Source organism: Enterococcus sp. DIV0660C (assembly GCF_017316125.1).
GTDB lineage: Bacteria > Bacillota > Bacilli > Lactobacillales > Enterococcaceae > Enterococcus_B.
The window spans coordinates 1-57,671 of sequence record NZ_JAFLWA010000003.1; the positions used below are offsets into that span (position 1 = coordinate 1).

Below are 57,671 nucleotides of genomic sequence, written 5' to 3' on the forward strand. Positions count from 1 at the left end.
AAACAAGGTTCTTATTTTTTAAATTTTGAAGTGATTTAGTCGTTCAGAGCTGGACACTTCTTTCCAATAAGCCCAAATGACTAAAAAATTTGAGAAGCAATTTCTGGTCATTTATTCTTATTTCTCGAAGCTGAACGCTTGGCTCCATAACCTTTTTTCACAATCTTACTTCAAAGTAACCAATTTCTTAAGCGGCTCCGTCCCAAAATGCTTTTCTTGATAAAGCAAAATTTCAGCACAAGCTCGACTATCTTCTAACGCATCGTGATGATGATCTAGTGAAATAGAAAGATTCTCACAAACCGTATTGAGTTTATGGTTAGGGAATTCTGGAAATAGTTTGCGACTACTTTTCACCGTACATAATGATAAATAATTTGGTTGATCGAGGTGATAGTAGTCCAAACAGCCGGCTAACACTTTAGTATCAAAAGCGGCGTTATGCGCAACTACTAGCCGATTTTGTTGAAAATAATTTTGAATCGTTGACCAAACTTCTGGAAATTTTGGTGCATTTCGCACATCTTCTTGATGAATGCCATGAATTTGAACATTACGCCAGAAAAAAGGTGTTTCCGGCTGGATCAAGGTATAGTATTCATCAACAATCTGACTATTTTGAACCATCACTAATGCCAATGAACAGGCACTATGTGGTTGATGGTTAGCTGTTTCAAAGTCCATTGCAACGAAGTTCATTTTCATAAACCCCCCTTTAAAAAGTATTCTAACATAGATTATCGAAAAATAAATTGTTTCTAGAAATCAAAACAAATCGTTACATTTTTAAGTCTAGCTCTACTGGGCAATGATCACTACCAAAAATTTCAGTATGGATTTTGGCATCGATTAAATTGCTATCCAAAGAACGACTTGTTAAAAAATAGTCGATGCGCCAACCGGCATTATTTTTCCGTGCATTGAAACGATAGCTCCACCAAGAATAAATGCCTTCTTGCGTTGGATAAAAATGACGGAAAGTATCAGTAAATCCTGTAGCAAGCAAATGAGAAAAGGCATTGCGTTCTTCAAGGGTAAAGCCAGCATTCTTTTGATTTGTTTTCCAGTTTTTTAGGTCAATTTTCTCATGTGCTACATTTAAATCACCACAGATGATGACTGGCTTTTGTTTGTTTAACTCATTTAAGTAGTTTTCAAAAGATTTTTCCCATTCAAGTCGATAAGCTAATCGCTTTAATTCGCTTTGCGAGTTTGGCGTGTAGCAGGTAACTAAGAAGAAGTTTGGGTATTCTAATGTAATCAAACGACCTTCTTGATCGTGTTCATCAATTCCCATACCGTAAGAAACAGTTAGTGCCTCTTCCTTAGCAAAAATGGCAGTACCTGAATATCCTTTTTTGACTGCGTAATTCCAATATTGATGATAACCAGGCAAGTCTAACGCTATTTGTCCTTCTTGTAATTTCGTTTCTTGTAAACAAAAGAAATCTGCATCTAACTCATGAAAGACTTCCATAAAATTCTTTTTCATAATCGCTCTAAGGCCGTTAACATTCCAAGAGATAAGTTTCAAAATAGACACTCCTTTTTACTTAAGTACGTCTTTTTTCTGTTCTCATTGTACTTCAATTTTATCAAAATGAAAAATGGTGTAAAATTAAGTTAAGAAAGAATTATTGGAGGAGAAAAAATGAAGATTGGCGTAATCGGTATTGGCAACATTGCAGAAAAAGCGTATCTACCCACTTATGCAAAAAATCAAGGAACATTGAACTTTTATTTTGCAACTAGAAATGAAGAAACGAAAAAAAGAATCAAAGAGATGTATGGCTTTTCTCATTTGTATGAAACGATTGATGAATTGATTGCAGAAAAAATCGAAGCATGTATGATTCACGCAGCAACAAAAGTTCATTATGAACTCGCAAAAAAATGTTTAGAACATGGAATCCATGTATTTATTGATAAACCATTAAGTACTTCGTTGAATGAAGTAGCTGAGTTACAAGCTTTGGCAGAAAAAAATCAAGTTGTATTGATGATTGGGTTTAATCGTCGCTTTGCACCGATGGTTGATGAATTGAAGCAATTGCCTAATAAACGTCTGATCCAGTTGCAAAAAAATCGAATAGCTGCACAAGAAACAACGGAATTTGTTGTGTATGATCTTTTTTTACATTTAGTAGATACAGCTGTTTATTTATTGGATGAACCCATTACTCGAGTGAACAGTAAGATCATTGAACAGAATGATTATCTAGAGCTTGCAATCTTGCATCTCGAAACGGCTAATCAAACAGCTATTTTAACAATGGATTTGAGAAGTGGTGCGAATACGGAACAGTATCAAGTAACCAGTGAACAAGGGACTTACGAAGTTCGTAATCTGACACAGATGACGATTCAACAAGAGGGACAAACACGACTAAAGGAATTTGGCGATTGGACGAATACTTTAGAAAAACGCGGGTTTGAGCCAATGGTCATGGCATTTTTTGAACAAATTCAACAAGCGCAATCAAATAATCAACAGTTAAAACAAGCGGGAGTCTATCAGAGTCATGAGCTTTGTGAACAAATGATCCGGGTGCATCTTCGTCATCTGCTTTAACATCGAGGGTAGTAACTTTGTTTTAAGCGTGATAGAATGATGTGGATGTTTGAAAAGAAAGGAAAATCCTCAGTGAATAAAGAAGAATTAATGAAGCACTTACCAGAGATAACTTTGCTCTTAGATGAACCGTTGATGAATTATACATTTACCAAGACTGGTGGACCAGTAGATGTCCTTGCTTTTCCAAAGAGAAAAGAAGAAGTCAAAGAAATCGTTGACTATTGCAGAATGAATCAAGTGCCTTGGATGGTATTAGGAAACGCTAGCAATTTGATCGTTCGTGATGGCGGGATTCGTGGTGTAGTTATTATGTTGACTGAAATGAATGCTGTTCATGTAGAAGATACAGTTGTTGTGGCAGAAGCAGGTGCGAAACTAATTGATACAACTTATGCAGCTTTGGCGGAATCATTAACAGGCTTTGAATTTGCTTGTGGAATTCCAGGAAGTGTTGGCGGGGCTGTTTATATGAATGCGGGAGCGTATGATGGTGAAATCAAGGATGTCCTTGCAGAAGTCGATGTTTTACTTGAAGATGGAACGATGCAAACACTAACCAACGAAAAAATGAATTTTTCTTACCGTCATAGTGAAATCCAAAATATGAATGCAATCGTGTTAGAAGCACGTTTTCAATTAAAAAAAGGAAACTACCCACAAATTAAGGCGCGAATGGATGAACTAACTGAATTGCGTCAATCTAAACAACCTCTTGAGTATCCCTCTTGTGGCAGTGTATTCAAGCGTCCTGTTGGGCATTACACTGGACAATTGATCCAAGAAGCAGGTTTACAAGGCTTAAAATGGGGTGGCGCACAAATTTCTGAAAAGCATGCAGGATTTATTGTCAATATTGATCATGCAACGGCGACAGATTATGTGGAATTGATTGGTCATATTCAACAAGTCATCAAGGAAACGTTTGATGTGGAATTGGAAACGGAAGTTCGAATCATTGGTGAATTAGCTCCAGAAAAAAATTCAACAAAATTTTAAGAGAAGGTTGTGGCACCAAGCGTTCAGCTCCGAAAAAATAAAGAATAACTGGCAAAAATGGCTGTCCATATTTTTGGACAGTGATGAATTATTTCGAGGAGTTGCTTGGGGAACACCGTGAAGAAGGTTGTGGCACCAAGCGTTTAGCTCCGAAAAAATAAAGAATAACTGGCAAAAATGGCTGTCCATATTTTTGGACAGTGATGAATTATTTCGAGGAGTTGCTTGGGGAACACCGTGAAGAAGGTTGTGGCACTAAGCGTTCAGCTCCGAAAAAATAAAGAGAATAAGAAACAATTTCTTACAAGTTTTTGTGATTATTTAAGAAATGACGTTAAAAGTTGTGACAATCGTCACAACTTTTTTTGTTGATCTAAAATTATGTTATTTCTTTATTTGTCAAATGCTTGATAGTGTCTGATTTTTTTATCTGTCTTTTAAATTTTTCTCATAGCTGTTGTTATTGTGATTTTGTTCACTTATAATGGGCTTTGGGAAAAAAGGAGGAAAAAAATGAAAAAATTATTAGCGAGTTTATTTATTGTGACATCTGTTATCACGATGAGCGCCTGTTCATCAGATAATTCAGCTTCAAAGGAATCATCAAACTCAAGTACAAAAGAAACAACAGATGTGTCTTCTGGTGCATCTGAACAAGCATATACAGATCCAAAAGAAATGAAAGATTCCTATGACCTAGTGATTGTTGGTGCTGGTGGAGCTGGAATGACTGCTGCAATTGAAGCAAAAGATGCTGGATTAAATCCAGTTATTTTGGAAAAAATGCCAGTTGCGGGCGGAAATACTTCAAAATCTTCGAGCGGAATGAATGCCTCTGAAACTAAATTCCAAAAAGCAGATGGCATCACAGATTCAAATGACGCGTTTTATGAAGAAACCTTAAAAGGTGGTGGGGGAACGAACGACAAAGAAATGTTACGCTACTTTGTTGATCATTCAGCAGACGCTATTGATTGGTTAGACACAAATGGTATTACTTTAGATAACTTAACGATCACAGGTGGGATGAGTGAAAAACGTACGCATCGCCCATCAGATGGTTCTGCAATTGGTGGCTACTTAGTTGAAGGGCTTTTGAAAAACGTTCATGAACGTGAAATTCCAATTTTTGTAAACACTGATGTTACAGATATCAAGAAAAATGACGGTACAGTGAATGAAGTAACTGTACAAGTACAAGGTGAAAAACCAAAAGAAATCACTGGAAAAGCAATTGTTGTAACAACTGGTGGTTTTGGTGCAAGCAAAGAATTGATTGAAGAATATCGTCCAGACCTGAAGGGTTATGTAACAACTAACCAAGAAGGTTCAACGGGTGATGGCATCAAGATGATTGAAAAACTTGGTGGACAAGCAGTGGATATGGATAAAATTCAGATTCACCCAACTGTTCAACAAGACAAAGGTGTTTTGATTGGTGAAGTTGTCCGTGGTGAAGGTGCAATTCTTGTCAATAACGATGGTGAACGTTTTGTAAATGAAATGGATACTCGTGATAAAGTATCAGCAGCAATTACTGCTTTGCCAGACAAATCAGCTTACTTGATCTTTGACCAAGGCGTACGCGATCGTGCGAAAGCAATTGATTTCTATGATGAAAAAGGCTATGTTACAGCTGGTGACAGCATTGAAGATTTAGCAAAAGCAATCAATATTCCTGAAGAAACATTAGCAAAGACAGTTACTACTTGGAATAGCGAAGTAGCAGATAAAAAGGATACACAATTTAATCGTACAACTGCGATGGACAATGATTTATCAAAACCAAAATATTATGCCATCAAAATCGCACCAGGGATCCACTATACAATGGGTGGCGTGAAAATCAATACGAACACAGAAGTATTGAATGCAGATAATGAACCAATTAAAGGTTTATATGCGGCTGGTGAAGTAACTGGCGGCTTACATGGGGATAACCGAATTGGTGGAAATTCAGTAGCGGAAATTATTATTTTCGGACGACAAGCGGGGCAACAAGCTGCCAAATTTGTTTCTGAAAACTAAAAACAAGCTTGGGATAACTAATATCCCAAGCTTGTTTGTTACTTTAGCATTTCAACTTTACAGCAGCAAACAAGCATGCAAACTATTTTTTAGTTGGTATGCTTGTTTGCTTTTTCCAAGTGAACTGACTGGAGTTTACAGCTTCTTTAAATGAACATCGAGAACAAACTTACTTTGATTACTAATAAAATAAGATTTTGAAAATTCAAATGCCCGACCTTTTTGATCGTAACCAATTTGTTCGATTACCAATACAGGATTATTTTTTTTGATACCTAAAGAGTCACTAACTTCTTCATTTGCATGATCTGCATAAACAATTCGGCGTGCATCAACTAACTGTAACTTCGCTTCATGACCTAAATAGTCATAAACGGATCCTTGCAAGATTTCTTCGGTGATTGGTGCGATAGCGACCGGCATAACGACATGTTCGAAACTATAATACTGGCCATTCAATAAACGAACGCGCTTAAATTCATAAACAGGGTCCGTTTTATTTAAAGATAAGTTTTGCTGTTCTTCTTCTGTAGGCAAACGAGCATCAAAAAACAAAATATTACTTTTGATTTCTTGATCACGATGGGAATAAGTTACCCCAACCGGTAAATCTAAGGGAAGTAATTCGCTTGTGTTGTTTTCAATTGTTGGACGAATATATGTACCGGAACCTTGCTTACTAAATATTAATCCCTCATTTTCTAATAAAGATAGTGCTTTTTTTAATGTAATGCGAGAAACATCATATTTTTCTGCAAAAAATTCTTGGGTAGGTAATAAAGTCCCAGCACGATAATGATTTGTTAAGATATCACGCTTGATATCTGAGTAAATTTCGCGGTATTTGTACAATTTGTAAACCTCACTTTTTATTATTTGTATACACATTTTAATATAAAAAAGATAATTTGTATATATAATTATAAAATTAAGTGTTTACAAATTATCTTAGTTGTATATAATTAAATCAGAAAACGTTTTCTCTAAAAAGTAGAAAAGGGAGTATTACTATGAAATTTGATGTACAAAAACTTCAAGAACCATTGTTAAAAGTTTCAGCTTGGGTTGAAGGCAATACTATTCTACAGGCTGTAAAAAATGCGTTTGTCCGCACTATCCCATTTACTGTTGTTGGGTCATTTTCCAATTTAATTAAAATGCAGATCGATGCGTTGATTAAAAATCAAGGAATCGATAATGCAATTCTAACAAATATTAGTAACTTATTTGGTTACTTAGGAAATGCTACATTAGGAATCGTTGCTATTATTGTTGTCTTTTCTTCAGCTTACTCTTATGCGATTGAATTAAAACAGAAAGAAAAAAATGAACGCTTAAATCCAATTATTGCAACATTACTTGCATTGTCTGCTTACTTTGTAATGGTACCAAATAATGTGAATTATCTCGACTCTAAGGCAGAAATAATCGAAGGTTTTGCTTCTTCTTTCTTCAGTTATGAAGGTATGTTTACCGCATTGATTGTTGGAATGATCGCAGTTGCTTTATTTGCTCGATTTACACGAAGTAAATTTACGATCAAGATGCCGGGGAATGTTCCACAAAATGTTTTTGATTCCTTTTTCTCATTGATTCCGATCAGTGAAGTATTATTGATTTTTGGTGTTCTTCGTATCGTGATCCAATCATTAGGATATGTTTCATTGTTACAAATGATTTCTGAAGTGTTAATCAAACCATTGTTGACTGTTGGAACAGGCTTACCTGCAATTATTATTGTCATTTTATTACAACAAATTTTATGGTTCTTAGGATTACATGGTTTTAATATCGTTTGGGGAGTTGTTTCCGCGTTTTGGTTACCGGTTTTCTTAGAAAATGTTGCGAAGTTTGCAGAAACACAAAGTTTTGCTGGCATCTCAATCGCACCAAATACTATGACAAATGTTTATGCAATGATTGGTGGTTCAGGGGCAACCTTTGGCTTGATCATCGCCATGCTGATTTTTACGAGAAAAGGTGAAAAAGAACGAGAAGTTGCCAAATTAGCATTGATTCCTGGTTGTTTTGGTATTAATGAACCAGTTATTTTCGGATTACCAATTGTTTTAAATCCATTGATGTTCATTCCTTGGATCGTTGTACCAATCGTCAATGCCGTGATTGCTTATGTGGTAACTTCACTTGGCTGGGTCGTTCCATTAGTTGTTTTAAATTCAGGGAATGAACCAATTTTTATTAGCACTTGGGTCTTAGGCGCCTTCCATATTAGTCCAGTCATCTTGACTTTTGTATTGGTGGTCCTAGATATCATCATGTATGCACCTTTTGTCATTTTGAATCAACGACAAGAAAGAGCAGCAGACCAATTGATGGCTCGTTCAGCTGAATAATCGAATGAATTGTAGAAGAATAGAGGAGTGTCACTCATGAAAGATATTTACACAGTCGCACATACCCATTGGGATTTTGAATGGTATTTTACCCGTCAAGAAGCGCGCGTTCAATTTATTTTCCATATGGATGAAGTTTTAGAAGCTTTAGAAACAAATCAATTAGATTATTATACGCTTGATGGTCAAATGTCGATTATTGAAGATTATTTAGCTCTGTTTCCAGAAAAAGAAGCAGATATCAAAAAATTTGTGACAGCAGGACGCTTGTTCATTGGTCCATGGTTCACACAAATTGATGAGATGACTACGTCAGGTGAATCGATTGTTCGTAATCTAAAAATTGGAATTGCAGAGGCCAAAGCATTAGGTGGTGTGATGCGAGTTGGTTATCTACCAGACTCTTTTGGACAAGGACAAGATATGCCAAAAATTTATCAAGGATTTGATATTTCTCACGCATTGTTTTGGCGAGGAATGCCAAGAGAAGCGGAAGCTCGTTACTTTTACTGGTCAAGCAATGATGGCTCAAAAGTCTTAACAGCAAATATCAAAAACGGATACTATGCTGGTGTGGAATTGGTTGAGCAAAATCAATTTGATGATCTTGCAGAAAAAATCAGTACACAGACACCAAGTGAAACACATTTGTTACCAGTAGGTGGTGACCAACGAGCAGTTGACTTTGATTTGAAACAACGAATCAATTTAGCCAATCAAGAAAGCAAAGCAACGACTCGATTCATTGAAAGCAACTATCCGATTTTCTTTAAATCTTTAGAAAATGAATCTGAAAAACTTCCTGAGTTCTCTGGAGAATTTATTGAACCGTCTGATTCAAAAATCCATCGTGGCATTTATTCTTCTAGATATGATTTGAAACAGGTTTACGATCGATTAGAACGTAGCTTGACGTATCAATTAGAACCATTATCTGTCGTAGCAGCAAATCATGGTATTCCTGTCAAACAAGGACTGATTACAAGCTTGTGGAAAATCGTTGCCAGAGGACAAGCCCATGATAGTGCAGGTGGATGTAACAGTGATAAAACGAATCAAGATATCTATATGCGTGGGATTAACGGATTACAAGAAGCGCAGTCTTGTGTGGATTATTTATTGCGAAAATTGAGCATTTCTTTGAACCAAGGACAAGAAAATCAAGTATTTCTTTGGAATCCATTACCCTTTGAATTGTCAACGATTCGTAAAGTGACACTTTCAACTAAAACACCTGATTTTTCATTAGTTGATCAAAACGGTGAAAAAGTCGAAATTGAATTGTTAAGTCAAAAACGAGAAAATGCCGCTCTTTTGAGAAGAGATCCAGCAGCGATGAGTGATGAACACTACTATGTAAGTGAAGTAGCAATCAAGTGTACATTGCCTTCAATGGGATGGCTTTGTTTTACTGTCGAAGAATCGGCTGCAAGTGTACCACAGCTTGCAAAAGCAACGGAGTTAGAAAATGACTGGTATGTGATCCAATTAAAAGAAGGAAAACTAAACCTCTACTCAAAAGAATTGAAGAAATGGTACCATGATTTCTTATGGTTTGAAGACAGTGGTGATGAAGGCGACACTTATGATTATTCACCAGCGTTTAATGACTGGTTCCTAGAACTTGATTTTGCACAGCATCAACAAGTAGTGGTTGAACAAGGCAACTTGATTAGTCGAATGACGATTGAGGGAGAATGGGCATTACCTTTTGACTTACGTTCACGAAAAGAACAAGTAACCGATGGAACAGTCAGCTATACGATGGTTCTGGAATGCAACAAACAAACGAACTTGCTCGATGTGCATCTAACTTTAGATAATCAAGTCCTTGATCATCGTTTACGTTTGATGATAGCAACCAAAACAGCGGCAAATGTTTCTACAAGTGATACGCCATTTGGCATCATCCAACGACCAATTGAAGAAAAACATCTACCTGATTGGAAAGAAATTGGCTATAAAGAAGAACCAACAAGTATGCGACCAATGTTACATCTTGCCAATCTTCATGATGAAAAAGAAAGCTGGTCATTTTTAACTAGAGGTACGAAAGATTTCCAAGTGATCGATGGTGAAAGACAGCAATTAGCAATCACTGTTTTACGTGGTGTGGGTTACTTAGGGCGTCCAGATACGTGGCGAAGACCTGGAGATGCTTCGGGACTTCAAACAAAAGTTGTCCCGACACCAGATAGCCAATTAGTGGGAACAATTGTATTTGAAGGAAGCATTGTTTTAGATGAACTTTTTGATAGCCAAAAGTTACAAACCAACTATTTAGAAACAACACAAGAAGCGCTTGACTATCAAACGCAGGAATTGAATCGTTTTACAACACCCATCCAATATTTCCCAGTCAATCCAAAATCACTTGTTGAAGATCCGCGAGGAAAAGTGACAGCTAGTGAGTTGACTGTTGTATTTAGTAGCCTCCAATCAACCATTGATGGAACAGGGATCGAATTACGTTTGTACAATTCAACAGATATAGCACAAGAAATACCAGGAAAACTCTCTTTTGATGTACCTGCGGAAGTAAAACTACTGAATTTGGAAGGCAAAGTAATTGATTCTGTAGCCAAGAATGTAATAACGTTAGCAATGGATGCTTTCAAGCCAGGTGAGATACGAACATATGGCATTTTTTTCAATAAACAAGAAATGGAGTAGTGACGTGATCAATCAAACAGAGTTAATCAATGAAATCCAAAAATATGCAATGACTATTAACTTAAAAGACGAAAAAGCAACAAAGTTATTTCAACATGCACTCGTTGATACAATTACGAATACTGTTTCTGTAAGAGAAAATGGTGAAATCTTTGTTGCCACAGGTGATATTCCCGCCATGTGGTTAAGAGATTCAACTTTTCAAGTCTTACCTTATTTAGAAATCGTCCATGAAGTGCCCGCAATCAAACAATTGATTCATGGCGTATTGAAGCAACAATTAACGTATATCAAGCATGATCCTTATTCTAATGCATTTAACAAGGAAACTGGTGGCGGTCATTACAGTAATGACACGTCAAATATTCCAATTTCACCATTAGTTTGGGAAAGAAAGTTTGAAATCGATTCATTATGTGCACCATTTTTCTTAGCGTTTCATCTGTACAAAAAAACAGGTTATGAAGCGCATTTGACACCTGATTTTTGGGCGATTGCTGAGTTGGCAATCGATACGTTCATTACAGAGCAACACCACGAAACATCAGAATACCTTTTCCAACGTACAGATTGTCCGCCATCGGACACTTTAGCAAGAGAAGGAAAAGGCACACCGATAAGTTATACGGGAATGGTCTGGAGTGGATTTCGTCCAAGTGATGATGCGTGCACCTATGGGTACTTCGTCCCAGGAAATTTATTTATTCTAGTTATCTTAGATCAATTACTAGAATTGTTAGCAGTGAAAACGGAAGAAGACCAAGAAGTATTACGTCAAAAAATCCAGAAGTTACAAAAAGACATATCAGAAGGTGTCCAACAATTTGCTATTTTACATGACGATAATGGTAAAAGTTATTATGCCTATGAGGTAGATGGTTTGGGAAATCATTTATTTATGGATGATGCAAATGTTCCTAGCTTATTATCTTTACCGTTTTTAGGTTATGTGAAAGAAAACGATCCACTTTATCAAACGACACGTCAGAAAATTTTAAGTAAAGAAAACCCTTATTATTATTCTGGAACTTACTTGGCAGGAATTGGCAGTCCGCATACACCACCAAATTATGTATGGCCGATTTCACTTGCGATGGAAGGCTTGACTTCAACGAATCAAGACTTTGTTGAAGAAAAAATTGATCAAATTGCTAAAACCGACGCTGGAACTTTGCAGTGTCATGAGGGAGTTGATGTGGATAATCCTGAGAATTATACGAGAGAATGGTTTTCTTGGGCAAATATGACGTATTGTGGTTTGGTTTTCCATTATTTGAAATTAAATGGAAAATGAATTGCTAGTGAGGCTTGACGGGATGTTTTACAGAAAAAGAGGAGAAAACAAAATGAAGAAAATGAAGGTTGGATTTGCTGCACTCGTTTTTTTTGCTATGGCACTTTTTATTCCTGTAACAGTTCATGGACAAGAACAAGAACATTCAACACAGACGATGGTTTACTATCGAGCTTGGCGCGATAAAACGATGCAGGGTGTCAACACTAGTTTACCTGATGAAAATTGGTTGACAATGGATGACATTCCTTATGGTATCGACATTGTAAACATCTTTAGTTATGTACCAAAAGGAGAAGAAGACAAAGCAGCACCATTTTTTGAGGAATTGAAAGAACATTACGTACCTAACTTACATGCACGTGGTGTGAAATTAACCAAAGCAATTGACTATTCCGAATTGTTGAAAGTCCCTTATGCTGGTTCATTTCCAACAGAACAAGAGTTTGATGCATATGCAAATCAATTACTAGATGAACACGTACGTGCTTTTGGTATTGATGGTCTTGATATTGATATGGAAACTTTCCCAAGTGCTGCAGACATCGCTCTTTCAGATGGTGTAATCAAAGCGTTAGCAAAATACATTGGACCACTGGCGAACAATGGCACCGTTTTTGTTTACGACACGAATGGCTCTAACTTAGCACCTTTACAAAATGTTGCATCAAGTTTCACCTATTTAGGATACCAACAGTATGGATCGGATGACACACGAACACAACGTGCAATCAATGATTATGCCAATATCATTGAAAAAGAGCGCTTTATGCCAGGTTTGACTTTCCCAGAAGAACAAGACAATAATCGTTGGTATGATACAAAAGAACCTTATGAGACAAGTAATATTTATAAAGTAGCAAAATTTACCGCAGATCATCAATTATATGGAATGTTTTTATATGCTTTGGATCGAGATGGGCGAACATATCATGCAGATGATTTGAATCATGTTGTGCCATCAAACTTTTTATGGACAAAAACGGCTATTTTGCAAGCAAAAGGATTCACTTTAGAGCAAGCAAAAAATATTGCGATCCATCATTGGAACCGAGTAAGCGAAGAAGGACCACTAAAAAATTCAGTCCTAGAAAAAATAAATTTGGCGCAATCTATTTATGAAGTGAACAAAGTATTATTAGGGTCAAGTAGCGACTTTATAAACGATGGCGCAAGCATCACCTATGATCCAATTTATGAATTAACACTTATGAAATAAAAAAAGGTATGGCAAGTAGTTGCCATACCTTTTTTTGCTATTTAGTTAGTGCGTCTGCAATTTCCTCTGTTCCTTCGGAAAGAACAATTGTCTTTCGAGAAAAAGCGGAAGTATCAACTAATTGACTTAAGAATGCAGCAACTGTTTGGCGACTGATTGTTTTAGCAGCTTGTTCACCAGGTTCAGTTAATTGAATGTGTGAAACCTTTTCCTCATTGGTCAAAGTAACTGGTTGAACAATAACATAATCTAAAGTTGTTTGATGCTTCAACCATTCGTCAGCATAGTGTTTCGTAATGTAGTAGTCGATCATTGAAGCAGGCCAGTTTGCTGGATTATCTGCAAAAACGGCACTAATCATTAGGTAACGTTTGACCTCAGCTTGTTCTGACGCACGAATGGTTTTGATTGCACCGTCAAGGTCGACTTGTAATAAGTTTTTTCCTTGAGAACCAGCAGCAAAAATAACTGTATCGATTTCTTTAAAAGCGTTGACCATTTCTGCTACAGTCCAAGTCAAATCAAATGGAACGTAAGTAACGTTGTTCGCTTCAATTAGTGATTGTTTAGCAACATCTCGAACACCAGCAATGATTTGGTGATCCGTCTTTGCAAGGTCTTCAATCAAGTGGCGACCAATTTGACCATTAGCGCCGACAACAAAAATATTCATAGGAATCTTCCTTTCCGTTCAATTTCTTTCGAACTCATAGTAACACGAAGTTATTTAAATGTTCAGTGTTAACCCTTGGAAGGGAATGAAAAAGAAAGATAATATATCAAAGTAGAAAATGAGTTGAATAGTCTAAGAATATTAGTCAAGACTTAATTTAGAGCCAATAAACTAATAAACTGATATTTATATAAAGCCTAGCAAATTTTTAGTATCCTCTCTGCGTAATTTAATTCTTTCTGACTATGAAATATTACCTTATAATGTGAGTTATTAATTATAGAAGTAATAGCTGTATGCTATATATTTTTTGTAAACGTTTACAAAAAATATGGGGGAGTGTTAAAATGAAAAAAGTTAAACTAATTATTACGATGTTGTCTTGTATGTTGCTACTGAGTATATTAGCCCCAGGTACTTCTCAAGTTATCTATGCTTCAGAAAATGATGATAGTATAGAAACAAATAAAATGTTTCAACCAGAGAAGATAACCATACTTGATTCAATCACTTATAGTAAATTATGATGGTGCTGAAGTCAAAATGTGCTATGCAGTTCAAACTCTAGGTGATTATATAGTACCATTAGGTAATGGATGGTCAGAAAAATTTGTGAATGGTGGTATTAATGAGTACGCAACCACTAAGGCAGGTTTAGCAAACTTAAGAGATTATTTAGGCGGTGCCGCTGTAGGATTTGCTGTGAATGGGGCAGCCTATGGAGCGGTAATTGGTGGAGTTATGGGGGGTGTCGTCGGTGTTATTATTGGAGCTGGGATATTAAGTAATCGTTGTAATCAAGGACAGGCTGACATTAAAGCTATGATTAATAAAGGTAGAACAAAAGGTGGTATTCGACTGACGTTAACAGCAGAATTTCCCATTTGTAGCCTTGATTCACAAACACAATGTGCTATCTGATAATGTAATGATTATACGATAGCTGATAGGAGTTTACGTATATGTTTCCGATGAGAAATTTTCTGATCTTTTCGACCGTTTTTGTAGTAATATTGCTGTTTATAAAATACTATAAAAATAATCGAAGAAAATAGTTTTCGACTATTTGGAAAGTAACTATTAAAAATTAAATACATAATGAACAATAAAAAAATGGGAGTAAAGTTAATCATCTTTGCGTTTCACCGCTAAAGACGGTGGCAAAGACATTACGATATCAAAAAGAAATAGCAACAATCAGACCAATCAATGCGATGGTAAACATACCAAAGCCGAGAATGATTTGAATTGTTTCATAAGCGGACAAAAGGGTAGCGTCCAGTACGTATATTCACAAGCACTACCACGTTTCAAGAAGCAATCACCGTCATTCAACTTCACTGTCAAATTTGATTATAGCATAAGCCTTCCTAAACATAAGTAAATGTTTGGGAAGGCTTTCTTTTTTATTGCTTTCTTTTGTTTAATGAATGTGAGAAAAGCTAGACTAATCATTCAGGGAGATCGTTTTTGAAGCTAAATGCTTTGCACTACAACCTTTTTCTACGGTGTTCAAGAAGTAACTCCTTCCAAATAAGCCTAAATTACTCAAAAATTTGGGAAGCAATTTCTGGTAATTTTTTCTTATTTATTGGAGCTGGGCACTTCTTTCACAACCTTTTACACGGTGTTCCCCAAGCAACTTCTCGAAATAATTCATAACTGTCCAAAAATATGGCAAGCTATTTTTGTCAGTTGCTTATTATTTTTTCGAAGCTGAACGCTTGGAGCCACAACCTTTTTTACAATTCTTGCGTAGGATTTACCTTAATCAACTTAAGAAGAACACTTGCCACAGCTGCAGTTGCTAGTCCTGCAACAATTGCCTCAGGAATTCCACTAGTAAAGATCACAGCAAGAATCGCCGAGTAGACCGCATTTGCACTTGCACCAATTACCTGAGCATAATCTTGTTGGAATAAAAAATAAATCAAATTCATTACTAAAATCGTATTTGTAAGTGAGCCGACCAATCCTGCGATAAATAAGGAAACAGGAGAAGTATTTCTCTTAGAAAAGCGCTTGATACCTAAATAAACAAAGTAGGGAACGATACCAATCAAAATTCTTGGAATAAAAACCACCAGCAATGCTTTCCAACTACCTTGAGTGGTACCAATCACAGGAACTAAAGGAGAAAAAACAAAGGAAAGTGGGGTTTGGATAATGGTGCTACGGATTAAGCTGATGAAGCCGAAGACCCCACCAAGAAATGCACCTAATCTTGGCCCTAAAACGATTGATGCAATAATGACTGGAATATGCATCGTCGTTGCATTGATTGGACCAATCGGAATAAAACCGAGTGGTGTGACTGCTAGTAAGATAAGAATAGCTAAAAACATTGCGGTTAAAGTGAAATTTTTAGTGTTTTTCATCACTTTTCCTCCTCTACGTTGTTCGTTGATTCAAGTGTAACAGCACTTGATCAATAATTATTTGGACATCTGCCAATGCGCCTTTGCCAAAATCACCACAAGCTAGTAGGGATTCTCTTGGTTCGATTTCTTGATAACCAACAGATTTCAAAGTGGTTAAGTTTCGTTGGTTGATTGGATTTGTGTACATGTTCGTGTTCATAGCTGGTGCAATCAATTTGGGTGTTTTTTGAGGTAAAGCAAGTGCAACTGTAGAAAGTAAATCATCCGCAATTCCATTTGCTAGCTTTCCAATGATATTGGCTGTTGCCGGAGCAACTAAAAAGAGGTCAGCTTGTTTTGCTAATTCAATATGGTTGATTACTTTAGGATTAGCTTCTTGCATGACATCTGTGTGAATTGGACGTTTGGCTAAAGATTGTAAAGTTAACGGTGTAATGAAATGAGTGCTGCTTTCAGTCATGATGACTTCAACTTGATAACCTAACTTCGTCAATTGGTTGGTGATATCTGCACTTTTGTAGGCAGAGATACTTCCAGAAATACCAAGTAGAACAGTTTTCATTTAATCATCTCCTTTATTTTTTTGAACATTTGTAACAATCAGATCCGCAATTTCTTTTTTTGTAAATGCTTCAGTAACGGTTCCATCTGCTGCGAGTAAATACCCGTGATGGTGTTCTTGAGAAATTTCAGTTAAGTCATTAGCTAGAATGAAGTCAGTTTGATTTTTGACCAGACTTTGTTGCGCAATATTTAGTAAGTGTTCTTTTGAAACATCCACAAGTAACTTAAACCCAACAATACATGCAGTAGGTTGCCAGTTCCGCAAATAACTAATGATTTTGGGTGTTTTTTCTAAAACAATGACTAATTGATCTGTGTCAGAAGAAATTTTCTTGGCAGAGTTGTTGTCAGCTTGCTTTGTTTGGGTCAACCAGTTGTCAAAAGAAGTTTCAGTCACTTCATTTGTACCAAAACTTTCAATGAAATGCTCTTTTGACAAACTAATACTAGGGGTGAAATCACTGACAGCCATACTGTGAATGATGACGTCATATGTTTTTGTTTGTAAAAGTGTTTCTAGAGTTGTTAATAAATCATGTGTCGATTCAATCATATGCAAGTGAATCATGGCACTCGGCTTAGGTAACACACTGTTTTTGGTGGTGACATAGTCAATGATTGCTTCGGGGTTTTTCGAAAAAGCATCCGCGATTTGTTTACCTAGACGACCAGTTGAATGATTGATTATTGCACGTACTTGATCAATTTTTTCCGTGGTTCCACCAGCAGTTATCAAAATATTCATTATTCTTCACCTATATGAACTAAAGTTCTTCCTTGATGTGTTCCTGCCAACAATTGAGCAATTGTTTCTGGTAATTGGGCAAGCGAAATTTCTGTGACCAATAAGTCATCCGCAATTGCTAGTTCAGCCAATTGGTTCCAAATTTTTTCTCGTCGTTCATGAGGCACATTGACGGAGTCGATCCCAATCAACTGAATGTTTCGTAAAATAAAAGGTAAAACGGTTGTAGTGAATTCAATCCCACTGGCGTTGCCACACAACGCAGCAGCTCCATTATAAGAAATCAAAGGTAAAAGTTGACTCAATTGAGCGCCACCAACTGTGTCGATTACATAATCAACGGTTTGTTTTGCTAGTGGTTTTGGTTTTTCTGGTAAAAAAGAATCTGGTTGAACAACTTGAGTTGCACCTAATTTTTTTAGCCAAGATGCAGCAGCTGTTTTCCGAGAAAGACCAGTGATAGTTGTAAAACCTAATTTATGTAGTAAAGCGATTGCTACACTACCTACACCGCCTGAAGCACCTGTGACTAACACGTGATTCGTTGGCTTCATTCCTTGTTCTAACAACGCATTGACTGCAAGAGCCGCAGTCAATCCAGCTGTTCCTAAAATCATTGCTTGTCGTGTACTTAATTGTTCAGGTAACTTGACTAGCCATTCACTTGGAACCGCTTGATATTGACTGTATCCACCAGGATGATTAACGCCTAGTCCGTAGCCAGTAACTAAAACTTTTTCACCGGGTGAGAAGTGTTCAGTTGAACTTTTGATAACAGTTCCAGCTAAATCAATACCGGGTGTCATCGGGTAAGTCCGAATCACATTTCCAGATTCACTGCTAGCTAAAGCATCTTTATAGTTAACATCTGAGTAAGCAACTTTAACAAGCACTTCATTGTCTCTTAGATCAATGGGTTCTTGCTCAATAATTTTTGCTTGAAATGTTGGTTCCTTTGTTACTTGAAAAGATTTAAAAGTTTCCATAATAAAATGAAACCTCCCTCAAAATTTTCTTATATCATACCATAAACACATCATTTTTTTCGGAGTTCTTTCTCTAAGCTTTTATAAAAAATAGCGAATGCCTCCTGAAAATTTTTTTCTTTTCTCTAGACGTAAAATTCTTTTTTTTATCACACGTTTTTTTCTCAAAAAAATAAACTGAAAGGGTTGCGTTTTTTGTCAAAATTCGTATACTAATACAGGTGATTGTAAACTTTAAGTTTACTATTAGAAAACTTCCGTTGGAGGAAAAAATGGAAATTGGAGAAAAGTTACGAAATTTACGAATTCAAAAGAACTTGACACAAGAAGAACTTGGCGAACGGACAGATTTATCAAAAGGCTATATTTCTCAATTGGAAAGAGACTTGAGTTCGCCCTCAATGGAAACTTTTTTTTCCATACTCGAAGTCTTGGGTGTCTCACCAGAAGAATTTTTTCGCCAAGAGGCACCAAGCTTGCAGATCGTTTATTCAGCAGAAGACCATACGATTTATTTTGATGAAGAAAATGGGTATGAACTGGAATGGTTAGTTTCTGATTCAAATGAAAAAGAAATGGAACCTGTTCTCTTGACGTTTGAGTCAGTTGGTGAGTATAAGACATTTGAACCTTCTTTATCTGAAACGTTTATTTTTGTGTTAGAAGGGGAATTAGAGTTAATCTTAGGTGAGAAGAGTTATTTTGCGAAAGCTGGTCAGTCTGTTTATTATCAAGCGACGAAGCAACATCAGTTAAGAAATCACTTGACAACTAAGACGAAAGTATTGATTGTTGCGACAAAATCGTATTTATAAATTGGAGGTAGGAAGAAGTGGGGAAACCAATTATTGCGTTTGATCAAGTAGTGAAACGCTATGACGATGAAACGATTTTAAAAAAGGTTAGTTTTGAAATTGAACAAGGAAAATTTTATACATTATTAGGGCCTTCCGGATGTGGAAAAACAACGATTTTACGAATTATTGCTGGTTTTACGGAAGCGACTGAAGGGGATATTTATTTTGAAGGGAAACGACTAAACGATCTTCCTGCCAATAAACGTCAAGTAAATACCGTTTTTCAAGACTATGCATTATTTCCTCATATGAATGTATTTGATAATGTTGCTTTTGGCTTACAAATAAAAAAGATGCCTAAAGATGAAATTCGAAAAAAAGTGACTGACGCACTAAGAATGGTCCAACTTCCTGGCTACGAAACGAGAGAAATCAGTGAAATGTCTGGTGGACAAAGGCAGCGTGTCGCGATCGCACGCGCCATCGTTAATGAGCCCAAAGTCTTGTTACTCGATGAGCCATTGTCTGCTTTGGATTTAAAATTACGAACAGATATGCAATATGAATTACGCGAATTGCAACAGCGTTTAGGAATCACTTTTATTTTTGTGACACATGACCAAGAAGAAGCTTTGGCAATGAGTGATGAAATTTTTGTTATGAATAAAGGAAAAATTGTTCAAAGTGGTACACCAGTGGACATTTATGATGAACCAATCAATCATTTTGTTGCTGATTTTGTTGGAGAAAGTAATATTGTTGATGGTGTGATGATTGAGGACAACTTAGTTGAATTTGTTGGAAAACAATTTGAGTGTGTGGATGGTGGAATGCGTCCAAATGAACCGGTCGAAGTTGTTTTACGCCCAGAAGATTTGAATATTACGACACCTGACAAAGGAAAATTAGTTGTTACAGTAGATACTCAGCTATTTCGTGGCGTACACTATGAAATTATTTGTTTCGATGAACAGCACAATGAATGGATGGTTCACTCAACGAAGAAAGCCAAAGAAGGAAGTAAAGTAGGTCTTTCTTTTGAACCAGAAGATATCCACGTTATGCGTTTCAATGAATCAGAGGAAGACTTTGATGCACGACTAGAAAGCTATGAAGAGTAAGGAGGCTGTGTCATGAAAACAATGCGAAGAATTTATTCAGTCCCTTATATGCTTTGGTTAGGATTATTTGTAATTGCACCAGTTATTATGATTATTTATCAATCATTTTTTGACATGAATGGACACTTCACTTTAGCAAATTATGCTACGTACTTTACTTCAGGAACCTATCTTTGGATGACTTTCAACTCTGTTTGGTATGCGTTGTTGATTACAGTTTTTGCGTTGTTGATTAGTTATCCGACAGCTTATTTTTTGACTAAATTGAAACATAAGCAATTGTGGTTGATGCTGATTATTTTGCCCACATGGGTCAACTTATTGCTGAAAGCCTATGCGTTTATTGGGATTTTTAGCATCAATGGAAGCGTTAATCACTTTTTTGATTTCATGGGTATTGGAACTAAGCAAATCTTATTTACAGATGTGAGTTTCTTATTTGTTGCCACTTATATTGAGATTCCGTTTATGATCATGCCGATTTTTAACGCATTAGAAGAGTTGAATCCATCGTTAATTAGTGCAAGTCGAGATTTAGGAGCAAATAATCTAGAAACATTTCGTCGAGTGATTTTTCCTTTATCTTTAAACGGTGTGAAAAGTGGTGTCCAGGCAGTATTTATCCCTTCACTTTCTTTATTCATGTTGACGCGATTAATTGGAGGAAACCGTGTGATCACGTTGGGGACAGCAATTGAACAACACTTCTTGGTTACCCAGAATTGGGGAATGGGTTCGACGATTGGCGTTATTTTGATTATTGCGATGTTTGTGGTCATGCTTTTAACAGGTGAGAAGAAAAAAGGAGGGCGCTCTTAATGAAAAAATTCAAGTGGTCTTATGTTTATCTAGCCATTGTTTTTTTATTGTTGTATTTGCCAATCTTTTATTTGATTTTCTACTCCTTTAATGACGGCGGCTCTATGACAAGTTTCACTGGCTTTACTTGGGAAAATTACCAAGCAGTTTTTGAAGACACGCGTTTGATTATTATTGTGCTGAACACCTTCATGCTTGCCTTTTTGTCTGCACTATTGGCGACAATCATTGGGACTTTTGGAGCAATGGGAATCTATTACACGAAAAAAAGAAGATCACGGACAGCATTGTTGAGTATGAATAATATTTTATTGGTTTCACCAGATGTTATTATTGGTGCTAGTTTTTTGATCTTTTTCACTTTGCTTGGCTTTGGTTTAGGATTTCAAAGTGTGTTACTTTCACACATTGCTTTTAGTATCCCGATCGTTGTGTTGATGGTATTGCCAAAATTACAAGAAATGAACGATTCTATGGTGGATGCTGCTCGAGATTTAGGTGCCAATAATCTGCAGGTAGTGAAAAATATCATTTTACCTTTTCTTTCTCCTGGGATCATTGCAGGGTATTTCATGGCGTTTACTTATTCACTGGATGATTTTGCTGTGACGTTCTTTGTTACGGGTAACGGGTTCACTACCTTGTCAGTGGAGATTTATTCTCGTGCGCGTCAAGGAATTAGTTTGGAAATCAATGCGTTGAGTGCACTTGTTTTCTTGTTTTCAATGATTCTAGTAATTGGTTATTATTTTATTAGTAAAGAAAACAGTCCAAAAAGAGGCAAAAAAAATCGTCGCGTGCGTGAGGAGGTGGCAAAACTACAATGAAAAATTTGCAATCTTTATTTTTTGGCATCGTGATGATTATTGTTGTTTTGTTATTCGGCGTTCATCAATTGGAAAAATCAAGTGGTATGGCAAATGCTAAAATTTTAACGATTTACAATTGGGGTGACTATATTGATCCTAGTTTGTTGACTAAATTTGAAAAAGAATATGGCTATAAAGTCAACTACGAAACATTTGACTCAAACGAAGCAATGTTCACGAAAATCCAACAAGGTGGAACGAATTATGATATTGCGATTCCAAGTGAATACATGATTCAAAAAATGATAAAAGAAGATTTATTGCTGCCACTGGATCATTCCAAAATCACTGGATTAAATAATATCAACCCTCGATTTTTAGATTTGGCTTTTGATGAAGGAAACAAATACTCGATTCCTTATTTTTGGGGAACGTTAGGAATTGTTTACAACGATCGATTTTTAGATGCAAAACAAATGCAACACTGGGACGATTTATGGCAACCAAAAATAAAAGATAGCTTGATGTTGATTGATGGGGCCAGAGAAGTGATGGGGCTTTCTTTAAATAGTTTGGGCTATTCTTTGAATAGTAAAAATCTTTCAGAGCTAAATGAAGCTGCAGATAAATTGAATCAGTTAACACCAAATGTCAAAGCAATCGTAGCGGATGAAATCAAAATGTACATGATTAACGAAGAAGCATCAGTTGCGGTAACTTTCTCGGGAGAAGCAGCCGACATGATGTCAGAAAACGATCATTTACATTATGTTATTCCCACAGAAGGCTCAAATTTATGGTTTGATAACATTGTGATGCCAAAGACCGCAAAAAATACGGAAGGTGCCTACGATTTTATCAATTTTATGCTTAAACCAGAAAATGCAGCTCAAAATGCAGAGTATATTGGGTATTCGACGCCAAACGCTGCGGCTAAGAAACTATTACCAAAAGAAATTTCTGGTGATAAGCAATTCTATCCATCAGATGAAACGATTGCCCATCTGGAAGTCTATGAGGATCTTGGTCCTAAATATTTGAGCATCTATAATGATCTGTTTTTGGAATTCAAAATGTATCGCAAATGATGGCAAAACTCAGTAAAACTGGCGGAAACTCAAGGGTTAAAAACCTTTGTTGACGTGCTTTTAAAAGCTCAGTTTTCCAATTTTCTACCAAAAGCGTCTTTTTAGGCGCTTTTTTTACCTTCCCACAATAAAAGTGAGTTCTCACAGAAATCTTTTGAAGCGAAAATTGAAGGAAATCGTTTATATGATCGTGGATCAACAGACATGAAGAGTGGACTTGTAGCAATAGTTCTCGCGATGATTGATTTAAAAAAAACTGGAAAAACATTTAATGGCAAAATCAAATTATTGGCTACAGTGGGTGAAAAAGTAGGGGAACTAGGAAGTGAACAATTGACCAAAGCAGGATACGTAGACGACTTGGATGGATTGATCATTGGTGAACCAACCAACTACAATTTGATGTATACTCACGTGGGTTCAATCAACTACACTGTCGCATCATATGGTAAAGAGGCCCATAGTTCAATGCCACAAGAAGGATATAAGTTGAATGAATTCATGACGAAAGTCAATACAGAGATGAAACGTATGGCAGAGACAGTCGAAAATCCTGTTTTAGGTCGGACAATCCATAACGTAACAATTATCAATAGTGGAAATCAGGTAAACAGTATTCCAAGTTATGTACAGCTACAAGGAAATATACGCTCGATTCCAGAATTTTCAAATGATAAAGTCATTGAATTGTTGCAAAAAATCGTGGATGACTTGAACCAAGAAACTGAATTTAAACTTGAGTTAACAATTGATCTCAATAAAATTCCGGTAAAAGCAAATCCCGTATCTTCTTTGCTCCACAGTATCCAAAAACTATTTGAACAGCCATTCCCACTATTTGGTGCTGCTGGAACAACTGATGCAGCTGAGTTTCCCAAAGCAAAACAGCTATTTGATTTCGTTGTTTTTGGGCCTGGTGTACTAACTTTGCCACATCAAGTGAATGAGTATGTTGAACTTGATAATTATTTAGCGGTGATTGATAGCTATCAATCAATTATTTTGGATTATGTAGCCTAATATAATAATATACAGTACTTTTTTTTATAAGATATAAATTTCATAATAGCTTGCAATTAAGGCTCAAGACTGGTTAGTTAATGACTGACTAGTCTTTTTACGAATTTTAGTTAATCTTTTCTTGCAAAATAGAGTAAGCGAACTTTTTGACTCATATAGCAATCGAGAAATATGAAAAAGAAAGTAGAACAAACGATTAATTTAACACAATGGTCAGTTCAGTAAGGTCTCCATTTCTTAGTTATCTGAGGTTATCAAGCGAACTATTTTTGATTACGTAAATAAGATGTTTACTTTTTCTTAAACAAATCCAAAAAAAAGACAAGATTTCAATCATAATTTCTTCACAATTACGTTCTATTATAAATACATACCAACAAACAACCCTATACTTTTTCATTTTTACTCCTCAAGTAAAAATAACTCCTAAGACCGCGGCTACCCTCCGCGGTCGTTTTTTTTTAATCAAAAAAGAGAAGCATACGATATTTACCGCATGCTTCTCTTTTTAAATGCAGATTTTGAGTATCAGATTACTATCTAGCTGGAGCTGACAGCTTGGAGTCACACTCTTTCCCTCGGTGTCCCCAAAAAAACTCCTCCATATAGCTTGCATTTACTTCAAAAGATGAAGAACTATTTTTGTCAATTATTTATTATTTTGTCGGAACCCAACGTTCTACGGCACAACCTTATTCCTCAATCATAGTTGCCTTAATACCAAATCCTGCCAAAATTCGAGCAGAAGTATAGGTATTCAACCCTTTTCTAAAAGTAATAAAAACTTGTTTATCTTTAGGAATCTCATCTACTCGATCACGCAATTCATTCATCGGAATATTTTTGGTTGCCTCAATACTTCCCGACTTAGGCTTGTCTGCCTCTCGGATATCTAAAAAGAAACCGTTTTGTAATTCTTCTTTGGTTAATTCACTTGCTTTTATTGTTTTCACGGTATTGTTTAGCTGATTGATTGCAACGTAGCCAGCGATATTCAATGGATCTCTAGTAGTTGAATAAGGTGGAGAGTAAGGCAACTCAAGATCTGGTAAATCAAAGACAGTTAAGTTTCCAGTAATAGCAACAGATAATTCACCGATTCGTTTGTCTACACCATGTTCACCAACTGCTTGACCGCCCAAAATTTTTCCAGTTTCTTCTTCAAAAATTAGTTTGAGATTTAGTCGAGTAGCACCTGGATAGAAATTTGCATGGTCGAAAGGAGTGATAAAAATCGTTTTATAGTTAGTGATACCAGCTTCTTTTAATTGATGTTCCGTAAGACCAACATAACTTGCAGTATAGTCAAAGATTTTTGCTACACCGGCACCAATGTAACCGCGATACGTAAAAGGTGCACCATTGACGATATCTGCCAGTAGATGTCCTTGACGATTTGCAGCACTTGATAACATACTAGGTGTTGGTTGATGCGTAATTACACTGGTTGTTTCGATAATATCACCGATGGCAAAAATATCAGGAAGATTCGTTTTTAATTGGTTATCAACGATGATTTGACCACTTTTACTCATTGAAATACCAGCAGATTTAACAATTTCATTATTCGGTGCTACGCCTGTAGCAAATAAAATCATATCAGGATGTAGAAGAGCTCCGTCTGATAATTGAACTTCGTTTCCTTTTTGGCGAATGTCATTGATATGTGTATTTAAATGAACAGTTAAGCCTTGTTCAATTAATTTATCATAAACTAAATCAGCAATTTCATGATCGTAAGGAAAAGCAACTTGATCTAACTGATCGACTAAAGTAACTTCCATACCGCGATGTTTAAAGTTTTCAGCTAGTTCTAATCCCATGACTCCAGCACCTAAAACTAAAACATTTTTTGGATCATTTTTTTGAATGAAGGATTGGATTTTATCAGCATCCGTCACACTGCGCAAAACAAAACCATTTTCGGCTTGGTCTGCACCAGGAATTGGTGGTAAAGTTGGGCGGGCGCCCGCAGAAATAATTAGATAATCATAATTTGTTTGGCTGACATGATCAGTTGTTAAGTCATGAATAGTTAATTCTTTTTTATCGGGATCAATTTTTGTGACTTCATGCTTCGTAAACACATCAATATTATTTTTGATTTTTAAAATTTCAGGTGTTCGTTCAATCAATGAATCACGGTCATCGATCACTTGTCCGAGATAATAAGGAAGTGCACAACTAGCGTAGGAAATATGTTCACCTCGTTCATAAATCACAATTTCATGCTCTTCATTTAATCGGCGTAAGCGAGTCGCAAAGGAAGGACCACCAGCAACGCCGCCAATGACTACAAATTTCATAAAAACAACTCCTTTTCTAATTTGAATAGTACTATTTTATTTACAATCCAGCAAAGAATTGTGCCGGAGCAGAGGAAGGGATAAAAATGGATAAAAAGAAAAAAGCATGCGAAGCGAAAAAAGTCGCAACATGCTTTTTGGTAAGTAAATACTTGTTTTATTTTGTGTTGAAGATTTTGAATTTTTATATCAGATGAGTGTCGTGTATCATAACTTTTTAGTGTTCACCAAGCAGCTCCTTGAAATCATGTACAACTGTCTAAAAATATGAAAAGCTATTTTTGTCAGTTGCTCATTATTTTTTTCAGAGCTGATCGCTTGGAACCATCACCTTATTCATACTGTTCCAACTCAATACTCAAGTTTTCCCAAGCAACCAATTTTTCTTCTTGCTCAGCTCGCGCATGTTCCAATTGTTTGTTCAGATCGTTTAATTTTACATGATCGTCAAGAATCTCAGGATGGACCATTTCTCTTTCTAACTGTGCAATTGTTTCATCCAATTGCGCCATTTCTTCTTCGACTTGCGTAATTTTCCGACTTAAACTACGCATCAATTTTTGTTGTTCCTTACTTTGATAGTAATTTGATTTGCTAGTAGGTGTTTCAATGACTTCTGTTTGTTCTTCTTTTGCCAAAAGTTCTGCAATTTCTTCTTCTTCCTGTTTCTTTTCCAAATAATAATCATAATCTCCAAGGTACATCTTGCTACCATTTTCAGATAACTCAACCACCTTCGTTGCGATACGATTGATAAAGTAACGGTCATGAGAAACAAAAAGCAGGGTGCCATCGTAATCAATTAGCGCGTTTTCTAGCACTTCTTTGTTATCAATATCTAAGTGGTTTGTTGGCTCGTCCAGTATCAAAAAGTTTTCTTGGTTCATTGCTAGTTTGGCTAACGCAACCCGTGCTTTCTCGCCACCACTTAATAATGGAATCGTTTTTTCAACATCTTCGCCAGAAAACAAAAAGGCGCCCAATGCACTACGAATTTCTTTTTCCGGTAAAGTAGGATGTTCATCCCATAATTCTGCCAAAATTGTTTTATTTGTGTGTAAGTTTGCTTGACCTTGGTCATAATAGCCAATTGTTACGTTGGTTCCAAGGTGCTGAGTTCCTCGAATAAAAGGTAGCTGATGAATAATAGATTTAAGCAAAGTTGACTTGCCAATTCCATTTGGTCCAACGAGAGCAATTGCTTCTTGGCGTCGAATATCTAAATTGATTGGTGCTGATAATACCTCACCATCGTAGCCAATTGCAGCATCTTCTACTTGTAAGACAACATTTCCAGAAGGTTTTTCTGCATGGAAAAGGAAATGGGCTTGTTTTTCATCACCTAGAGGTCGGTCTAAGCGATCCATTTTTTCTAGCGCTTTCCGACGACTCTGAGCACGTTTGGTTGTTGATGCGCGCACAAGATTACGAGCAACGAAGTCTTCTAGTTTGTGAATTTCTGTCTGTTGTTTCTCATAAGCTTTCCAATCACTTGCAAGTTGTTCAGCTTTTAGGTCAAGATATTTGGAATAATTTCCTTTGTAATGACGCATTTTTTGACGACTAAGCTCATATACTTCAGTGACAACCTTATCAAGAAAATAACGGTCATGTGAGACAATCAGTAAAGCGCCAGTGTAACCTTGTAAATAATTTTCTAACCATGAAAGTGTCTCAATGTCTAGGTGGTTAGTAGGTTCATCAAGAATCAAGATGTCTGGATGCTGCAAAAGCATCCGAGCTAGTGCAAGACGTGTTCGTTGTCCACCAGATAAAGTATCGATTGTTTGATCGTAAAAAGAAGGATCAAATTTGAATCCATGTAAGACGGAACGAATTTCGTTTTCATAACCGTAGCCATTTTTATCGGAAAATTCGTGTTGTAATCGATCATATTCTTTTAAAAAAGAATCATAAGTAGGTGTTTCAGGGACTCCTTCACTGATTGCAACCTCTAATTCGCGCATGCGTTGTTCCATTTTGCGCACTTCTGCAAAAGCTTTTAGCATCTCATTCCAGACAGTTTCATTAGAAGACAGCCCAGTGTCTTGTGCTAGATAGCCGAGTGTGGCTGTCTTATTTTTGGTAATCGCACCTTCATCAGGAGCTTCTAGACCTGCGATTATTTTTAGTAGCGTTGATTTTCCAGCACCATTGCGACCAACTAAGGCAATTCGTGCGCCAGTGCTGATTTCTAAATGAATATTTTGAAACAAAACGTCCGCACCAAAATGGCGGGCGACTTGGTTGGCTTGTAATAAAATCATCGAATCCTCTTTTCTACTTTGTGAATTCTTCTAGGAATAAAAAGTAATTTTCAACTTGTAGTCTACCATAAATTCATTAAGACTGCGAGATTAGTGACAATGATAAAAAGATGAATAAAGAATAAAAATTCACAATATCCGAGCAATCAAATTGATTTTTTCCCATGGATACTGCTATGATGGGTAAATCAAAGAGAAATTAGAAACTCGTGGAGGTAAGCAAGTGAAAGATCATATAATTCCAAAGGCAACAGCGAAACGTTTGCCCTTATATTATCGTTATTTGAGAATTTTAAATAATGCTGGAAAGAAAAAAGTTTCTTCAACTGAATTAAGTGAGGCAGTCCAAGTCGACAGTGCAACGATTCGACGTGACTTTTCTTATTTTGGAGAACTAGGAAAACGTGGCTATGGGTATGATGTGGAAGATTTAATGCACTTCTTTGCTAAAACGCTAAATGATGATCAACTAACAAACGTTGCCTTGATTGGTGTCGGTAATCTAGGAAGCGCCTTGTTAAAATATAAATTTCATCAAAGTAACAGTATCCGTGTTAGCTGTGCTTTTGATGTCAATGAAGAAATCGTTGGAAGAATCGTTGACGGTATTCCCGTTTATCCGATGGATGATATGATGGAACAAATCAAGATCCAACAAATCGAAGTAGCTATTTTGACTATCCCTGCTTCAAAAGCACAAGAAGTAGTAAACCGTTTAACTGAAGCAGGAATCAAGGGAATTCTAAACTTTACCTCTGCGCGATTAAACGCGCCAGCGGATGTTTTGATTCAAAATGTGGATTTAACAAATGAATTACAGACATTGATTTATTTCCTACATTCAGATGCAACTTTAAACACAACGGATGAAGAATAATCTAAAAAATGTTTGTGTTAAAATAAAACATTTATCAATTTAAAACCGCCTAAAATCCATTTATATAAATGGATTTTAGGCGGTTTTTCTATTTGAGCTACGTTTGTCACTGACCCTTTTTTCTATTGAAAATTTCTGCATAGCTTGGTGTGGCATCAATCTGGACTAGCTGAGTTAAAAGGGATTCAATTTTTTTTAAGTCAATGAAACGTGCTTGACGAGCAACTTCTTTTCCTTTGTGGAAAATCAAAATCACTGGGGCCGTCAAAACTTCAAAAGTACTAGCCACTTCAGGAACCTCATGAGCATCTAGATGTAAGGCAGGAAGATCGAATGAGGACAGCAACTTCTGTAGACGTGGCTCAATTGCATGACAAACACTACAATGAGGCATGGAAAGAAAAAGAATAATCGTGTCTTCCGTGTCAATGCGGTGCAGCGCTTCTGATAGCTGAGTTGTTTTCTGCATTCAAGTGACCTCACTTCTCATTTTTATTTTCTGTGACTAAATGTAGTCGTGAACGAGTGAATTGTCAATCAAGTTGTTTTTACAAAAAAAGAAGCTAAAAGATAAGAGAATAGTAAAGTTTTTTTCTGAACTTGTAATTCTTTTAGGAAAAGCGTATATTATTTTGGCAAATGACGTTGAATGAGAAGGAGAGACAACATGTTTTCTTGGTTACCCAACTCGGTTTTGCAAATGAGCACGATTTTTTTATCAATCGTTATCGAAGCACTACCGTTTGTTTTATTAGGTTGCATCATTTCGGGAGCATTACAAGTTTTTTTAACGCCGGAACGTGTTCGACGTTGGCTTCCTAAAAATAAATTTTTATCCATTTTAGTTGGCTCTGGATTAGGATTCTTTTTTCCTTCGTGTGAGTGTGGTATTGTGCCGATCGTCCATCAGTTTGTAAAAAAAGATGTTCCAGTACCAACTGCTTTTGCTTTTATGTTGACTGCACCCATTATCAATCCAGTGGTGATTTTTTCAACTTATATCGCGTTTGGCAATTCTTGGAAAATGGCAGGCTGGCGAGTGCTAGGGGCTTTTTTGGTTGCCTTAGTAGTAGGTGTTTGGTTAGCTTATTTTCAAAAGGAATCTGTCTTGAAAGAAAAATTGATTCAAAACCACTTAAATGAACGACAAAAACATTCACATCACCACCATGAATTGCCGATTGAAGACAAGAAAATGGAAAAAATAAAATTTGCTAGCATACATCGACTGGGTCAACAAATATGGCATGTCTTGACTCATGCGATTGATGAGTTTTTTGATACAGGTCGCTATTTGATTATTGGTGGGCTGATTGCGGCAGCGATGCAAACGTATTTGCCAACGCGAGTGATGTTGACTTTAGGATCAACTAAAATTTTAGCAATTATCATCATGCTGTTACTCGCATTTACGATGTCGTTATGTTCTGAAGCAGATGCGTTTATTGGTTCTTCCTTATTAAGTTTGTTCGGAACAGCACCTGTTGTGGCGTTTTTAGTTTTTGGACCAATGGTGGATATCAAAAATCTGTTGATGATGAAGCGCTACTTTAAAAGTCAATTTATCTTCGCTTTGATTTGTGTCATTGCAGTGGTTGTTATAGGTTATACATTAATCATCTAGGAGGGAAAGCAATGATCCGTTTTTTAATTTTATCAGGTTATTTTGAACTGATGATGTATTTACAAGTTTCTGGAAAACTCGATCAGTATATCAATGTTCATTATCGGTATTTAGCAATCCTTTCGATGGTTTTATCTGCGGTGTTAGCATTGGTTCAGCTCTATTTATGGGGAAAAAATGATCCAAATGAAGCAACAGCTGAGCATCACGATCATGACCACGGATTGACAAAACCAAGTCAGCGTTTGATTGCTTATATACTACTAGCTTTACCAATCATAGTAGGAACATTGTTTCCAACAGTTAGCTTGGATACTACGATCGTTGAAGCAAAGGGATTTAATTTTCCTGTTAGTAAAGAATCAGTAGGCGATCCGGAAATGCAGACGCAATATTTGAAACCTGATACGAGTATTTATTTCAATCAGTCTGATTATCAAGAACAGATGAACGAATTAAAAGCAAAATATGGAGAACAACAAACGATTCAGATCACAGATGAAAATTATTTAGAGATCATGGAACTGATCTATAATTATCCAAGTGAATTTATTGGAAAAACAATTAGCTATGATGGTTTTGTTTATCAGACCCCAGATAAAGAAAAGCAAGATATTTTCTTGTTCCGTTTTGGTATCATCCATTGTGTAGCAGATTCAGGTGTTTTTGGATTATTGACGCAGATGCCCGAAGGAGTCGTTGTTAAAAACGATGAGTGGTATCATGTGGAAGGTATGATTCAGTCTGAATATTATCAACCATTTAAGCGAGATATTCCGACTGTACATGTGACGACTGCTAAGAAAGTGACTGCGCCAAAAAATCAATATGTGTATCGTTCTTTTTAGGAAGAGGAAAAGATTGTGGCTCCAAGCGTTAACTCCGACTAGATAGTGAGCAGACACTCAAAATAGCCCCTCATATTTTGTAGTGAATGTAGGCAATAAGAAAATTTTTCTAAAATAGTTTCCCTATATCTTAAAGCAGTGATGAAGGATGTGAAGATGTTACTTTTTGCATGTCGAAATAGACTATTATAGGACACAGTGTTCTATTCCACACAGCAAGTACGATTTCGCAAAAATCTCCCTATTCGTTACACAAATAGAATCACTAAAAAAAAGAAGTCGAGACGATTTTGTCCCGGCTTCTTTTATTTTTTTAATAGAAACTTTTTTTTGCGTTTATTGATCATAGAATCACGCTTTAATTTAAAGTTCCGAATATTATGATTAAACACCTCAGATAAAACTAGACCTAAGGCAATTGCACCAGCGATCATAATCGCTTGTACCGCATAAGTAATCGCTTCTTGATACGAACCAGTGACTAGATTTCGGACAGCTTGATAAGCTAATCCCCCAGGAACCAGTGGAACCATTCCAGGGATATTAAAAATGGTGACCGGCATCTTGAACTTTTTGGAAAAAACATCACTAATAAAGGCGACCCCTAATGAACCAAGCAAGGACCCAAATGCAGCGTTACCGCCAAAGGTAATCGTGACCCAGTAGATCATCCAGCCAAGTGCACCAGAAAAACCACACCAAATCAATGCACTGCGAGGTACATTTGTGATAATGGCAAATGCCGCCGTTGCTAAAAAACTAAAAGAAAATTGTATAAGTATCGTCCACATAGGCAGGCTCCTTTTCGATTAAAAAAGTTGAAAAATAAAAGCGATGGCAAAGCCAATCATAGTAGCTGTCATCATTGCTTCTGTTCCACGAGATACACCTGAAAGATAATGACCAGCTAGTAAATCGCGAATAGCATTGGTAATTTGAACCCCAGGCACTAACGGCATAACACATCCAATAATAATCAAATCTTGATTGATTCCGATGTTTAGTCGAACACTAAGAATGGCTGCTAGCCCAATAAATAAAGAAGAAAAAAATTCTGAAAGAAATTTTATCCTGAAAAATTTTAGGCTATATAAATAAATAGCATATCCTATACCGCCAATAAGGAATGCAGTGGGAAAATCAGCTAATTCGCCACCAAATAAAACCATAATAGTTGCACTGATTACAGCTGCACTAAAAATTTGTAGCCATACAGGGAAAAAGAAACGTTCTTTGTAAATGCTTTGTAAGGCGTCATAAAGTTCGGGTAATGTTAATTCTTTAGCTACATAGCGTCGTGACAAATCGTTGACTTTGACAACTTTTTCAAGATTGATGGAACGATTGGTGATTTGTTCCATTCGGATAGTTGAAGTTCGATCAATTCCAATAAATAATCCAGTTTGTGTGACATAACTAACTAGACGATAGTTGCCAGAAGCTAAAGCAATCCTGCTCATCGTATCTTCTACCCGGTACATTTCGGCGTTGCTTTCCATCATGATTTTACCTGCAAGTAAACAAGTATCAAGTAATAAATTCAATTCTTTTTCCGACATGCCATCTTCTCCAATGTTCATTTGTTGTTTTCATTTTACTACAAAAAACAGAAATGAAGTAAAAAAGCGGATGAAAAAAAACTTGAGCAATGGAAAAAAGAGGCGTATACTTTTTTTAGTAATGCGGGTGTAGTTTAGTGGTAAAATCCCAGCTTCCCAAGCTGATGTCGCGAGTTCGATTCTCGTCACCCGCTTAATACAGAGAACGTGCTTTTATAGTCGAGAAGACAGTAGAAGTACGTTTTTTTTTGATTGAAAATAAAAAGAGAGTTTCTAAAGAGGGGAACGTATGTTAAAGTTTAGAAGGTTTGTGAGAAAAGGAGTAGATAAATGAGTAAGAAAACCACTAAGACTATTATGGGTGTTGTGATCGCGATTTTAGCAGGTGTTTTTGGAATTTCGACAACGCAAAATGATTCGGATATTTTTCAACAAATTACTGCAATTTTCGATTCAGCGCCACAAGCGACAAGGTTAGCAGATGTTCCTGAATATGATGGAAAGCATCAGGAAATCGAAATCAATCATAATCAACCTGATTTTTCTCCATCAGATCTTAGTTTAAATAAAGGAGTCTGGGAAAAATACTCCGAGATAGATCATTTAAATCGAGTAGGTTCAGCAAATGCAATGTTAGGAAGAGAATTGTTTCCAACAGAAAAAAGAGAACCCCTTTATGTAAATCCAACTGGATGGAAACAAAAAAAGTTAACAGATGGACAATGGTTATACAATCGCAGTCACTTAATTGGCTTCCAGTTAACTGGTCAAAATAATAACATTAAAAATTTGATGACAGGAACGCGTTCATTAAACACGCCTTATATGTTGGCACATGAAAATGATATTGCTGCATACATCAAAGAAACAAATCACCATGTACGTTACCGAGTGACACCTTATTTTGAAGAGAATGAGCTAGTAGCGCGTGGTGTTCAATTAGAAGCACAAAGTATCGAAGATTCTAAATTGAAGTTCAATGTTTTTATTTATAACGTTCAGGACGGCTACACAATCAATTACCAAACAGGTCAAGCTGTTAAGAGTAAGAAATAAGCGAAAAGATGGTAAAGTGCGCAACTTTTTGGAGTAATCACCTGTGCTTTTTGATAGAGAAGTACGGAAATAATCAGCTCAAGAAACTTTGCTTTATTGAAGTCTGTTTTGCAATAATGGGTCACCAAAAAAGAGAGTGTGATGACAATTTTTTGTCGTCACACTCTCTTTTTCGAAAAAATTAATTTAAAATAGCCAATCCAAAAGAAAGATAGGTTGCATAAGCAATCCAAATCAAGTACGGAATGAAGCAGATAGCTGCGCCTTTAGATATACTACGAAATTCACGAATACTGAAAATAATTGTAAGTAATAGAAATAGACTAATAAATGAAGCAATCCAAAAGTATGATCCGCCGAAGAAAAGAATACCCCAAATAAAATTAAGTACCAATTGAACACCAAAAAGAACGTAAGCAAGTGTTTTCTTTTTCGCACTTTTGCTGTCAATCACTAGAAATAATGCTAGACCAATCAATGCATAAAGTACAGTCCAAATGATTCCAACTATATTTCCTGGTGGTGCCAAAAACGGCTTATCTAACTGAGCATAGATAGCGGGAATATCACCAGCAAAAAATCCTGATACAGATCCTATTAATTCTACACCAACGATACAAGCAAGCAATTTAAAAAATCTATTGAGCATATCGTCCCTCCTTTACTATTTGAAGTTTTCATGTACTTCATGTACTCTCTACTTATTAGTATAGTAAGAATGATTCGTAAAAGAAAAAAAGATGCTCAAGAAAAATAATCTAATGTTAGAAAAATCATGTGCTATTGATTCGGAAGATTTTCTAAAGCCAAGAGATTGGCAACTTACAAAATTTGTAAGTTTTGTCTTTTTCTAGTAAAATGAGTGTGGATAAGGTAGAATGAATACCTTGTGGGAAAGAGGTGTAGAATCATGGGTTTTACAGATGAAACCGTACGTTTTGATTTTGATGATAATCGCAAAAAAGAAGTCGGTGAAACATTAGCAATCGTTTATCGGGCTTTGGAAGAAAAGGGCTACAATCCTATTAACCAGATTGTCGGCTATTTACTTTCTGGAGACCCGGCCTACATTCCTCGTTATCGTGACGCACGAAACTTAATCAGACGTCATGAGCGCGATGAAATTATGGAAGTAATTGTTAAAGATTATCTTTCAAATCATGGAGTGAATTTATGAGAGTAATGGGCTTAGACGTTGGCTCAAAAACAGTTGGCATCGCAGTAAGCGATCCATTTGGTTGGACTGCCCAAGGTGTAGAAATTATTCGAATTGATGAGGCAGTTGGCGAATTTGGTTTTGATCGACTAAAAGAATTGGTCGCTGAATATGAAGTGGATCGATTTGTTGTAGGATTGCCCAAAAATATGAATAACTCAATTGGACCAAGAGCAGAAGCTTCCATGGCTTATGGAGAAAAAATCAAAGAACTATTTTCTTTACCGGTCGAATTTCAAGACGAACGACTAACAACAGTTCAAGCTGAACGCATGTTAGTAGAACAAGCAAATACGTCACGAGCAAAAAGAAAAAAAGTAATTGATAAATTAGCCGCAGTCATGATTTTACAAAACTATCTTGACGGTTCGGGTAAACAACTATTTTAGAAAACGAAAAGAGGAATTGATATGACAGAACATAATCATTCACATGATCATGACCATGAAGGACATGAGCACATCACATTGGTTGATGACCAAGGAAATGAAACACTTTACGAAATCTTATTGACAGTTGATGGACAAGAAGAATTCGGTCGTAACTACGTACTATTATACCCAGCTGGAGCTTCTGAAGATGAAGACGTTGAGTTACAAGCTTATGCTTACATCGAAAACGAAGATGGTACAGAAGGCGAATTGCAACAAATCGAAACAGACGCTGAGTGGGATATGATTGAAGAAGTATTCAATACATTCATGGCTGAAGAAGAAGAGTAACCCAAAAAGATGTTCCTAATTAGGAACATCTTTTTATTTTGCAAAAAATCAAAAGAATTTTGTTAGCACATGATCAATTGAATATTTAAGTTCCCTTTAAGCTTCACTTCTTACACTGTCTGTAACGAGGTGAGTGAGAAGATGAAAAAAATATGTAGCTTGTTTTTAGTAATGGGTGTCTTGTTCTTTGCTGCTAAATCTTTGGGAATATTTGAACAAAAAACAACAGCTGAACAAACAGGAAGCACTCAAACAACTGAAACGAAAGCAACCAGTACCACAACAAGTAATCGTGAAACATTCAAGCAAATCAAAATTGGAAAAGAAGATAGCATCGTCTATGCAGATGAAAGATTAACTACTGAACTTACAACAGTTAATGGAGGCGAATTAACAGAATATCTTTCAGAAACAGATGACTGTTATCAAATAAAAACAAACGCTGGGACAACTGGATATTTAGCAAAAACGGCTGGAACAGTACTTGTACAAGAAATACAAAACCAGCCAACCAGTTTGTCTGAAGCAGTGATTGTTCTTGATCCAGGACATGGTGGTGATGATGTCGGCGCATTGAGTAATGACGAACGAGTCGAAGAAAAGACGATTACGTTAAGTACAGCCAAAAAAGTAAAAGCAGCTTTAGAGGCAGAAGGAGCAACCGTTTATTTGACACACGAGACAGATGAGTTCATTCAACTTGGTGAAATCTGTACATTCAGCGAAGAAAAATCAGCGGATGTCTTTATTAGCTTACACGCTGATTCAACAGAAATTGCTAATGAAGCTACAGGAATCACTACTTATTACTATTACGAGAAAAATGAGGAGCTAGCACAAACGATTGCTGATGGTTTTTCTGACTTGTCCTTGAATTCCCGTGGAATCGCCTATGGCAATTATCAAGTCTTACGTGAAAACCTTCAACCAGCGATCTTGGTGGAGATGGGGTATATGAATAATGATTCTGACTTGGCTGAACTAGTAACGGATGATTACCAAGAAAAATTTGCAGAAAGTTTGACAAACTCATTACTTACTTATTTTAGTGAGTAACATTTGTCCGTAAAAAAAGAATATAAATTGATTCGTCGTGTGTTTCATTCAGACTGTAGACAAAGACTTCAGATATCTTCGTTCAAAAAAGATATCTGAAACCTTTGTCTTTTTTTCATAAAAATCAACAGGAGTACACATTCATTATAGGATTTCATTCAGATCTATTGTGAGAAAAATAAGTATCGTATGCCCTGATTTTTCCATTTTTGATATGAGATATATTGACTGATGTTTTTTTATATCTGTCAAAAGTCGTTTAATCGTTTCTTCAATTTTTGTATATCCCTAGACAAAAATTGTGCCTTGGAGAAATCTAAAAGTATTGTTATTCTTTTTATATGTTATCTATTTCTAAATTGCTTTACAGAATTTGTCATTCACATAAAAGATGATACTTCATCATTGTTCTACGCAATCATTCTTGTTTATCATACTTATTAGCGAGAATAGGTTTGATAGACACAGATTGTTAGCAGCCGATTCATAAAGATATCGGTTTTTAGAGAGTTTTAGAGAGTGTACCCATTTCATGATACAGTTATCTACTGTTACAATGGATTTAAATAAAAATTAGGAGAAAAAAACATGGTTAATCAAAATTTGTTGAAGTTCGAGGACGCTTGGGATATAGTGAAGCACGAACCAACGGTATGGGAATTCATTGAAATCAAAAATGATTCTTTCTACTACAAAATAAATCAGGAAGAACTGTTTCTAAGTAGTTTTAAAAGTAAAAATCTACCGTCATCTCCTTATACATTAACATTTTTGGGCAAAGTACTGACAAAGTTGAGTCCTTTAGCGAATATCATGTCACGACGCCCAGGAACAGAAGAAGTTACTTTTTATGTTTTACTTAATACACCACAGTCGGGTCTTTTTGGAAAAAAAGTAGACAAAAAAATGTTAGAGGTTGCCGCTCCACCTCTTGTTTGGAGGAGACAACAAATCAAAGAAGGAATAAGGGAGAATATCAAAGAGTACATAGAAAAAAATGAATCCTTCTATTTTCTTGATATTGGCTCAGGAGCAGGTTTTGATAGTCTCGAGATTGAACGCCTAATACATAGAATCAATGACTTAACAAATAATTGCTTTAATAAACCTTATGGAAGTCTAAATATCGATATTGACTCAAAATGGTTGGGAAATAATCAATTAATAGCAGAAAAATTATTTGGTTCGAATCATTTTATAACAAGAGAAAATATATCTATTTTTGATTTTTGGGAAAAATATCCAAAGGCAATGCTTGGACAATATGATCATTTAATTATTTCTTGTAATGGTTTTGCGGAATTTTTATCTGACGTAGAACTTCGAAATCTATATGAAAAAATATTTCTGTTTGCACAAACATTTAATGGAACTGTTGATATTATCTTGCCTTTTGCGAATAAAAATAAAAAACAAGAATCTCTTGGGCATAAGATTGGTTTCAAATTCAAGGCAAAAGAGAAACAGGAAATAATCAAGATGATCAAAGAGATTTTTATAAAGTACAAAGTGAAATCTTGTGAGAAATATAGCCATATTGTCATGACTGTACAAAAAGATAGTGATTAATTGAATACATCAAAAGCATGAAATCCAGATCATAGCCTAAGGGATATGTTCTGGATTTTATGCTTTTCTCCATTGTTTTAGTCCATTTTTTACGATCGATTTTAAGATGGAAATATCAGTGAGAAACAATGGATTAACTTTCACAAATGCTAAACACCGATTTTCTGAGCAATGTTTAACTAGGAAGATATGTAGCATTAAGCTCGAATAGCTTATACTTAAAGTAAGCACCAGAAAATTACTTGAAGACGAGCTGAAAGCATTCAGCGAAAGTTCAGTAGCTACAACGATTGTAAAAAGAAATAGCTTTTGTGAAGGAGTGTTCGAATGAATTTATTACTTAAAAAGGTCGACGAATCTAATTGGCGAGATGTAATTGCGCTATCTGTTTCAGAAAATCAACTAAATTTTATAGAAACGAATGCAGCTTCTTTACTGGAAGCCGCCTATGATGTATCACTAGAGTGGCGACCGTTAGCCATGTATGATGGTCAGAAACTTGTCGGTTTTTCGATGATTGGTGCTCAAAAGGAGCAATCTATGTGGTTAGATCGATTGATGATTGAAGCGAGCTCACAGGGAAAAGGATATGGTAGTTTATTTTTGCCTTTACTTATTGACTTGATGAAAGAACAATATGCTGTTGAGCGTATTTATCTAAGTGTGCATGACGAAAACGAAAAGATCATCCCTTATTATCAACGCTTCGGATTTGTTGATAGTCAAAGGTATGATCCAGAAAATGGTGAACGAATCATGTATTTAGATATGTAGGTTAAGACGTTCAAATTTTATTTATTTTTTTGTTAGCTTTTTGATAACGAGTATCAAGGTTAAAATCACTAACACAACTATCAAGAAGGCAAACAACATTTCGAATAACAGGCCTACTTCGACGATCAAATCACCCATGGGCAGTCTCCTTCTTTCTCTAACAAATAAAAATGAGCTCGATGTGCATTTGTCTCTGTTTATACTTAAAATAGCGATACTATGTAAAATCAGAATTTCTTGTTCAGTGATTAGAAGACTACAAGAAAAAATGATTTATTTTTCTCTTATCTATTGTTTATGTTTAGAAATTCAATCGATTCCGCTTTTTTTAGTAGAAAGTTCCCATTTTGTCCCCACAAAAGATTGCTTAGTAAAAAGTAATCTTTGTGAGGATTTTTGTTTGTTCAGTATTTTCAAAAGTTTAATAGGATGATCAAATTAGCTTTTGTGCTTTTTGCGTATTAGCAAAATGGAGTTTTGCATAATTGGCTAATAAAGGTAGACCCCCTTTTTTTAAAACACGCGCTGCTACGAGATCTGATTTTGAACCGGCACCAGACGGTAAAGTTATTCCAAGTTCAGCAGAAGCTTTATCTAGTTCTTCTAGAAAGCTTGCGCGACTAATGATAGAAGCTGCAGCAACTGCTAGATGATATTGTTCACCTTTTGTTACAAAATATAGTTTTTCTTGAATTTTATTTTTTTCTAGCCGTGCGTATTTTTGGAAATTTGCTTCGGGTGTAAATTGATCAATCAAAATCGCTTCAGGCTTGGTGGGTGAAAGTTTTTGTAAAAGCAAATAAATTGCTTGGTTATGCAATGCAACCTTCATCCTAACAGCATTATATTCAGGTTGTATTTCATTATATTTTTTTGGTGTAAGTACCAATAGTTGATAAGGAATTGTTTCCTTCAAAATTTTGGCTAACTGAATGATTTGAGCATCTTTCAATTCTTTTGAATCTCTGACGCCTAAGTTTCTCAAAATTTCTAAGTGTTTTCGATCAACGTAAGCGGCACAGACAGTGACGGGTCCGAAATAGCTTCCGTTTCCCACCTCATCACTGCCTAGGACGGAAAGCTGACTAATATTATTGGGTAGTGAAGAGGAAGATTTGACCTTCGTTTTTTTTACAGGTGATGACGCATTAGAGGATTCCCAACGACGGGCTTCTTGCTCGGCGTTTGCGCCTTGAAACATGACTTTTCCAGAAGTATAGGCAGTGATTGTTGTACCATTTTTTTTAGCAGAGAAAGTTGTATAAGGGATTTTTTTTTGTAGCAAGTTTGCTTGATAAGCATTTTTCATTTCATCCATTTTTGATTCAGAAACTTTGATTATTACATTACTCATTTTAGTCCTCCACTATTTGCTGTGACCATGAGGTTTTGATACATTGACAGGATCAAGGTGTCCCTGATGAGACATAGCATTTTTTAAAATTTTATCATATAATAGTAAAGTATGTTTAAGAAAAATGTGCGAAGTACACACGTATAAAAACTTCGTGGTACACTAAATAGGAATTTTATTATGGGAAGGAAATGGTTCGTATGGCGCATGAAAAAACACGCTATAAAGCAGTGATTGCCAATCAGACGTATACGATTATTGGTCGTGAAACGAAGCATCATATGGATATCGTTACAAAATTAGTGAATGACCAATTGATGGAATTAAAACAATTATCGCCACAGATGGATAACGAGCAAGCCGCAATTTTAATGGCGGTCAATGCGCTTTCGGATCAATTGAAGAAGCAAGAGAGACTCTTGGAATTAAATGAAGAAGTTGCGCAATTGAAGAAAAAAATGATTAAGTTTACTGAGTTAGAAAATCGTGTGAAACGGATGGAAGCTATCGAAAATGAAGCACGTGAAGTTTTGAAAGAAAATGGGCAACCTGATCGTGAAATCAAAAATCCTGTTGAAGCACAACAAATTTTGAACGAGAAGCGTAAAGGCCAAATCAAGCAGAAGTCTTCTACTTAAGCAGAAGTTTTTGAGTAGAGCTAGAGGAGAAAGGAACATGGCATGCTAAGTTTATTGATTATTCTTTTTTTACTGATTGCCTTTTTTTCTGGTGCGAAAAGAGGATTTGCTTTACAAGTCGTCTATACTGTTGGCTACTTGTTATCTTTTCTTGTCGCACAATATTTTTATAAGCAGTTAGCGGATCATTTGGAATTATACATTCCTTATCCGGCTGTAACGCCAACATCGAAGTTGGTCTTTTTCGATCAAACGATTTCTTTTAGTTTAGATCAAGCATTTTATGCGGGTATCGCATTTCTTCTTATTTTGATGGCAGGTTGGTTGATTACACGTTTTGTTGGCATTTTTGCTCACAGTCTAACTTACCTACCAGTGTTGAAGCAAGTCGATTGGTTAGCCGGTGGTCTTTTGTCAGTTGTTGTAACTTTTGTCATGATTTTCTTGCTTTTAAGCTTGCTTTCATTTGTCCCTGCAGATTTTATCCAAAACCAATTTAGAAATAGTGGACTTGCTCGCTATATTGTTGAAAATACACCAATATTAACAAATAAAATCTATGATTTATGGGTTACGAGAGTGATTGGATAAGGTTGTGACGCAAAGCGTTCAGCTTCAAACAATAAGGAGTACTTTCTAAAAATAGCAGTTAGCTGTATAGTTTTGTGTTATTTTGAGAAAAAGATTATGACATAAAAGTTAGTCTCAAAGTGAAAAAACTACTGGCTTTTGAATGTAGCTAGTTGCATACGAGTTGAAATATGTGAACAGTCTGGGGGACTAGTTGATCCCAGACTCCTTTTTATAGTTAAAGTGAAGTAGGTGAAAAAATGAATAAGCGAATTTTAGAAACATTAGAATTTGAAAAAGTAAAACAGATGATCCAGCAATTTGTTGTGACAGCCCAAGGAAAAGAAGAGCTTGCGCGATTAGTTCCAGAAAATCAATTGACAAAGATTAGTAATGCTCTTCAAGAAACAGAAGATGGGCTAAAAGTACAACGATTACGTGGGGGGATTCCAATTCCCAAATTAGAAAATATTCGACCACATATGAAACGAATTGAAATTGGTGCGGATCTGAATGGATTGGAGCTGGCACAAGTTTCTCGTGTGTTATCTACAACGAGTGAACTAACCCGTTTCATCGATGATTTAAAGGACAGTGAGATTGCGTTTAATCGTTTGTACATGTGGACAGAGCAATTAGTAACAATCCCTGTTTTAAGCCGTCGATTAAAAGAAGCAATTGATGAAGATGGTCGAGTAACAGATGATGCTTCGCCAGAATTAAAAATGATTCGTCAAAATATTCGTCGCAGTGAACAAACAGTCCGCGAACAATTAGATAGCATCGTACGTGGAAAAAATGCCAAATATCTAAGTGATGCAATTATTACTATGCGTAATGATCGTTATGTTATTCCTGTTAAGCAAGAGTACCGTGGTGTTTTTGGCGGTGTGGTACATGACCAAAGTGCCTCAGGACAAACCTTATTTGTTGAACCGAAGCAAATCGTTGATCTAAATAACCGGTTACGTCAATATCAGATTGCGGAACGAAATGAAGTGCAACGAATCTTAAGTGAATTGTCTGCAGAATTAGTCCCATATCGTCAAGAAATCATTCATAATGCGTATGTTATCGGGCAATTGGACTTGATGAATGCAAAAGCACGATTTGGGAAAGAAATCAAAGCAATTGTGCCAACAATCAGTGAAGAAAACTTTGTTGTTTTGAAACAAGCACGTCATCCTTTGATTGATCAGGAAAAAGTAGTGCCAAATGATATTTCCATTGGTGAAGGATATCAGGCAATTGTTATCACTGGACCAAATACCGGTGGGAAAACCATCACGTTGAAAACGCTTGGATTACTTCAATTAATGGGACAAGCAGGTCTTCCAATTCCAGCTGAGGAAGAAAGTCAAATCGGTGTTTTTGAAGAGATATTTGCGGATATTGGAGACGAACAATCCATCGAACAAAGTCTTTCTACTTTTTCTTCTCATATGACAAACACTGTAGAAATTTTGTCAAAAGTGAATGAAAAAAGTTTGGTGCTTTTCGATGAATTAGGTGCTGGGACAGATCCGCAAGAAGGGGCAGCCCTTGCGATTTCAATCTTGGATGACTTGGGTAAAAAGTCTGCCTATGTTATGGCAACGACTCACTATCCTGAATTAAAAATTTATGGTTATAATCGAGCAAATACCATAAATGCGAGTATGGAGTTCAATGTTGATACTTTGAGTCCGACCTATCGGTTATTAATTGGCGTTCCCGGTCGAAGCAATGCATTTGAGATTTCCAGCCGTTTGGGGTTATCATCAGAAGTAATTGAGGAAGCAAAACAATTGATGGATGACGAAAGCCAAGATTTAAACGAAATGATTTCTGACCTAGAAACGCGTCGAAAAATGGCTGAAACGGAATATTTAGAAATGCGCCATTATGTTGAAGAAGCAGAAGCACTTCAAGCAAACTTGAAAGAAGCATATAGTTATTTCTTTGAAGAACGCGAAAAAGAATTGGAAAAAGCGAAGAAAAAAGCAAATGAAGTGGTTTCTGAAGCGGAAGAAAAAGCAGAGAAAATCATTGCTGACATTCGCAAAATGCAACAACAAATTGGACAAACCAATGTGAAAGAACACCAGTTGATTGATGCTAAATCACAATTAGCTGACTTACATCAAGAAGAAACTCTTAGAAAAAATAAAGTATTACGCAAAGCAAAACAACAGAAGACCTTAAAAGTAGGAGACGAAGTTTTAGTTACTACTTATGGTCAAAGAGGAACTTTGTTGAAGAAAAATGGAAATCAATGGCAAGTTCAAATTGGTATTTTGAAAATGAACGTGTCAGAAGAAGAACTAACACCTGTTGCGCCTGAAAAAGAACCAAAACAACGAGTAGTTCACGCTGTCCGTTCTGAATCAAGTAGTCATGTGCCAAATCAGTTAGATTTACGGGGAAAACGTTATGAAGAAGCGTTAAACGAAGTGGATCAATATTTGGATTCAGCGATTTTAGCTGGTTACCCACAAGTGACGATCGTTCATGGAAAAGGAACTGGTGCGTTGCGTCAGGGAATCACAGAGTATTTAAAAAATCATCGTAGTGTGAAAAGCTTTGAGTTTGCACCCGCAAATCAAGGTGGAAATGGCGCAACAATTGTTAAGTTTAAGTAAGACTTACTAATGGTAAGCAAATTATTCGATGGATTGAGTTTCAGGTGTTATACTAGCCAGAGATTAATAAAAAACGGAGGTCTTTTTTATGTCACGTGAAATCACAGATCAAACATTTAACCAAGAAACAGACAAAGGATTAGTTTTAATCGACTTTTGGGCAACTTGGTGTGGCCCTTGTCGAATGCAAGCACCAATTTTGGAACAATTACAAGAAGAATATGATGAAGATGAATTCCGCATTGTAAAAATGGATGTTGACGAAAATCCTGAAACACCACAACAATTCGGAATCATGAGCATTCCAACATTACTTTTGAAAAAAGATGGTCAAGTAGTAGAAAAAGCAGTGGGTGTTCATTCAAAAGAACAATTGCGTCAAATGGTTGATCAATACTTGTAAGAAGTAAATATCAAAATAAACAATTGTGAGAGGTCGGCAAATAGTCGACCTCTTCTTTTTGATGTTAATTGACAAAAGGGGAACTTTTGTTCTTGACAACCATGTTATAATAAATAAAAGAATGACGAAGAGGGGAGTACCTGATGAACGAAAGAATTAAGAACAAATTAGCTTTACTTCCTGACCAACCGGGCTGTTACTTAATGAAGGATAAGAATGGAACGATTATTTATGTTGGTAAAGCAAAAATTTTGAAAAATCGAGTTCGTTCATATTTTACTGGTAGTCATAATACAAAAACAGAACGATTAGTCAGTGAAATTGAAGACTTTGAATATATCGTTACAGAATCAAATATTGAAGCATTGCTTTTAGAAATTAATTTGATCAAAAAAAATGATCCTAAATATAATATTATGCTAAAGGATGACAAAACGTATCCCTTTATCAAAATTACGAATGAGAAGTATCCACGTTTGGTTATTACACGAAAAGTTCTCAAAGATAAAGCAACATATTTTGGTCCCTATCCTGATGTTGGTGCGGCTAATGAAACTAAAAAAATTTTAGATCGATTGTTTCCTTTACGTAAATGCAAACCAAGTCAGACAAAAGAACCTTGCTTGTATTATCATCTGGGGCAATGTTTATGTCCGTATTTTTTTCATGTTGATCCGGCTGTTTACACAGAAATCGTGGACGAAGTCAAACGATTTCTAGGTGGCGACTATGCAGCGATTGAAGCAGAAATCCAGCAAAAAATGGAAATAGCAGCTGAAAATATGGAATTTGAAAAAGCTGCAGAGTATCGAGACCAAATTCGAGCAATCGATACTGTGATGACACGCCAAAAAATGACAAATACCGACTTGAAGAACCGTGATGTTTTTGGTTATGCAGTTGATAAAGGCTGGATGTGTGTGCAAGTGTTTTTTGTTCGTCAAGGAAAGTTGATTGAACGTGATGTATCCATGTTTCCATTTTATAATGAACCAGAAGAAGATTTCTTAACCTATATTGGACAATTCTATCAAGAAAACGAACACTTCATTCCACAAGAAGTGCTTATACCAGATACTATTGATAAACCAAGTGTGGAGGCGTTGCTTTCAACTAAAGTTTTACAACCGCAAAGAGGAGAAAAGAAAAAGTTGGTTGAATTAGCAAATAAAAATGCTCGCGTGGCATTAAATGAACGTTTCGATCTTATTGTTCGAAAACAAGAACGAACAATTGGTGCTGTAGAAAAATTAGGTAATGCCATGAATATTCCAACACCGATTCGCATCGAAGCTTTTGATAACTCAAATATAATGGGAACATCACCTGTTTCGGCTATGGTTGTGTTTATTGATGGAAAACCTGCTAAAAAAGAATACAGAAAGTATAAAATCAAAACAGTTCAGGGACCAGATGATTATGCATCGATGAAAGAAGTGATTTATCGCCGTTATTCTCGTGTGCTGAAAGAAGGCTTACCGCTTCCTGACTTAATTTTGATTGATGGCGGTAAGGGCCAAGTGGATGTTGCCAGAGATGTATTAGCGAATCAGTTAGGTGTTGATATCCCGATTGCTGGATTGGCAAAAAATGATAAACACAAAACAAGTGAGCTTTTGTTTGGTCCTGAACTTTCTGTGATTCCATTAGAGCGAAATTCTCAAGAATTCTTTTTACTTCAACGAATCCAAGATGAAGTACATCGATTTGCGATAACGTTTCATCGACAATTACGTAGCAAAAATAGTTTTGCTTCTCGGTTGGATGGAATTGACGGACTTGGTCCTAAGCGAAAGAAAGCCTTACTCAAAGAATTCAAATCTTTGAAAAATATCACTGCAGCATCAATTGAAGACTTGCAATCAATTGGTCTACCAAAGAACGTTGCTCAAAATGTACACGACAAACTAAGTCAAAACTAAGATGAGGATACTTTACAAACCTTGTAAAGTGTCCTATTATTTTTTATATAAAGAAAAAAATGAATTGAAACAAGTTTTTTTTGACCAATATATTTAAGTCAAGAAAGCTTGTCTCTTTTTGTATCTGCTTTAACTTTTTTTATGAATGGAATGAAAAGCAACACTTAGGGAAGAAAAGGAGTGAAATGATGTTAGAGGTTACAGACTTAGTTAAGACATTTGGCGACTATACCGCAGTCGACCACGTATCTTTTCGGATACCAGATGGAAAAATCATGGGGTTGATTGGACAAAATGGTGCCGGGAAAACGACCACGTTTCGTTTGATTTTAGATTTTTTGACTCAAGATCAAGGAGAAATTTTGTGGAATGGTAAACCCTTAGGGGAAAAAGAATATGATATTATTGGTTATTTACCTGAAGAACGTGGGCTATATCCAAAAGTTACGATTCAAGATCAATTGATTTATTTTGCAGAATTACGTGGGAAAACACGAAAAGAAATCGAACCTAAGATTGATTTTTGGATGGAAAAATTTCAAGTCAAAGGAAAGAAAACCGATAAAGTGAAGTCTTTATCTAAAGGAAATCAACAGAAGGTACAATTGATTGCTACATTGATTCATGAACCAAAATTGATTATTTTAGATGAACCGTTTAGTGGGTTAGATCCAGTGAACGCAGAATTGTTAAAAGATGGCATACTTGAACTAAAAGCAAAAGGGTCATGTGTTATCTTCTCTAGTCATAATATGGATAATGTGGAAAAAATCTGTGATCATTTGATTATGTTGCGAAACGGGAAAATGGTTCTAAATGGTAAGGTCCATGAAATTCGCGAATCTTTTGGTCGAACAAAATTATTTTTAGAATCAGATTTAACACAAGCTGAAGTTGCTGAAGTTGAAGGTGTCGAAAAAGTCGTTATACGTGAAGATGATTCACTTGAAATTACTTTGTCAGATCCAGCGGCGGGGAAGGAAATCTTTACTCGTGCGACGCAATTTGGCTATATTCCAATGTTTAATCAACAGCCACCAACGCTTGAAGAGATTTTTAAACTGAAGGCAGGTGAGTTCGATGCGTAAATTTTGGATTATTACAAAAGATGTTTATTTGAAAAATGTCAAATCAATCTCTTTTCTAGTGATGATTCTGGTGCCATTTATTATGATGGGGATCATGTATGTAGCTGGAAACTTTGCACAGAATAATAGTGAAGTAAACAAAATCGGTATCTTATCAGAAAATCCTCAACTGAGTGAACAGTTGAGCCAGCTAAAATCAGATGAATTTAGTTTTGAAAAAGTAGATTCTGAAAAGGATGCACAGAAACAACTTGAAGATGAAAAAATTGACGCGTATCTGGTGGTTGCAATTGATAACAATGAGGTCAAAGGAACATTATACAGTGAAAATTCATTGGGACAAAGCACCCAATTGTTGATTCAACAACAATTGACAGGTATTCAATCAACTGTTCGTGCTAGTCAACTTGGCCTTTCTGGAGAAGAAGTGGCAAGTTTAAGTGAAATGGCTGGTTTGACTAGACAAAAAGTGAGCTTCGACGATCAAGGGAAGATGACTACTGGCGAGGATAACTCACTAGTGCAATATGTCGTAAGTTACGTGGTTACTATTACGCTATTTATTATTATTTTGACGTATGCACAAATCATTGCGCAAGAAATTGCGTCGGAAAAAGGGACAAGAATCATGGAAGTTATTTTGTCTAGTACCACGGCACAAAAACATTTTTATGGGAAATTAACAGGTGTTTTGTTGGTAGCTTTGACACAGATGGGCTTGTATGGCGTTATCTTTGGGGTAGGGTATCAACAATTTAAAAATATGGATATGGTCAAAGAAATCTTGTCAGGTATTTCTTTAACGAATATCTTTGGTCCATTCTTGTGGTTCTCATTAGCGTTCATGATTTTAGGGATTCTGATTTTCTCTGTGTTGGCAGCTTTATGTGGTTCATTAGTTAACAAAGCAGAGGATACGGCAAAAGCTATTCTACCTGTGACTTATCTTTCATTAGGTGGTTATCTTTTGGGCTTGATTCTTGGAGCATCAGATCCTAATAATATTGTGATTCGGATTACTTCTTATATCCCGTTCCTTTCTTCTTACGTTATGCCGATTCGTTTGGCAAATGATACAGTGGGTTTAGGTGGTGCATGGATCTCGTTGATTGTTTTAATCTTAATAACTATTTTCTTAACAATCGTTTCAGCGAATATGTATAAATCAAATGTTCTTGTATATAGTGAAGGTGGTATTTGGAGTTCATTGAAACAATCTATTTCAATTATGAGAAATGAACGAAAAAAAGGGTAATTTATACTCATGAAAGAAAAGGCAGTTCATATTTCTTTAACCGAATGTAAATCAAGACTCAGACAAGTTTGTCTGAGTCTTTTTTTGAATAGACCAATTTTTTTATTTTTATTTATTTTAACTGTTTTAAACTTGTTTAAAAAGATCTTTGGTAATAGAATATGAACTATACCGATTAAGGAGGGCCATTGATGGATCCGTATCTAGAATTATTGTCAGAAAAATTTCCAACGACTGAAGCTATTTTAACTGAAATTATTAATTTGGAAGCAATTTTACAGTTGCCTAAAGGAACGGAATTATTTTTAAGCGATATTCATGGTGAATTTCCGGCTTTCGATCATATTCTGCGAATTGGTTCAGGAAACTTAAAGGAAAAAGTTCGCGAATTATTTGGTAATCAATTATCAGAAGAGGAAAGAAATCAGTTAACTTTGTTTGTTGCTTACCCAGAATACGTGCAACAAACAACTTGGTATACACAACAAGAAAAAGAACGACTAGTTGTACAGTTGATTGATCTCTTAGGATTTACCTCAGTCAAGTATACTCGATCTAAAGTTAGAAAAAGTTTACCTAAAGAATACAGTTACATTATCGAAGAACTTTTATATTTGGATAATCGACTACAGGGAAAAAAGGCTTACGCGCAAAAAGTGATTGAACAACTTGTGCGTTTAGGCGAAGTCGATCGTTTTTTAGAAAAACTTGCGTTAACGATTCAAACGCTAGTAATCGATCATTTACACATTGTGGGAGATATTTTTGATCGTGGAACCCAAGCAGCAAGAGTAATGGATCGACTAATGGCACAATCGTCCATTGATATTCAGTGGGGAAATCATGATATTTTATGGTTAGGTGCATTTTATGGATCAAAAGCTTGTTTGTTGACTTTACTTCGTATTGCAACACGCTATAATTATTTGTTTGAGCTAGAAAAAGAATACGCCATTAATTTACGACCATTATTTTCATTTGCCCATCAAACCTATAAGAAAAATCCTGTATTTACCCCTAAAAATAGCGAAAATGTGACTGACTCTGAACGAACGGAACTGGAACAAGTCCATCAGGCATTAGCAATCATGCAATTCAAAGTTGAAGAGCAATTGCTCATGCGACGCCCAGAATTTGAAATGGATGAGCGTCAACTGTTACACAAAATTGATTATGAAAAAGAAATAATCGATTTAGAAGGAGCAAGTTATTCGATTAAAGGGGGATGCTTTCAAACAATTTCTCCCCAAGCACCTGAACAATTGACCAAAGAAGAGGAGCAGATAATCGATAGTCTGATGTATTCCTTTCAGCACTCATTACGAATGAAAAAACATATGGAGTTCTTATTGAAAAAAGGAGCGATGTATCTCACGTACAATGACCATTTATTGTTTCATGGGTGTATTCCAGTGGACGAGAAGGGCAATTTTTTAGCTTTAGAGCAAGAGAAAGTTAGTGGAGGAGTTGAATTGTTAGCATTTTTTGAAGAAAAAATTCGAGAAAGTGCAAAAACGCCGGGCATTGGTGAAGACTTAGCAACAGATTATATTTGGTATGCTTGGAGTGGAAGAGTTTCACCTTTGTTTGGAAAAAGCAAAATGGCAACTTTTGAGCGCTATTTTTTAGAAGAAAAACAGACACATGTGGAAAAGAGTAATGCCTACTATCGTTTAAGAAATGAGTTATGGTTTAGTCAAAAGGTCTTGTCCTCATTTGGTATAAAATCAGTTGGCTCAGTTATTATCAATGGGCATACTCCTGTGAAAGTTTGCAAAGGTGAGTCACCAGTTAAAGCGGAGGGAACGGTTTTTGTGATTGACGGAGGTTTGTCTAAAGCGTATCAGAAAACAACAGGAATTGCAGGTTATTCACTACTTTTGAATTCTTATGGTTTCCAGTTAGTTACGCATTATCCATTTGTATCAGTCGACCAGCAATTGGCACAAGCAAATGAAGGAACCTATGTGAAAAAGGTGATCGATCAAAAGGTACCACGTCGTTTAAACCGAAATACGACAAAGGGAAAAGTCCTCCAACAAGAGATCAATCATTTGCATCAATTATTAGCTATTTATTCAATTCGATAACTGACGTAAAAAAAGCCAGAAGCAATTTGTCCATTGCTTCTGGCTTTTTTTGATAGAGGATTCAATTTTTTATAATTCATTAACGAAGTAATCAAAGAGACTTTGATCTAGTGGATTGACTTGGTGAGTCAATTCAGGATGCCATTGAACACCCAAAATTTTTTCTTCAGGATTTTTGCTTTCGACTGCCTCGATGATTCCATCATTAGCAATAGCAATTGCTCTCAATGAGGGGGCTAAGTCTTTGATTATTTGATGGTGATAAGAATTGACAAAATAAGATTCTGGTAACAAAGACCCCAGCAGACTATTAGCAGAAACCTTTACTTCATGAGTAGCAAAAGTTGGAACCGTTGGTTGTTGTTCATGTTTGACTGCCCAATTGGGATAGAGGGAAAGGTCTTGGTACAAGGTTCCACCTAGTACCACATTCACTAATTGTGTGCCGCGGCAAACAGAAAAAATCGGCTTTTTTTGTTTGATTGCTTCTGTGATCAAGGATTGTTCAAAAAGATCACGACTGATATTTGTTTCTTGTAACTTTGGATGTGGCTCTTCTCGGTACAATCGAGGGCTGATATCTTGTCCCCCGGCTAATAATAATTTATCGATACGGCTGATAAAGGTAGCGGCATAGCTTGGTTCAAGTATAGGAAAGACAAGCGGTAACCCACCTGCTTGTTTGACTGCTTGAACAAAGCCATGTGGGGTGTAGGTAACTTCATTTCCTTGAAAAGTATCTGTTGCTTTATTTAAATGATTACCGGCAATTCCAATAATAGGTTGCATAGTTGTTCCTCCAGACTGTAACTAAATTGATTGTAACAACTTTTGAAAAAAAGTGGAAATACTTTGAATTTTTTTTTGTCATCCTGAAACCCTGATACTATTAGGGTTAGTTAGACTTTTTTCGTAAGAAGTCAGTATAAAACGCTCGAAAATGGTTGAACATTTACCCCGTTTTGCTATAATAAAAGACAAATTAAAATAAAAAAGGTTGGGCGTAAGCTTTCAAGGATCAAGTTCTTCAAGGGGTGAGAAGAACAGTTGTTGAAAGTAGCTTGATTACTAGACAGATATCGTTAGAGGTAGCTGACTTTCAATGAACTTGAAAGGCAGCTACTTTTTTTATCGAAAGGATGTGAACGATTTGTTAGAGATTTTAGAAAAGATTCGGAAAGCAGAAGAAAAAAATGAAGAACAGATGCAAGTTTTACGTACTGAGATGCAGGAGTTAACAAAGCAAAAAGAAGACGAGCTTCACACAATTGAAGAAAGAAAGCGCCAAGAACAAACTCAGCTTCTTTCGGAAAAAAAACAAATCAAAGAAGCAACACTTAAAAGCAAACAAAAGCAGCTAGATGAAGAAGTTCAGCAGGTTCAACAAACACTAACTGAACAGTATGACAAGCATCAAGAACAAGCAATTGATCTAATCATTGAAAGGGTGAAAGAATATGTCCGTCACTAAGATGGAAAAAGTCACGCTCATTTCAGATCAAAAGAACCAAGAAACGATTTTACAAGCCATTCAAGGAATCCAACAAGTCGAATTTCGCGATTTATTTCAAGAAACGACAAATAATCATTGGGTCGAAACTTACTTTCCGCAGGTCAAGATTTTTTCTGAGGATACGAGTAAACATGAATTAGAGCAACGACTGCAATCAATACGTGAAGCGGTTCAATTTATTGGACATCATGGTCATTCTCAACAAAAGTTGGTCCATTTAAAGCGGACGGAACTTTCTTTACATGAGTTAGAAGCTGCTTATTCAGAAACTGATTTTTTGAGAAAGTTACAAGAAGTCTTGGACTTGAAAAAACAGTGGGAGAAGCTAAGTGAACAACAAAAAAAACTAATGGAGGAAGAGGAATGGCTTTTAAAGTGGCAATATTTGGATGTCATTCCTGCAACTTTCGATAGTCAAAAAACAGTTCTTGTTTTAGGAAGCATGGGAACGAATAGTTTGGCGCTTTTCCAAAATGCTGTGGCACAATTACCTGTTTATATGAAAGAAATTTATTCTACAACAAAATCTGTTTACTTGGCGTATATTACTTTGCAGGAAGCAGCGGAACAAGTAGCAGAAATCGCCAGTCGACAAGGCTTAACGGTAATGAACTATCCTTATGATGACGTGCCAAGTAAGGTTTTAACTAAAATCAAAGAACAATTGTCAGAAATACAAGTAGCTCAAAAAGAACTGGCCAACAAGATTGGTTCATTCCAAGAATTGATTCGTGAGTTTGAATGGGTGGAAGAAGTGACATTGGCACTGATTGAACGTGAAAGAGTTAAACAACAATTTGTTCGTTCAAAACAGTTACTTGTTCTACAGGGGTGGATTGGAATAGATGCAAAGACAGATTTGATGACTGCTTTAGCCGAAAAACTCCCAGCTTCGGCTGTTCATGTTCAGTTTGAACTACCGACTGTCGAAGAAATCCAGACAGAAGTGCCAACAAAATTAACCAATCATCCACTGATTGAGCCATTTGAATTACTGACAGAGATGTATAGTTTGCCAAAATATGAAGAAGTTGATCCAACTCCTTGGTTCATGCCATTCTATCTTGTCTTTTTTGGCATGATGGTTGCAGACGTTGGATATGGGCTATTGTTATTGATTGGTTCGGTTCTGTTGCAAAAATGGGTTGTTTTGCCACGTGGATTGGCAAGATTTGTTAAATTTTTTGAGATTCTATCTATCCCAACGATTATCTGGGGGTTGGTTTACAGCTCATTTTTCGGGGAGGCATTACCAAAAAGTATCTTTGGTATACCACTGCCATTTCCTATTTTATCAACAACAGAAGATGTGAATACGATTTTGATTTTGTCAGTTATTTTTGGCTTGATTCAAATTTTAGTTGGTTTATTTGTTTCAGCAAAAGAAAATTTGAAAAGAAAAGCGTATTTAAATGCGATTAGCGAAGGCTTTGCTTGGCAAGGTATCCTGATTGGGATCGTTTTTGCTGCAGTCGGGGTAATTGTTTTAAAACAGAAACAATTTTTATATCTTGGTGGCGGTATCGCGATGTTGTCGGCACTTTGCATTGTGATTATTCCAATCATTCAGTCTACTTCAAGGGTAAAAGGTGCTGCTAAAGGCGTATATAACTTATATGGATTAACGAGTTATATTGGTGATCTAGTTAGTTATACTCGTTTGATGGCACTTGGGATTTCTGGTGGCAGTATCGCCGCCGCGTTTAATATGTTGGTAGCATTCATGCCGCCAGTAGCACGATTTAGTGTTGGGTTGCTTTTGATTGTTCTCTTACATGCATTAAATCTATTTTTAACATTGTTGAGTGCGTATGTTCATGGTGCTCGATTACAATATGTCGAATTTTTTGGCAAGTTTTATACAGGTGGCGGACGAGCATTTCAACCACTTAAAACCGCAGAAAAATATGTCAATATCAATCATCGAAAACGAAAAAAATGAATAATGGAGGAATTTTAACAAATGATGGATTACTTAATTACAAATAATGGTGGAATTGTTTTTGCAGTATTGGCGATGGGCGTGGCTACGATTTTTTCAGGAATTGGCTCGGCTAAGGGTGTTGGAATGACTGGTGAAGCAGCAGCTGCATTGACAACCAGCCAACCAGAAAAATTTGGGCAGGCACTGATTTTACAATTGCTACCAGGAACACAAGGACTTTACGGCTTCGTAATTGCTTTCTTGATTTTTATCAATCTAAGTGGTGACTTATCAGTGGTTCAAGGAATGAATTATCTAGGTGCGTCTTTACCAATTGCATTTACAGGCCTATTTTCTGGTATCGCACAAGGAAAAGTGGCAGCAGCAGGTATTCAAATTTTAGCGAAAAAACCGGAACATGCAACGAAAGGAATTATTTTTGCTGCGATGGTTGAGACCTATGCGATTTTAGGCTTCGTGATTTCTTTCTTATTAGTTTTAAACGCGTAAATATGAAGGAGGAGAATCAATGGATGCCATTGAACAAATCATTAAACAAATGAATGAGGACGCAGCAAATGAACGTGCTGCTTTTGAAGCGGCAGAGCGCAAAAAAATCGAGCAAGACTTCAAACAAAAATCGGAACAATTAATGGCTACTTTTCAGCAACAAGAGCGTAAGCAACTCGAGTCGTTGGAGCGACATTATCGACAATTAGAAAATCGTCAACAAGTTGAAGCTCGACAAGAAATGCTGAATAAAAAACAAGTTTTTTTAGATAAGCTATTTGATGAAGCAATTGAGAAAATGGAAGCGTGGAAACAACAAGATACTCTAGCATTTGTTCAAGCAGCCTTGGATCCATTGGCATTAAAAGGAGAAGTTACTTTTCGGGTAGGAGAAAAATCAGCAGATATTTTTACAGAAGAGAGAATAAACAATCTATCGCAAAAATTACCTTTTACCTTAGTCAAAGATCCGAAGGTGATTCCCAATGAGGCTGGCTTTGTATTAGACAGTGACGGAGTTCAATATAACTTTTTATTTAGTCGTTTAGTGACAGAGTTAAGAGGTACGATGGGCTACGAATTAGCACAGCAATTGTTTACTTAAGGAGGGGAACGATGAACTATCACGAATTAAATCCTTTGATTCGCGGGAGAGAGCTTGAATTATTGACGAATGAAGATTTCGAGCGGTTGATTCAAGCCCCTTCAATTGACTCATTTGGCGAACAATTAAAAACAACGATTTACCAACCTTATGTTTATGAAGGATTTGAATATGAACTGGAGCAAAACTTAGTGAAGGAGCAAAGTGAATTATTTGCATGGTTGAAAGAACGAGTCCCTGAGCCAGAAATTCTCTGGATCTATACGATGCGTTTTACTTTTCATAACTTGAAAGTGTTGACTAAAGCGGAACTTACCGGGAAAAACTTAGATCATTTATTTATTGATGATGGTTTCTATTCATTGGATAAGTTGAAAGAAGCGATTCGGACACAAGATTCGATTGAACTACCGGAGACATTACTTGCTAGTATCCGTGAAGTATTTGATTACTTTGAGGGAGCAACTATTTTACAGGGAATCGATGTGATTTATGATCGTCATTTTCTAACGGAACAGCGCCGACTTGGCGAGAAGCTCGGTTACAAGGAGCTGTTGACGGAAATTATTGCATTGATTGATCTCACGAATATTACGACGATGGCGCGTGGACTGATCCAAGGTCGAACAAAAGGATTTATGACAACGGTTCTTTCAAGTGCGGGCGGCATCGAAAAGGAAATCTTTTTATCTTTTATTGGTCAAGATTTAGAAGTGTATAATCGTTTTTTATTAACGACCGACTATGCAGAAATTATTCGTCCTGCACTAAAAGAAACGAAAATTGATCTAATTACTTTAGAACGTTTGAAGGATGACTATCTTTCTTCACTTTATCAGGAGGCACAAACACAGGCTTTTGGACCATTACCTCTACTTGCTTTTTTAAATGCAAAAGAAGTAGAAGGCAAGAATTTGCGTTTGTTAGCAGTTGGTAAACGTAGTCAGTTTAGCCCAGAACAAATCAGAGAGCGGGTGAGAACAATCTATGGGGCATAAAATTGGAGTAATTGGCGATAAGGCGTCTGTTTTACCCTTTCAGTTAGTTGGTTTTGATGTTCACTTTGAAACAGATTCAAAAAAGGTGCGTCGACTCGTGGAAAAAATGGCAAAAGAGAACTATGGTGTGATCTATATCACAGAACAATGTGTGTCTTCTATCCC

Annotated in this window: 55 protein-coding genes, 1 tRNA gene, 1 pseudogene and 1 other annotated feature (1 of these 58 running past the window's edge); of the genes and pseudogenes, 40 read left to right on the forward strand and 17 right to left on the reverse strand. The window is 36.2% G+C overall.

What is annotated here, in order from left to right:
* Positions 1-165 precede the first annotated feature (165 nt).
* Positions 166-699 (reverse strand): 3'-5' exonuclease, encoded by a 534-nt coding sequence (locus DOK81_RS00170; protein WP_206907019.1) that lies wholly within the window; start codon positions 697-699, stop codon positions 166-168.
* Positions 700-778: 79 nt separating this feature from the next.
* Positions 779-1,534, reverse strand: coding sequence for an exodeoxyribonuclease III (locus tag DOK81_RS00175; protein ID WP_206907021.1), 756 nt, complete (start codon positions 1,532-1,534; stop codon positions 779-781).
* Between the two features lie 117 nt (positions 1,535-1,651).
* Here DOK81_RS00175 and DOK81_RS00180 point away from each other — a divergent pair, with 117 nt between their 5' ends.
* The 3 genes from DOK81_RS00180 to DOK81_RS00190 all read left to right on the forward strand — a co-directional run bounded on the left by DOK81_RS00180 (position 1,652) and on the right by DOK81_RS00190 (position 5,599).
* Positions 1,652-2,572: a Gfo/Idh/MocA family oxidoreductase gene (locus DOK81_RS00180; RefSeq protein WP_206907023.1), complete on the forward strand. Its 921-nt coding sequence runs from the start codon at positions 1,652-1,654 to the stop codon at positions 2,570-2,572.
* Between the two features lie 72 nt (positions 2,573-2,644).
* Complete coding sequence (murB, locus tag DOK81_RS00185) at positions 2,645-3,571, forward strand: UDP-N-acetylmuramate dehydrogenase (RefSeq protein WP_206907025.1); 927 nt, start codon at positions 2,645-2,647, stop codon at positions 3,569-3,571.
* A 513-nt stretch (positions 3,572-4,084) separates the two neighbouring features.
* Complete coding sequence (locus tag DOK81_RS00190; protein ID WP_206907027.1) at positions 4,085-5,599, forward strand: flavocytochrome c; 1,515 nt, start codon at positions 4,085-4,087, stop codon at positions 5,597-5,599.
* Positions 5,600-5,734: 135 nt separating this feature from the next.
* Here DOK81_RS00190 and DOK81_RS00195 read toward each other — a convergent pair whose 3' ends face one another.
* Entirely contained in the window at positions 5,735-6,451 is a 717-nt protein-coding gene (locus DOK81_RS00195) for a GntR family transcriptional regulator (protein ID WP_206907028.1), read from the reverse strand.
* 158 nt (positions 6,452-6,609) lie between these two features.
* On the opposite strand from DOK81_RS00195, the gene DOK81_RS00200 reads away from it, so the two are divergent.
* Genes DOK81_RS00200 through DOK81_RS00215 form a run of 4 tightly spaced genes read left to right on the forward strand, consistent with a single transcriptional unit; the run spans position 6,610 to position 13,139 of the window.
* Complete coding sequence (locus DOK81_RS00200) at positions 6,610-7,953, forward strand: PTS transporter subunit EIIC (RefSeq protein ID WP_206907030.1); 1,344 nt, start codon at positions 6,610-6,612, stop codon at positions 7,951-7,953.
* A gap of 36 nt (positions 7,954-7,989) precedes the next feature.
* Positions 7,990-10,626, forward strand: coding sequence for a glycoside hydrolase family 38 C-terminal domain-containing protein (locus DOK81_RS00205; RefSeq protein ID WP_206907032.1), 2,637 nt, complete (start codon positions 7,990-7,992; stop codon positions 10,624-10,626).
* Positions 10,592-11,920: a glycoside hydrolase family 125 protein gene (locus DOK81_RS00210; protein WP_206907034.1), complete on the forward strand. Its 1,329-nt coding sequence runs from the start codon at positions 10,592-10,594 to the stop codon at positions 11,918-11,920. Before DOK81_RS00205 ends, DOK81_RS00210 begins: the two co-directional genes overlap by 35 nt.
* Positions 11,921-11,972: 52 nt before the next feature.
* The gene (locus tag DOK81_RS00215; RefSeq protein WP_242589814.1) at positions 11,973-13,139 is read left to right on the forward strand and encodes an endoglycosidase; all 1,167 of its coding nucleotides are present in this window, start codon (positions 11,973-11,975) and stop codon (positions 13,137-13,139) included.
* A 37-nt stretch (positions 13,140-13,176) separates the two neighbouring features.
* On the opposite strand, the gene DOK81_RS00220 is transcribed toward DOK81_RS00215, so the two are convergent.
* Complete coding sequence (locus DOK81_RS00220) at positions 13,177-13,812, reverse strand: SDR family oxidoreductase (RefSeq protein WP_206907036.1); 636 nt, start codon at positions 13,810-13,812, stop codon at positions 13,177-13,179.
* Positions 13,813-14,159: 347 nt separating this feature from the next.
* Between DOK81_RS00220 and DOK81_RS00225 the strand changes: the two genes are divergently transcribed.
* Both DOK81_RS00225 and DOK81_RS00230 read left to right on the forward strand, forming a co-directional pair.
* On the forward strand, positions 14,160-14,339 hold the full coding sequence (locus tag DOK81_RS00225; protein ID WP_206907037.1) for a hypothetical protein: 180 nt from the start codon (positions 14,160-14,162) through the stop codon (positions 14,337-14,339).
* Positions 14,340-14,355: 16 nt separating this feature from the next.
* A complete protein-coding gene (locus tag DOK81_RS00230) occupies positions 14,356-14,733 on the forward strand; it encodes a hypothetical protein (RefSeq protein WP_206907039.1) in 378 nt (125 codons plus the stop codon).
* A gap of 256 nt (positions 14,734-14,989) precedes the next feature.
* Here the strand turns inward: DOK81_RS00230 and DOK81_RS00235 are convergent, their stop codons facing one another.
* The 5 genes from DOK81_RS00235 to DOK81_RS00255 all read right to left on the reverse strand — a co-directional run bounded on the left by DOK81_RS00235 (position 14,990) and on the right by DOK81_RS00255 (position 18,488).
* Positions 14,990-15,103 carry a putative holin-like toxin gene (locus DOK81_RS00235; RefSeq protein ID WP_206907200.1) on the reverse strand — a complete coding sequence of 38 codons (114 nt, stop codon included), beginning with the start codon at positions 15,101-15,103 and terminating at the stop codon, positions 14,990-14,992.
* A gap of 451 nt (positions 15,104-15,554) precedes the next feature.
* On the reverse strand, positions 15,555-16,190 hold the full coding sequence (locus DOK81_RS00240; RefSeq protein WP_206907041.1) for an ECF transporter S component: 636 nt from the start codon (positions 16,188-16,190) through the stop codon (positions 15,555-15,557).
* A gap of 13 nt (positions 16,191-16,203) precedes the next feature.
* Positions 16,204-16,755 carry a phosphopantothenoylcysteine decarboxylase gene (gene coaC, locus DOK81_RS00245; protein ID WP_206907043.1) on the reverse strand — a complete coding sequence of 184 codons (552 nt, stop codon included), beginning with the start codon at positions 16,753-16,755 and terminating at the stop codon, positions 16,204-16,206.
* A complete protein-coding gene (locus tag DOK81_RS00250) occupies positions 16,756-17,502 on the reverse strand; it encodes a phosphopantothenate--cysteine ligase (protein WP_206907045.1) in 747 nt (248 codons plus the stop codon). It lies immediately after the preceding gene.
* Positions 17,502-18,488 (reverse strand): acryloyl-CoA reductase, encoded by a 987-nt coding sequence (locus tag DOK81_RS00255; RefSeq protein ID WP_206907047.1) that lies wholly within the window; start codon positions 18,486-18,488, stop codon positions 17,502-17,504. Before DOK81_RS00255 ends, DOK81_RS00250 begins: the two co-directional genes overlap by 1 nt.
* Before the next feature lie 272 nt (positions 18,489-18,760).
* On the opposite strand from DOK81_RS00255, the gene DOK81_RS00260 reads away from it, so the two are divergent.
* The 6 genes and pseudogenes from DOK81_RS00260 to DOK81_RS00285 all read left to right on the forward strand — a co-directional run.
* Positions 18,761-19,303: an XRE family transcriptional regulator gene (locus DOK81_RS00260; RefSeq protein WP_206907049.1), complete on the forward strand. Its 543-nt coding sequence runs from the start codon at positions 18,761-18,763 to the stop codon at positions 19,301-19,303.
* A 17-nt stretch (positions 19,304-19,320) separates the two neighbouring features.
* On the forward strand, positions 19,321-20,406 hold the full coding sequence (locus tag DOK81_RS00265; RefSeq protein ID WP_206907050.1) for an ABC transporter ATP-binding protein: 1,086 nt from the start codon (positions 19,321-19,323) through the stop codon (positions 20,404-20,406).
* A 12-nt stretch (positions 20,407-20,418) separates the two neighbouring features.
* Positions 20,419-21,225, forward strand: coding sequence for an ABC transporter permease (locus tag DOK81_RS00270; protein ID WP_206907053.1), 807 nt, complete (start codon positions 20,419-20,421; stop codon positions 21,223-21,225).
* On the forward strand, positions 21,225-22,052 hold the full coding sequence (locus tag DOK81_RS00275) for an ABC transporter permease (RefSeq protein WP_206898708.1): 828 nt from the start codon (positions 21,225-21,227) through the stop codon (positions 22,050-22,052). Before DOK81_RS00270 ends, DOK81_RS00275 begins: the two co-directional genes overlap by 1 nt.
* The gene (locus DOK81_RS00280; RefSeq protein ID WP_206907054.1) at positions 22,049-23,122 is read left to right on the forward strand and encodes an ABC transporter substrate-binding protein; all 1,074 of its coding nucleotides are present in this window, start codon (positions 22,049-22,051) and stop codon (positions 23,120-23,122) included. The genes DOK81_RS00275 and DOK81_RS00280 overlap by 4 nt, the downstream gene beginning before the upstream one ends.
* Before the next feature lie 108 nt (positions 23,123-23,230).
* Positions 23,231-24,142, forward strand: a pseudogene (locus tag DOK81_RS00285) (ArgE/DapE family deacylase); the annotation flags it as partial.
* A 692-nt stretch (positions 24,143-24,834) separates the two neighbouring features.
* Here the strand turns inward: DOK81_RS00285 and DOK81_RS00290 are convergent.
* Together DOK81_RS00290 and DOK81_RS00295 are read right to left on the reverse strand one after the other, a co-directional pair.
* Entirely contained in the window at positions 24,835-26,448 is a 1,614-nt protein-coding gene (locus DOK81_RS00290) for an FAD-dependent oxidoreductase (RefSeq protein WP_206907056.1), read from the reverse strand.
* Positions 26,449-26,780: 332 nt separating this feature from the next.
* Positions 26,781-28,715 carry an ABC-F family ATP-binding cassette domain-containing protein gene (locus DOK81_RS00295; RefSeq protein ID WP_206907058.1) on the reverse strand — a complete coding sequence of 645 codons (1,935 nt, stop codon included), beginning with the start codon at positions 28,713-28,715 and terminating at the stop codon, positions 26,781-26,783.
* Positions 28,716-28,938: 223 nt separating this feature from the next.
* On the opposite strand from DOK81_RS00295, the gene DOK81_RS00300 reads away from it, so the two are divergent.
* Positions 28,939-29,592, forward strand: coding sequence for a redox-sensing transcriptional repressor Rex (locus DOK81_RS00300; protein ID WP_206907060.1), 654 nt, complete (start codon positions 28,939-28,941; stop codon positions 29,590-29,592).
* 106 nt (positions 29,593-29,698) lie between these two features.
* Here DOK81_RS00300 and DOK81_RS00305 read toward each other — a convergent pair whose 3' ends face one another.
* Positions 29,699-30,061 carry a thioredoxin family protein gene (locus tag DOK81_RS00305; RefSeq protein WP_206907062.1) on the reverse strand — a complete coding sequence of 121 codons (363 nt, stop codon included), beginning with the start codon at positions 30,059-30,061 and terminating at the stop codon, positions 29,699-29,701.
* Positions 30,062-30,259: 198 nt separating this feature from the next.
* Between DOK81_RS00305 and DOK81_RS00310 the strand changes: the two genes are divergently transcribed.
* The gene (locus DOK81_RS00310; RefSeq protein WP_206907064.1) at positions 30,260-31,216 is read left to right on the forward strand and encodes a permease; all 957 of its coding nucleotides are present in this window, start codon (positions 30,260-30,262) and stop codon (positions 31,214-31,216) included.
* An 11-nt stretch (positions 31,217-31,227) separates the two neighbouring features.
* Positions 31,228-32,064 carry a TIGR03943 family protein gene (locus DOK81_RS00315; protein ID WP_206907066.1) on the forward strand — a complete coding sequence of 279 codons (837 nt, stop codon included), beginning with the start codon at positions 31,228-31,230 and terminating at the stop codon, positions 32,062-32,064.
* Positions 32,065-32,369: 305 nt separating this feature from the next.
* Here the strand turns inward: DOK81_RS00315 and DOK81_RS00320 are convergent, their stop codons facing one another.
* Both DOK81_RS00320 and DOK81_RS00325 read right to left on the reverse strand, forming a co-directional pair.
* The gene (locus tag DOK81_RS00320) at positions 32,370-32,855 is read right to left on the reverse strand and encodes a threonine/serine exporter family protein (RefSeq protein ID WP_206907068.1); all 486 of its coding nucleotides are present in this window, start codon (positions 32,853-32,855) and stop codon (positions 32,370-32,372) included.
* Positions 32,856-32,873: 18 nt separating this feature from the next.
* Positions 32,874-33,623: a threonine/serine exporter family protein gene (locus DOK81_RS00325; protein ID WP_206907070.1), complete on the reverse strand. Its 750-nt coding sequence runs from the start codon at positions 33,621-33,623 to the stop codon at positions 32,874-32,876.
* A gap of 123 nt (positions 33,624-33,746) precedes the next feature.
* On the opposite strand from DOK81_RS00325, the gene DOK81_RS00330 reads away from it, so the two are divergent.
* Positions 33,747-33,817 (forward strand) — tRNA-Gly (locus tag DOK81_RS00330).
* Between the two features lie 136 nt (positions 33,818-33,953).
* Positions 33,954-34,679: a DNA/RNA non-specific endonuclease gene (locus tag DOK81_RS00335; RefSeq protein WP_206907071.1), complete on the forward strand. Its 726-nt coding sequence runs from the start codon at positions 33,954-33,956 to the stop codon at positions 34,677-34,679.
* 181 nt (positions 34,680-34,860) lie between these two features.
* Here the strand turns inward: DOK81_RS00335 and DOK81_RS00340 are convergent, their stop codons facing one another.
* The gene (locus DOK81_RS00340; RefSeq protein ID WP_206907072.1) at positions 34,861-35,328 is read right to left on the reverse strand and encodes a TspO/MBR family protein; all 468 of its coding nucleotides are present in this window, start codon (positions 35,326-35,328) and stop codon (positions 34,861-34,863) included.
* Positions 35,329-35,589: 261 nt separating this feature from the next.
* Between DOK81_RS00340 and DOK81_RS00345 the strand changes: the two genes are divergently transcribed.
* From DOK81_RS00345 to DOK81_RS00370, 6 genes are all read left to right on the forward strand, one after another.
* Entirely contained in the window at positions 35,590-35,856 is a 267-nt protein-coding gene (locus tag DOK81_RS00345; protein ID WP_067481587.1) for an IreB family regulatory phosphoprotein, read from the forward strand.
* On the forward strand, positions 35,853-36,284 hold the full coding sequence (gene ruvX / locus DOK81_RS00350; protein ID WP_206907073.1) for a Holliday junction resolvase RuvX: 432 nt from the start codon (positions 35,853-35,855) through the stop codon (positions 36,282-36,284). The genes DOK81_RS00345 and ruvX overlap by 4 nt, the downstream gene beginning before the upstream one ends.
* 21 nt (positions 36,285-36,305) lie before the next feature.
* Positions 36,306-36,617: a DUF1292 domain-containing protein gene (locus tag DOK81_RS00355; RefSeq protein WP_067481590.1), complete on the forward strand. Its 312-nt coding sequence runs from the start codon at positions 36,306-36,308 to the stop codon at positions 36,615-36,617.
* A gap of 141 nt (positions 36,618-36,758) precedes the next feature.
* Positions 36,759-37,673, forward strand: a complete 915-nt coding sequence (locus DOK81_RS00360; RefSeq protein WP_206907074.1) for an N-acetylmuramoyl-L-alanine amidase — start codon at positions 36,759-36,761, stop codon at positions 37,671-37,673.
* 588 nt (positions 37,674-38,261) lie between these two features.
* Positions 38,262-39,242, forward strand: a complete 981-nt coding sequence (locus DOK81_RS00365; protein ID WP_206907075.1) for a hypothetical protein — start codon at positions 38,262-38,264, stop codon at positions 39,240-39,242.
* Positions 39,243-39,569: 327 nt separating this feature from the next.
* Positions 39,570-40,016, forward strand: a complete 447-nt coding sequence (locus DOK81_RS00370) for a GNAT family N-acetyltransferase (protein ID WP_206907076.1) — start codon at positions 39,570-39,572, stop codon at positions 40,014-40,016.
* A gap of 433 nt (positions 40,017-40,449) precedes the next feature.
* Here the strand turns inward: DOK81_RS00370 and rnhC are convergent, their stop codons facing one another.
* On the reverse strand, positions 40,450-41,370 hold the full coding sequence (gene rnhC, locus DOK81_RS00375; RefSeq protein ID WP_206907078.1) for a ribonuclease HIII: 921 nt from the start codon (positions 41,368-41,370) through the stop codon (positions 40,450-40,452).
* A 200-nt stretch (positions 41,371-41,570) separates the two neighbouring features.
* Between rnhC and zapA the strand changes: the two genes are divergently transcribed.
* From zapA to DOK81_RS00415, 8 genes are all read left to right on the forward strand, one after another.
* The gene (gene zapA / locus DOK81_RS00380) at positions 41,571-42,008 is read left to right on the forward strand and encodes a cell division protein ZapA (protein ID WP_206898384.1); all 438 of its coding nucleotides are present in this window, start codon (positions 41,571-41,573) and stop codon (positions 42,006-42,008) included.
* 42 nt (positions 42,009-42,050) lie between these two features.
* Complete coding sequence (locus DOK81_RS00385; RefSeq protein WP_206907080.1) at positions 42,051-42,599, forward strand: CvpA family protein; 549 nt, start codon at positions 42,051-42,053, stop codon at positions 42,597-42,599.
* Between the two features lie 239 nt (positions 42,600-42,838).
* Entirely contained in the window at positions 42,839-45,199 is a 2,361-nt protein-coding gene (locus DOK81_RS00390; protein ID WP_206907082.1) for an endonuclease MutS2, read from the forward strand.
* 88 nt (positions 45,200-45,287) lie between these two features.
* Positions 45,288-45,602 (forward strand): thioredoxin, encoded by a 315-nt coding sequence (gene trxA / locus DOK81_RS00395; RefSeq protein WP_206907085.1) that lies wholly within the window; start codon positions 45,288-45,290, stop codon positions 45,600-45,602.
* Positions 45,603-45,745: 143 nt separating this feature from the next.
* Positions 45,746-47,524 (forward strand): excinuclease ABC subunit UvrC, encoded by a 1,779-nt coding sequence (uvrC, locus tag DOK81_RS00400; protein ID WP_206907087.1) that lies wholly within the window; start codon positions 45,746-45,748, stop codon positions 47,522-47,524.
* Positions 47,525-47,712: 188 nt separating this feature from the next.
* A complete protein-coding gene (locus DOK81_RS00405) occupies positions 47,713-48,612 on the forward strand; it encodes an ABC transporter ATP-binding protein (protein ID WP_206907088.1) in 900 nt (299 codons plus the stop codon).
* A complete protein-coding gene (locus DOK81_RS00410) occupies positions 48,605-49,867 on the forward strand; it encodes an ABC transporter permease (RefSeq protein ID WP_206907091.1) in 1,263 nt (420 codons plus the stop codon). The genes DOK81_RS00405 and DOK81_RS00410 overlap by 8 nt, the downstream gene beginning before the upstream one ends.
* A gap of 191 nt (positions 49,868-50,058) precedes the next feature.
* Positions 50,059-51,957: a fructose-1,6-bisphosphatase gene (locus tag DOK81_RS00415; RefSeq protein WP_206907093.1), complete on the forward strand. Its 1,899-nt coding sequence runs from the start codon at positions 50,059-50,061 to the stop codon at positions 51,955-51,957.
* 69 nt (positions 51,958-52,026) lie between these two features.
* On the opposite strand, the gene DOK81_RS00420 is transcribed toward DOK81_RS00415, so the two are convergent.
* Positions 52,027-52,746, reverse strand: a complete 720-nt coding sequence (locus DOK81_RS00420) for a gamma-glutamyl-gamma-aminobutyrate hydrolase family protein (RefSeq protein ID WP_206907095.1) — start codon at positions 52,744-52,746, stop codon at positions 52,027-52,029.
* 206 nt (positions 52,747-52,952) lie between these two features.
* Positions 52,953-53,001: a sequence feature (sodium ion sensor (DUF1646 type); this cis-regulatory element may regulate processes involved in with the transportation of sodium ions), on the forward strand.
* A 106-nt stretch (positions 53,002-53,107) separates the two neighbouring features.
* Here DOK81_RS00420 and DOK81_RS00425 point away from each other — a divergent pair.
* The 6 genes in view from DOK81_RS00425 to DOK81_RS00450 are tightly spaced (at most 21 nt apart) and all read left to right on the forward strand, a layout consistent with a single transcriptional unit that may run on beyond the window.
* Positions 53,108-53,428: a hypothetical protein gene (locus DOK81_RS00425; protein ID WP_206907098.1), complete on the forward strand. Its 321-nt coding sequence runs from the start codon at positions 53,108-53,110 to the stop codon at positions 53,426-53,428.
* Positions 53,415-55,412, forward strand: a complete 1,998-nt coding sequence (locus DOK81_RS00430) for a V-type ATP synthase subunit I (RefSeq protein WP_206907100.1) — start codon at positions 53,415-53,417, stop codon at positions 55,410-55,412. The genes DOK81_RS00425 and DOK81_RS00430 overlap by 14 nt, the downstream gene beginning before the upstream one ends.
* A 21-nt stretch (positions 55,413-55,433) precedes the next feature.
* Positions 55,434-55,904 carry a V-type ATP synthase subunit K gene (locus DOK81_RS00435; RefSeq protein ID WP_206907102.1) on the forward strand — a complete coding sequence of 157 codons (471 nt, stop codon included), beginning with the start codon at positions 55,434-55,436 and terminating at the stop codon, positions 55,902-55,904.
* 19 nt (positions 55,905-55,923) lie between these two features.
* The gene (locus tag DOK81_RS00440) at positions 55,924-56,508 is read left to right on the forward strand and encodes an ATPase V (protein WP_206907104.1); all 585 of its coding nucleotides are present in this window, start codon (positions 55,924-55,926) and stop codon (positions 56,506-56,508) included.
* Between the two features lie 11 nt (positions 56,509-56,519).
* Positions 56,520-57,506, forward strand: a complete 987-nt coding sequence (locus DOK81_RS00445; RefSeq protein ID WP_206907107.1) for a V-type ATPase subunit — start codon at positions 56,520-56,522, stop codon at positions 57,504-57,506.
* Positions 57,496-57,671: the 5' portion of a V-type ATP synthase subunit F gene (locus tag DOK81_RS00450; protein WP_206907108.1), read on the forward strand. It continues 136 nt past the right edge of the window; 176 of the gene's 312 nt are visible here — the first part of the coding sequence; its start codon is at positions 57,496-57,498; its stop codon lies beyond the right edge, outside the window. The genes DOK81_RS00445 and DOK81_RS00450 overlap by 11 nt, the downstream gene beginning before the upstream one ends.

Coding starts and splice junctions, on each gene's coding strand:
- DOK81_RS00270 (WP_206907053.1), top strand. CDS start 20,419: ATGAAAACAATGCGAAGAATTTATTCAGTCCCTTATATGCTTTGGTTA.
- DOK81_RS00385 (WP_206907080.1), top strand. CDS start 42,051: ATGCTAAGTTTATTGATTATTCTTTTTTTACTGATTGCCTTTTTTTCT.
- DOK81_RS00200 (WP_206907030.1), top strand. CDS start 6,610: ATGAAATTTGATGTACAAAAACTTCAAGAACCATTGTTAAAAGTTTCA.
- DOK81_RS00440 (WP_206907104.1), top strand. CDS start 55,924: ATGGATGCCATTGAACAAATCATTAAACAAATGAATGAGGACGCAGCA.
- DOK81_RS00360 (WP_206907074.1), top strand. CDS start 36,759: ATGAAAAAAATATGTAGCTTGTTTTTAGTAATGGGTGTCTTGTTCTTT.
- DOK81_RS00205 (WP_206907032.1), top strand. CDS start 7,990: ATGAAAGATATTTACACAGTCGCACATACCCATTGGGATTTTGAATGG.
- DOK81_RS00315 (WP_206907066.1), top strand. CDS start 31,228: ATGATCCGTTTTTTAATTTTATCAGGTTATTTTGAACTGATGATGTAT.
- DOK81_RS00365 (WP_206907075.1), top strand. CDS start 38,262: ATGGTTAATCAAAATTTGTTGAAGTTCGAGGACGCTTGGGATATAGTG.
- DOK81_RS00435 (WP_206907102.1), top strand. CDS start 55,434: ATGATGGATTACTTAATTACAAATAATGGTGGAATTGTTTTTGCAGTA.
- DOK81_RS00415 (WP_206907093.1), top strand. CDS start 50,059: ATGGATCCGTATCTAGAATTATTGTCAGAAAAATTTCCAACGACTGAA.
- DOK81_RS00325 (WP_206907070.1), bottom strand. CDS start 33,623: ATGTCGGAAAAAGAATTGAATTTATTACTTGATACTTGTTTACTTGCA.
- DOK81_RS00180 (WP_206907023.1), top strand. CDS start 1,652: ATGAAGATTGGCGTAATCGGTATTGGCAACATTGCAGAAAAAGCGTAT.
- coaC (WP_206907043.1), bottom strand. CDS start 16,755: ATGAAAACTGTTCTACTTGGTATTTCTGGAAGTATCTCTGCCTACAAA.
- DOK81_RS00190 (WP_206907027.1), top strand. CDS start 4,085: ATGAAAAAATTATTAGCGAGTTTATTTATTGTGACATCTGTTATCACG.
- DOK81_RS00290 (WP_206907056.1), bottom strand. CDS start 26,448: ATGAAATTTGTAGTCATTGGCGGCGTTGCTGGTGGTCCTTCCTTTGCG.
- DOK81_RS00430 (WP_206907100.1), top strand. CDS start 53,415: ATGTCCGTCACTAAGATGGAAAAAGTCACGCTCATTTCAGATCAAAAG.
- DOK81_RS00410 (WP_206907091.1), top strand. CDS start 48,605: ATGCGTAAATTTTGGATTATTACAAAAGATGTTTATTTGAAAAATGTC.
- DOK81_RS00305 (WP_206907062.1), bottom strand. CDS start 30,061: ATGCAGAAAACAACTCAGCTATCAGAAGCGCTGCACCGCATTGACACG.
- DOK81_RS00320 (WP_206907068.1), bottom strand. CDS start 32,855: ATGTGGACGATACTTATACAATTTTCTTTTAGTTTTTTAGCAACGGCG.
- uvrC (WP_206907087.1), top strand. CDS start 45,746: ATGAACGAAAGAATTAAGAACAAATTAGCTTTACTTCCTGACCAACCG.
- DOK81_RS00225 (WP_206907037.1), top strand. CDS start 14,160: ATGAAAAAAGTTAAACTAATTATTACGATGTTGTCTTGTATGTTGCTA.
- DOK81_RS00280 (WP_206907054.1), top strand. CDS start 22,049: ATGAAAAATTTGCAATCTTTATTTTTTGGCATCGTGATGATTATTGTT.
- ruvX (WP_206907073.1), top strand. CDS start 35,853: ATGAGAGTAATGGGCTTAGACGTTGGCTCAAAAACAGTTGGCATCGCA.
- DOK81_RS00390 (WP_206907082.1), top strand. CDS start 42,839: ATGAATAAGCGAATTTTAGAAACATTAGAATTTGAAAAAGTAAAACAG.
- DOK81_RS00250 (WP_206907045.1), bottom strand. CDS start 17,502: ATGAATATTTTGATAACTGCTGGTGGAACCACGGAAAAAATTGATCAA.
- DOK81_RS00445 (WP_206907107.1), top strand. CDS start 56,520: ATGAACTATCACGAATTAAATCCTTTGATTCGCGGGAGAGAGCTTGAA.
- DOK81_RS00370 (WP_206907076.1), top strand. CDS start 39,570: ATGAATTTATTACTTAAAAAGGTCGACGAATCTAATTGGCGAGATGTA.
- zapA (WP_206898384.1), top strand. CDS start 41,571: ATGGCGCATGAAAAAACACGCTATAAAGCAGTGATTGCCAATCAGACG.
- DOK81_RS00215 (WP_242589814.1), top strand. CDS start 11,973: ATGAAGAAAATGAAGGTTGGATTTGCTGCACTCGTTTTTTTTGCTATG.
- DOK81_RS00220 (WP_206907036.1), bottom strand. CDS start 13,812: ATGAATATTTTTGTTGTCGGCGCTAATGGTCAAATTGGTCGCCACTTG.
- trxA (WP_206907085.1), top strand. CDS start 45,288: ATGTCACGTGAAATCACAGATCAAACATTTAACCAAGAAACAGACAAA.
- DOK81_RS00340 (WP_206907072.1), bottom strand. CDS start 35,328: ATGCTCAATAGATTTTTTAAATTGCTTGCTTGTATCGTTGGTGTAGAA.
- DOK81_RS00240 (WP_206907041.1), bottom strand. CDS start 16,190: ATGAAAAACACTAAAAATTTCACTTTAACCGCAATGTTTTTAGCTATT.
- DOK81_RS00405 (WP_206907088.1), top strand. CDS start 47,713: ATGTTAGAGGTTACAGACTTAGTTAAGACATTTGGCGACTATACCGCA.
- rnhC (WP_206907078.1), bottom strand. CDS start 41,370: ATGAGTAATGTAATAATCAAAGTTTCTGAATCAAAAATGGATGAAATG.
- DOK81_RS00260 (WP_206907049.1), top strand. CDS start 18,761: ATGGAAATTGGAGAAAAGTTACGAAATTTACGAATTCAAAAGAACTTG.
- DOK81_RS00230 (WP_206907039.1), top strand. CDS start 14,356: ATGTGCTATGCAGTTCAAACTCTAGGTGATTATATAGTACCATTAGGT.
- DOK81_RS00420 (WP_206907095.1), bottom strand. CDS start 52,746: ATGCAACCTATTATTGGAATTGCCGGTAATCATTTAAATAAAGCAACA.
- DOK81_RS00355 (WP_067481590.1), top strand. CDS start 36,306: ATGACAGAACATAATCATTCACATGATCATGACCATGAAGGACATGAG.
- DOK81_RS00170 (WP_206907019.1), bottom strand. CDS start 699: ATGAACTTCGTTGCAATGGACTTTGAAACAGCTAACCATCAACCACAT.
- DOK81_RS00210 (WP_206907034.1), top strand. CDS start 10,592: ATGGCATTTTTTTCAATAAACAAGAAATGGAGTAGTGACGTGATCAAT.
- DOK81_RS00345 (WP_067481587.1), top strand. CDS start 35,590: ATGGGTTTTACAGATGAAACCGTACGTTTTGATTTTGATGATAATCGC.
- DOK81_RS00310 (WP_206907064.1), top strand. CDS start 30,260: ATGTTTTCTTGGTTACCCAACTCGGTTTTGCAAATGAGCACGATTTTT.
- DOK81_RS00335 (WP_206907071.1), top strand. CDS start 33,954: ATGAGTAAGAAAACCACTAAGACTATTATGGGTGTTGTGATCGCGATT.
- DOK81_RS00295 (WP_206907058.1), bottom strand. CDS start 28,715: ATGATTTTATTACAAGCCAACCAAGTCGCCCGCCATTTTGGTGCGGAC.
- DOK81_RS00275 (WP_206898708.1), top strand. CDS start 21,225: ATGAAAAAATTCAAGTGGTCTTATGTTTATCTAGCCATTGTTTTTTTA.
- DOK81_RS00255 (WP_206907047.1), bottom strand. CDS start 18,488: ATGGAAACTTTTAAATCTTTTCAAGTAACAAAGGAACCAACATTTCAA.